We start from the raw sequence: 57,057 nt of genomic DNA, 5'->3' as shown, positions 1-57,057 counted from the left end.
GCAACAATACCAACTGACTCATCTTTAGTATTAAATACTTGTGCTGCAAATGGTAAGCTTTCACCTGCGGCTGTTTTGGTGTTGATGTAAATGGCATAGCCTTTCTTGGTTGAGAAATCAACTTTAGCAATCGCGCCAGCAAAAGGAGCAATACGTTGGCTGGTTTCTTCCAATTCAACATTGGTCGACATTTCTTGTGGGTCAAGTGTGATGTCATTTAAACGGTATGGTGTTACATAAGGGATCACAGCATAACCAGATTTATTTACACTGAGCCCAACGGTATTGTTAACTTTGGCACCGGCAGCATCTGGCGCATAGACCAGTACCATGGTTTGACCTTGTTCAGGACCAAACAAGATGCCTTTATCATGTGCAACAATACTACCGCTGACACTAAGCATCGCTTGCTGATATGAATCGGCAACGCTATAAGAGCCGCCCACAGTTGCAAAGTTAGTACGATAACGGCTGTTAACGTTGAAGCTTGGATTCTGTCTATCTTGATGAGATACCGATGCACCATAGTTGAAACGATCACCGACCATACCACTCATACCGACAGTACGACTGTCTTGAGAAGCAGTTGCATTAATATTGGCAGAACTCTTTCTGAAATTAATTGGGAAAGAAAGCGTCATCAAATATTCAGTATCGCGAGTCTGGTTGTTTGATCCATATTCGATCTGACGATTAGTCGCAGAAAGGCCATAGGTTAAACCTTGATAGTTATTACTATAACCGACTTGGTATTGACGACTGGTTTCGTTACGGTTCCAGTAATCATTCCAAGAACCAACCATGTAAATATTACCCCAACCCTCAGGTAAGCCTTGGTTTAGTGTAATTTGGAATTCACTACGCTGCTTACCGACGGCAAAGGTATTTACACCTTTATCTTCAAGGTCACGAATGAGCAGGGCATCACGCAACTTATAATAATTCTCTGTCGAATAGCGATACGCTGCCAAGGTTAAGTTGGTATTGGTCGGCGAAATAAGTTTGCTATAACTGAGACGGAAACTTTGTCCTGATTGCGACCCTTGCTTGTCAAAATCAGTATTGGATTGGGTAATATCAAAAGACACTGCGCCAATAGGCGTTGCAACTGCCGCACCTAATAATAGCGCACTGTAGTCTTCTGCTAATTGAAAGCCTGTATAACCAGTCAAATAGTTATTCAGACCACGTTGATATTTACCCTGTGTTACCCAAGGCGTTAGATCAATATCGCGGTCACGGAATTCACCGGCTGTAACTGAGTAACGGCTCAGTCCAGGACGTAGCATTTGTACTACCGAAGCATAAGGAACAGCAAGTTTTTGAATTTCGCCATTTGATTCAATAATCGAAACTTCAAGCTCACCACCAAAACCCGTAGGATAGAGGTCATTAATTTCAAAACTACCCGGCGCTACCGTGGTTTGATAAATTAACTGACCTTGTTGGCGAACCTCAACTTTAGCGTTGGTTTTGGCATTACCACGAATACGCGGTGCGTAACCCAGCATACTATTTGGTAGCATGCGGTCATCGCTAGAAAAATCCAAACCACGGTAGCCAAATGAGTCAAATAACTCACCATTGGTAAAACTATCACCTAAGGTCAAGACCCCACGATACTGCGGGAAAGCACGTTGTAAATAGGTGCTTGTCGATTCGTAGTTCGATTTTTTGTTGTTGTTTGAATCGAGTTCGCTTTGCGCGCCATCTTGCCATTGCCACTGACCATTATGGCGAAGTTGCCAACCTGCAATGTTTGCACCTGCAGTAATCGCCATAAAAGCGTTGGTGGTTTCTTTGTTTTCATTTAAGCGGTTAAAGGTTTTATAAGCACTACCGCTATAAGATAAGAATCCAGCATTAACACCGCGATCCCAGATACTTGGGTCAACATAGCCTTGTGCATTTTTTTGCAATGCAATTTGTGGAATCGAAATATCAACACGCAAACGTGAAGTATCGAAATCATAATAAGCGTTTTCGATCCACTCTTCGATTTTGTAACATGCATTTGGCGAATTTGACTCGGTACGGTTCACAAGAACGTCTTGTTTTACGCCGTATTCAAGTAATGAGCTTGAGGTGAAGCAGGTGAAGGCATTTTTATTTTGTTCCGCCGAACGGAACATCATTCTTCTTTTACCAAACCAGTTCCCATTGATATAAACGTCAACGTTATATTCACCTGGTAAAACAGGGTTGCCATATTTAAAACGAGAAATATCTACTTTTTGTGCATCACCGATTAAGAAAACAGAGTCAAATTCTGCTTCCATTGGTGGGGCTTGTTCTGCTGTCTGTTCTACTGCATAAACAGCCATAGGCATCGTCACTGTGATCACCCCAGAAGTAAGGTAATAACATATACGACGCTTCAAGAATTTAGCTGTTGCATTTTTCTTTGACATAATCCGTTCGCCTATTCAATGATAGGTACAAAATCATTTATTGATTTGAAATAAAGTTGTTTGTTATTGAAGCTTGATCTGGTGTTCGATACGACCACCGTAATCGTTGATGCTTACATAGCTCAACTTCTCAGTACTACCTGTTTTCAATTGGATTTTGTCCTCTGAAAAAGGTGACAGCATTAGACCTTTAGGCAGTAGGTCAACTGGCTTTCCTGCATTTTGTTGATAAACCGCAGTCATGGTGACGTGAAACGGCGTTGGATTTTTTACAATAAGCGTTTGTCCACTTTTAACCCATTGCAATTTTTCACCAGCGAGATTGGCATCAGTTTTAATGCTTGCTGGACGATAGAAAAATTTAATGCGTGAACGGATAGCAAGCTGTAAAAAATTATCAGGCGCAGCGTCTTTGCTATTTGCTGTTGGTCTTGGCGGAATATCCAAAACGTTCAGCCAAAAAACAGTTTCTTGTTTTTGATCTAACTGAGCTGCATTGGGTAATGCAGTAATACGAAGAGATTGGCTCTTCGTTGGATCTACACGCGAAATCGGCGGGGTAATCATGAATGGAACTTTAGACTGGTCGGGTGTGCTTTTAGCATCACCTTCATCAATCCATGCCTGAACCAAAGAGGGTTTAGAACCATTGTTACTCACTTGCAAAGTTACTTCACGAGCATCAGATGGATAAATAACGCGAGTACCATGCAAGATAATTTCTGCATGTGTTTGACTTGCGATTAATGCCGATGACATCGTTAAACCAAGCAAAAAATTGTAACCGTTCAGTGCCATTTAAATTTACTCTATGATTGCGTGAAGTTTACAACTGCGAATTTCTAGTGACCTAGAAATTCGCATAGTTTATCAATAGATTATTGATAAATAATAGTGTACTGAACTGAAGTGTTTACTTCACCAGCAGTAGAAGCACCAGTTGCATAGTATTCAGCATAGTAGTTAAGGTCAGCAGTACCGCCTTCTACAACGTCAACCCATTGAGAGTTCGCTTGAGCACCATTGCTACCAGCAGCAAGAACTGGGATTACTTGGTTGTTGTTACCTAATAATTGAACATCAACGTTTTTAGCACCACCAGCGTTTTGGTTAAGTAAACGGCCAGTATTGAAATCAACAGTAGCACCTGGTTCGAAGTAAGTTGCAACTTTACCTTCTGAACAGTTACCTAAGTTAATTTGGAATGGTGTACGACCAGCAACATCACCTGCATTAGCAAGAGTTTGTTTAGAAACAGTTGGAAGCGTTACAGTAAAGTCTTTACCAGCTGGAGTCACGATGTCACAAGTTTTGTCTGTTACTAGACCATTAATTGTAATCGTTCCGTCAGCAGCTTGAGCGTTAGCGATACCTACAACTGAAAGAGCAGCGATCAAAGCAAGTTTTTTCATAATAATTTCTCGAACACATCGGCTAAAAGTTTGAATTAAAATTACTTCTCAGTTGAATATTTGCGCTGAACAAGTAATGTGCGAAATATATATCAGTAGGTATTGAAATTGCAAACTGCATCACACTTTTGTTATGGTTTTTGATCTAAATTTCCGATCATAAATAAGTTATTGATATGAGGAACTTTTATTTTTGATAAAACTTATTTTACCAGTCGGTTTGTTTAATATTGCTTAAGACTGATTGTTTTTTCCTTTTATAAAAAATAGGCTTTTTGGTTGTTTTTTGATCAAAAATGCACAAATTCTATATTTTTATGTGATTTGCTTAACAAAATAGAAAAAATAATTTAGATGAATAATCAAGTTTTTAGAGCGTTTATTAGCCATCTTAACAAAAAGCTCAACGTTCTTTTAAGAATCTTTTAAGGTTCAATCCTTACTTTTTTAGTCATGATTAGATGAAAAAAACACCGTAAAGGAGCTTTCAATGAACATGCTTTATACCCACAAACCGAACTATTATTTCTTTGCACACAAGTTTGTTTTATTCCTAGAGAGTTATTTAAAAAGCCATCCTACGGAGCAGCAGACAAGCTTTAATTTGCAAACGATCTATGATTTATTCAGTCATGATCGTGCCTCAAGTACCACCAATCTAGAAGGTATTTTAAATATCGCAGATGAATATGTACTTGAAACGGATGAGGGCCAGCAGTCATTGATTCAGTCTTATCACGTACATTTAGACAATCATGTATTAACCTTGGAGTTTAATCTAAAGGCTGTAGCAAGCTTAAAAGCAGGTCAAGTGATCGTTAGTCCGCAAGCAGCTTAAGCATTTAAATATTTTCAGAGTTTATGCACTTAGTAAGTAATGTCCTTTATTAAGTGTTTTTTTAACAGGCTGCGTTAATGTCATTGATCCGTTATGATGGACTGATCAGTTGAAAATATACATAGCACTATGGATAAGGACTTTAAGTCAGAAACCTATACGGTAGATGAACGTATCACTGACACCATTCTATGGTTAATGCAGCATCAAGACATTTTTGATTCGTTTCATTTTGATGTACATAGCCAAGAATTGTCAGTCACACATGCAGCAGGGGTTGATATCATCCGTGTTGGAATGTTTTTAAATGCCAAGTATGGCATTTTGGTGACATCAATTTAATCATATCTAAAAAAGCCTTGTCAGATGACAAGGCTTTTTTTGTTTATGCACTCATGGCATCGACAGAGAGTTCTGCAACCGACGGTTTTGGTTTTTCTGCAGTCAATCCTAATTTGGCAAATAAGACCTGATCCTTACCTTCACCTGCATTTGGCGTCGTAAGTAATTTTTCACCAGAGAAGAGTGAATTTGCACCCGCCATAAAGGCAAGCGCTTGGTCTGAGTCACTTAAAGACTCGCGACCAGCTGAAAGACGAATATAACTATGAGGCATAATGATACGTGCGACTGCAATCGTGCGAATCCATTCAGTCACATCTAATTTTTCAACATTTGCCAAAGGTGTTCCTTCGATTGGAACCAGCATGTTAATCGGTACTGATTCTGGATGCACAGGCATAGTCGCAAGTTCATGTAATAAGCCGATGCGGTCATTACGACTTTCACCTAATCCCACAATACCGCCGCTGCATACTTTCATGCCCGCTTGGCGAACATGATCTAAAGTATCAAGACGGTCATCGAAAGTACGAGTGCTGATGATATGTGAATAGTATTCACGAGATGTATCAAGGTTATGGTTGTAATAGTCTAAACCTGCATCTTTTAAACGTTCAGCTTGAGATTGGTTTAACATCCCTAAAGTCATACAAGTTTCTAGACCGAGTGCTTTTACTTCACGCACCATTTCTAATACATAAGGCATATCACGTTCATGCGGGTTACGCCAAGCAGCGCCCATACAGAAACGTGATGAACCAGATTCTTTTGCTGCAAGTGCTTCACGAATAACTTTATCAACGGCTATACGCTTTTCTGCTTCTAACTTAGAGTCGTAACGAGCAGATTGTGAACAATACTTACAATCTTCAGGACATTTACCTGTTTTGATTGAAAGTAATGTGCTGACCTGAATCGAATTCGCTTGGAAGTGCTGACGGTGAACGCCTTGTGCTTCAAATACTAAGTCTAGAAAAGGTTGGTCATATAAAGCTTGGATTTCATCACGAGTCCAGTCATTACGTAAAGTCATTGTTATATCCATGATGATTGATTACAGACATTGAGATTCATCATACAGAAATCGTGCCAAAGCCAAAGGGCAAAAAACATCATTTTTCTATTCAGTGTACTTTTATTTGCTGCAATTGCTGTTGAATTGCCCAATCAATATGTACATTGACGATCTCGTCGTGCCGTGTTTTTGCATCTTGCAATTGCGTCACGATCTCAGGCGAGTATGGAGCATTTCCTAGACCGATTGCAATATTGCGCTTAAAGGATTGGTAGCCTGTACGGCGGATTGGACTGCCTTCGGTATTGGCGAGAAATGTTGCCTCATCCCATTGCCAAATCTCTAGTAAGCTGATGTCATCTAGGTTATGTCTTGGGTCAAAGTCTGGAATTGAAGCCTTTTTAGCAAAGCTATTCCAAGGGCAAATCAACTGACAATCATCACAGCCAAAGATGCGGTTGCCGATACCTGAACGTAACTCTTCAGGAATGATGCCTTTATATTCAATGGTTAAGTATGCAATACACTTTCTGGCATCTAACATATAAGGTTCAACAATTGCCTGTGTGGGGCAAATGTCGATACAGGCTGTACATGACCCACAATGCGCGCTAGCAGGCTGATCAAAGGGCAGATCAAGAGAGGTGAACAGTTCACCTAAAACGAAAAAAGAACCTGATTTTTTATGAATCAATAAGGTGTGTTTACCCGTCCACCCCATACCCGCACTTTCAGCCAAGGATTTTTCAAAGATTGGGGCTGAATCAGCAAAAGGGCGTGATTCAAAATCGCCCACTTTTTCTTTAATACGAGTCGCTAAAGTCTTTAAGCGTCCACGCATGACTTTATGATAGTCACGACCACGTGCATAGCGCGCAATAATGGCCGAGTTGGGTTCAAATGGTACATAACGGGGCTTCGGTGATGCCACAAGATAGTTCATACGCACACAAATAATGCTTTTTGTGCCAGGAACGAGCAAGGTTGGATCAGCGCGTTTTTCCAAGTTTTCTTCTAAATAGTGCATATCTGCATGATAACCACGTTCTAAATATTCCTTAAAACGCGGCATTTGATCTTGAGCATCTGGTTTGGCAATGACACAATCAGCAAAGCCCAAGTCTAAAGCCTGTGCTTTGATCCAGTCTTTTAATGCTTGCGGGTCAAGTTGTAGTAACTTGATTTTATCAGGCATTTTCTGTGACTGTGTTTGAGATGGTGTGCTTGAAGCCATAAAACGAGAATAAGGAGAAAAACATGCAAGCTGTAGTTTACCATAGCCAAAGTATCCAAGCATGGGAGCAGCGTTGGTTTGCTCAGCAAAATTCATCTTTAGGGCTCATGCAGCAAGCGGCTTGGACAATTACACAACAGTTAATGCAACAATTTCAGCAAAATAAGATTCAAAAGATCGCAGTTTGGTGCGGACAAGGCAATAATGCTGGCGATGGCTATTATATTGCTGCATTTCTAAAGCAACATGGATTTAGCATCGCGGTGTTTGCATCTGAACTCGGTCAATCAGTAGATTTAAAACAAGCAGCTGATTATGCACAGTCTTTTCAAGTCGATATTCAAAGCATTGATTATTTATTGTCAGAAAACGCAGTTCATCAAGAACTTCCCATTTTTGACTGTCATATTGATGCTTTATTTGGCATTGGCCTCAACCGAACACTAGACCTAAAATGGCAAGAAATTATTCAGCTGTATAATACGCAAACAGGCTTAAAAGTTTCAATCGATATTCCAAGTGGCTTACAGGCCAACACAGGACAAGCTTTGCCGTGTGCAGTACAAGCCGATCAAACCTTTACCATTCTGGGCTATAAAGCAGGTTTGTTTACGGGTCAAGCTAAGCAATATGTGGGAAAACTACATTTGCTGAGTTTGATTCCTGTTGACCCAGAGTTAAAACCACTTGCCTATCTGTCACCCGAAAAAATCGCATTACCCAAGCGTCAAGCTTTTGGGCATAAAGGCAGCTATGGTCATGTATTGGTTGTAGGTGGACATGCCGATATGGGAGGTGCAGTCATTATGGCTGCTGAAGCTGCGTTTCATGCAGGGGCAGGCAAAGTCAGTGTGATCTGTCATGCTAAACATCATCAGGCCATTTTGGCACGTTCACCAAATATTATGGTGCGAGACATTAATGCTTTAGATCAGGAAGCCATTCAACACCTATTGCTGCAAGTGGATGCAGTCTGTTTTGGGATGGGTTTAGGAAGAGATGAATGGGCAGAGCAGATATATTTGCAATGGCTTGATTTACTCAAGCAAAACTCTCATTTAGAGGTTGTACTTGATGCCGATGGCTTGTGGTTTCTGGCCAAGCATCCGCAACAATTAAACCAGCATCTCTATGCAACACCACATTCAGGTGAGGCCGCAACACTCTTGGGGTGTACTGCTGCGGATATAGAACACGACCGTATCGCTGCAATTTATCAGTTACAACAAAAATATGCTGGACGGTGGGTGTTAAAAGGCGCAGGTAGTTTAATTTTAGAAGAGCAATTATTTATCTGTACACAAGGTAATGCGGGCATGGGTACTGGTGGAATGGGAGATGTACTGGCAGGCATGATTGCCAGTTTAAAAGCTCAATTTCATCAACAGATTGCTTTGCATGAGATCGTCAGCCTACATGCGCAGGCAGGTGATCTGCTGGCTGAGAAGGGTATGCGAGGATTACAAGCCCATGACATGGGAAGAATGATTTATCATGTGGTGAATCAATAATTTTTATTGATGGTGGTGAGGGGGAGTTAGGTTTTTTAACTAGATTGCTTTTAGATTAATCCCATAAATGCTGATAATAGCTTGTAAATAATCTCAAACCTTCCTCGATTTGTTTTTCAGCCTCTGTACTATGATTTCCTGCCAAGACCAACTCAAAAGCAAGAATCATTTTATTTAGATAGTCCAACCAGATGGAATTTAGCTCATCATCACTGAAATCTTGAGGATACTTTGAGTCTACAACCCATGTAGGTAGAGATATATTGTCTTTTTTAATAATTAATTTTCTATATGATCGTAATATAGGAAGAATTTTGTGGGCAATTTCTTTTTTAGAGTCAGCATAATAAGAAATGGGGACAAAGCCGTACCCTTTAATCAAACTTTCCAACTTTTCTTTAAAGTCTATACATGGCTTGATGATTTTATCTAATAGATTACTTTTAATCATATTGGTTTCTTATTTATTTATAGGTTTGTTCATAATTTAACGACGTCTCGTACTGGCACGGCTACGCCCACGAGCCATACCCCCTAAAGCATTAAGTACTGCCATTTTGCTCATACTACCAGAAGCATGGGCGTGACAAATTGCAGCAGCAAGCGCATCGGCAGCATCGGCCTGTGGCTTAATGGTCAAATTGAGTAGACGCATCACCATCATTTGCACTTGTTCTTTATCTGCAGCGCCGTAACCGACAACAGACTGTTTAATTTGGCGAGCAGTGTATTCTGCAACCTGTAAATCCAGATTGACTAATGCGGCAATTGCCGCCCCGCGTGCTTGACCAAGCTTTAAAGCAGAGTCAGGGTTTTGCGCCATGAAGACTTGTTCGACCGCTGCTTCTGTTGGTCCATGAAATTTAACAATTCGCTCAACACCTGCAAAAATACGTTTTAAGCGTTCAGGCATACCTTGTGTTTCAGTACGAATGGTTCCTGCATCAACAAACCGCAGCTTATTGCCATCTTTTTCGATAATTCCATAACCTGTTAAGCGTGAACCAGGGTCAATACCAATAATTAATGACATGAAGCACTATAAAAATAAAAGATTGCCAATATTGTTACATAATGGACTTTTTGCTGCATAGCTTTTTTGTAGTATTTTGAATTATAAGAAAATAGTTGATTTATTGAACGATTCATTAAATCACACTTAAAAAAATTAAAATTGAAGCATGATCTGAGTGCAATCTATAGGAGTAAGGAAAAGTCGTAAAAATGATCGATTTGTACTTAATTTAGGCATTAAGAAGGAAATTATGTGATTTTTCTAAAAAAAATTTGCATTGTGGGGGAGATGGGCGTATAAAGCATCTCATTGATCAGATGTGATGATCAAATGTTGATGCGGGATGGAGCAGTCTGGTAGCTCGTCGGGCTCATAACCCGAAGGTCGTTGGTTCAAATCCAGCTCCCGCTACCAATTTAAAAGTTAATTGAATATTAGCTCTGTGATTATTGAATTGTTGTCTACTTAAGAAATTAGACAGCAAAAAGTTAGCTGAAATAACCCTAAAGAAAGCTAAAAATTATTAGATTCTAGAATTGTAGTTATCCTCTCTCAATTAATCTAGCGTTATAGTAAATCCAAATCGATCACTTGAGCTCAGGAATGAGTGATTTTGTGTTGAAAATTATTAATGAATGGCGTGTAGCCAAAGCCATAAATGGCAATGAGATTTGTGTGCAAATCATCCCTTTAAAGCGTCAGCAAAACACGTTGAACGGCTTTAAATGGGTGGAAGTAGGAAAGAAAGTACTGTTGGAATCGGGTCAGGAAATTGACTTTAATCTAGACGGGAAAAGTTTCTATACCGATGTTAATCAACTTTATCGATTGACATAAATGGTTTACATACTTGTAGTATCTATTTAATACAGATAGATTGTATTAAATCATAATGTAAAAGTTATGGTTTAATTCATAAATGAACAAAGTTTAAAAGGTTTAAAGGTATGTCTGATACAGTTACTGGTACTGTTAAGTGGTTCAACGAAACTAAAGGTTTTGGTTTTATTCAAGCTGACTCTGGCGAAGACGTTTTTGCTCATTTCAGCGAAATCCAAAGCAAGGGCTTCAAAGTATTGAATGAAGGCCAACGCGTTTCGTTTGTTCTTGGTCAAGGTAAAAAAGGACCACAAGCAACTCTAATTACTGTTATCTAATTACTTTAGACCAGTGAAAAAAAAGCTCACACTCTGTGGGCTTTTTTTGTACCTTAAAAAATGCTCATGAATGATGGATATTTGTGAGCATATGGAAATGAAATAATATGTTAAAAATTTATATAAAAAGCAGAATTTTGAATGTTAAATAAAATGAAGTTTTTTAACTATATGAATATTAAAATAAAAAAATATTAATCTTTACTCGGTTTTGCAGAAATGCCTGCTTAAAAACATCATTTAAGCCAGCTGTAAAAGATAGAGATTGCGTGAAAAATGTAAAGTCGTGTATAGTAAAACTGACTAGAAGAATAACACTGTTGATTCAGAAAATCTTTGATCTCGTAGTTTTAGACAAACCTTTCGTTTTATCAGATTTCCTTTCAAAGTTTATGATTCCAAGTTGCTCGCTGCTAAGCGCCCCAATTTTTTAAATATAGGTTTAAGTATATGTCTGATACAGTTACTGGTACTGTTAAGTGGTTTAACGAAACTAAAGGTTTTGGCTTTATTCATGCAGATTCTGGACAAGATGTTTTTGCTCATTTCAGTGAAATTCAAAGCTCTGGCTTCAAAGTTCTAAAAGAAGGTCAACGCGTTTCATTTATTTTAGGTGAAGGCAAGAAAGGACCTCAAGCAACCCAAATTACTGTGATCCAATAATCTTAGATCAGTAAATAAAAAAAGCTCACGATTGATGGGCTTTTTTTATGGCAATCTTTTGAGCATACGTTCCTTTACATAATTCGGTTTATTTTTAAATTTTTTAAATAAACTGTCACTTTTTGTCATAAATTCACCATCTGGTTGAAAAATTGCACTAGTCAGATATACGACTTTTTGCTAATTTATTCTTGTTAATTTATTAGGCAAATTAACAAGTGTGGTACATTTAATGAGCGTTAAAGTTATGGAAAACTTGGAGCCGTATGCTCAAGGGTTTGAGCAAGAAGTTCATGTACATTGTAAAAGATCTTTAGGGACGTTGTTATTCAGCTTTGTCGTCTTGATTGCAACCAGCCTATAAGAAAGAAAAGCACCTTCGGGTGCTTTTTTAATGCTCACTCCTCAGTTTTATTTCGACTTTGGTGTATTTCATTGTTGGCTAGATTTATAAAACAATAAATAGAAAGATTTAGGTAAATAACCTATCAAAAATATTGAAAGATTCTGGTTTTATTGCTCATTTTTTTTTGCGATAAACTATAGCAATTAATCAGTAAGAAATTGTTTTAGGTGAATTTCAAATGTATAGCGGTATAAAAAAGCCAGCGCATTTAGATGATGTTATTTTTAAAGAAAGTAAAGCATATAAAAATTCGAATGAGTGGAGCTGGGTAAATCCGAAACATGGTCAGTTTGATCATCCTGCAAACTATTATGAAAGTTCCTTAGCGGATTGGCATTGTTTTGATGCGCTCAATTCGGATCAAACCTGTGATGTCGTTGTGATCGGTGGCGGATTATTGGGTGCTTCAGCGGCATTGCATTTGGCTGAACAAGGTGTGGATACCATTTTGGTTGAAAAGAACCGAATTGGTTCGGCCGCTTCAGGCCGAAATGGTGGGCAGCTTACGCCAGGCTTAGCCCGTTGGGAAGCTGAGGAGATGATTAAGCGCTTTAGCTATGAAGAAGCTAAAAAACTTTGGCATTTTACGTCGACAGAAGCGATGTCTTTAATTGATCATATCGCAGAAAAATATGCTGTTAACTTAGCACGTAAACGTGGACATATTACCGCTGCTGTACATGAAGGACATTTGATTGCTTTGACTCAAGGTGCAGATGCTCGGAAGTATTTGGGCGAAGATCATACACAGGTTGTTGGTGAATACGAACTTAAGGCTTTAATCAAATCTGATCTTTATAAGGGTGGCTTGGTTGATGACTTAGGTGGCCATATTCATCCACTGGCACTTAACCGCGCCTTAGTACACGGCTTCTGCCAGAATGGCGGGCAGGTGTTTGAACAAACGGAAGTGTTATCAATCACTGAGCAAGCTGATGGTGTTTATGTACAGACAGCATCGGGTGTAATAAAAGCACGTAAAAGTGTAATCATTGCAGTACATCATAATGCATTTAAACTGCTTCCAGAGAAGAAGCAAACAGCCATCCCATTTCATACCTACATTGCCGTTACTGCACCTTTACAACTGCCATTAATAGATTTGTTGCCACAAGATCATCCTGTTTATGATACGCAATTACAGATTGATTACTATCGTGGAGTCTCCAAAAACCGTTTGCTGTTCGGTGGGCAAGGAACAGGAACAAGTTGGTCTGCTGCTAAGATGAATCAATACTTGCTTGGGCGTATTCACAAAGTTTTCCCTCAACTGGAGACTGTTGAGATGGATTTCTGTTGGAGTGGGGTCAGTGATTTGACCATGAATGGCGCGACAGATAACCGTAAGTTTGGAAATAAGTATCCAATTTATGCAGTACACGGCTGGAGTGGGCATGGTGTGGCGCAAACGGTACGAATTGGAAAAGCAATTGCAGACGATTTTTCTGGTGCAAATGCAGATTATGCAATGCTCACCAAAATTCAGCACAGCGATATCTTATTTGGTCGTTTATTGGCTCCGCTAGCGATCCCAATGTCTAAAGGGTGGTATGGTGTAACAGGAATGCTGAATCCTGGAAAAATGGTATCGTTCTAATCTGCGTTCTTATTTGGAAAAAATGTCTCTTCAATGTGAGACATTTTTTCTAGTCTCTAATGAAAAAGTTGTATAAAGCATGGCCTGATCGAAAGCTACGACAACTGACTGATTAGGCTTTATTTTATTCTATATATGAATAAATATAATATGTTAGGCTAAATAAAAAGGATGAAGTCCATGGATGTTATACAAGTTAAAGATTTTTCAGCGGCGACGGGGTACACGCAGGCCATTATGGAAATGGATGAGTGGATCCATACTCGACCTTATTTTTATATCATTAAAGAGCATTACTTGGTCGATGAGGCGATTCGATTGGAGTTTATTATTATTCAGTAATCAAGATGAGTATTTTAAAGGGAGATTCGGTTTTGGATTATTATGCAAAAGTAGATGCATTCTGGGGGAGTGTGAATATTGCTGATGAAAATAAATTCACTTATTTGATGGAAATGTTTGAGCGTGGCGTTCAGCAAAGTGATACCGATATGCTTGAGTTTGTGGCTGATTTGGCATTTAAGATAGAAAATCAAGAGATCAAGGTTTCGGTTTTAAATCATTTGTTATTGTTAGATGGGCATTACCAGCATCAAATGATAACAAAAGAACTGCAAGATATTGCCCATCCATCAAGTGTGGCTAGTATTGCAAAGGTTCTTGAGCAGGGTTTTAAGCGGTTTGAATATACGGCTTCTGATGATGGGGTCATCACAAAATGGTTTAGTCATGCCTTGGCAGATATTGGCACTGAAGAAGCGATCGCTTTAATAAGGCAGCATGCACAAAGCGAAAATGAAGAAATAGCTCAGGAGATGAAATACCGCTTAAGGCGGATAACAGATAAACAATATGGTAGTCTGATAAACAAACCGAAAATGAATGTATTTAAGAGATTTGTGAGTACTTTTAAAAAATTATAAATTAGAGTGTATCGGTTTGCTTCCTGTTTCAAATCATAGACATAATAATCTAAACTATTTTGTTATCTTTGCTTTTTTACTTTATCAGAATTCAAATCATGAAAAAGATCTTACTTTTAGGTGCAATTGTAGCCTCATTGGCAGCGTGTTCAGCAACACCAAATAAAGAGATGACGCCACCAAAAATTGGTATGGCAAACCCTGCGAGCAAATATTGTGTAGAGCAAGGTGGTCAGTTAGAAATTAAAAATGAAGCCAATGGTCAGGTTGGATACTGTAAGTTACCCAATGGTCAAGTGGTCGAAGAGTGGGAGTTATTCCGCGCAAACCAGCCAAAATGTCTAGCAGATGAAGCGACGAAGCTCATTGGTCAGTCTGGATTAAGCGAAGATCAAATCAAACAGAAAACCAAATCAGAGATTGTTCGCAGTGTTGGACCAAACCAGCCTGTCACCATGGATTATCGTGAAAATCGTGTGACGGTAACGATTGACCCTCAGTCTAAGAAGATTACTCAAGCAACGTGTGGTTAATCATTAAAGGCTGTTTAGGCTCTCAATTAGATCAAATTTAATTGGGAGCTTTTTTATACAAGCTATCACATTGGACTTGATAAATTGAGAAATGTACCCATCAATTAGTTTATTGAGTTTATTTTATTTGTTGTGTCAGGATTGATTGTTCAAGATTGCACAAGGTTTTAATTTTCGAGATTTGACATGAATCTACTTCTTATCGTGGTATTTGGCACAATTGCTGAAGTTTTAGTCTGGATTGGCGTGGGTGACCTCGTTGGAAGTATGTGGTATGTCTTTTTCTGGTTCATTATCGCATTCTTCATTGGCCTGAATATGGTTCGTTCAAGTACATCGGGTATTATGCCTCAATTGCAGCAAATGCAGATGACAGGCCAATTAGGTGGTGATCCAGCAGTCACCAAGAAATTAGCACTGGCGATGTCTGGTTTTCTATTGATGGTTCCCGGTTTAATTTCTGATGTATTGGCTGTATTGGTTTTAATTCCACCTGTTCAAACGGCGTTTCGCAATGCATTGATGAAAACCATGGCCAAGCGTCAGCAAGCCATGATGGATAAAATGATGGGTGGTATGGGCGGTGGTGCTGCAGGCCCGAATCCATTTGCTGATTTGATGCGTCAGATGCAGGATATGCAGAATCAACAAGGTGGTGGTCAGTATCGTGATTCAACCATTATTGATGGTGAAGCACGTGAAGTAAAACCTGATCAGAAGAAAATTGAATTTAAAGATGTGAATTGATTTTAATTTGCTTCAAAAAGCACACTTGATCAAGTGTGCTTTTTTTATGGCTTATCTTTTGGGTCTTGAAGATTCTGTGTGGGTTCGGACGTTGCAGCTAAGTTGGCTTCTTTGCTTTGTGGTTGGTAATGGCTCGGTTGCAGTGTCGTAACCTCATTTTCTGATTGTTTATACTTCCGACTGCGATTTGCCCGTTCGCGAAATCCACCTTTATTAATTAATTGAGTCATGCTGTATTCCATAACATGCAAAAGTTTATTTTATCAAATTACGTGAAAGATCAAAATAATATTAAGCACTTAAAGATTTGCTTAAAATCAAAATTCTAATCAAATTGTCATAAAAAATTGTTAATTTGAATGGGTAGGTCAGAAAACTAGATTGAATTCTTGGTTTTTTTTTCATAGGATAAAAGTGCGACATATGAAATTGTTGTAAAAAGAAAATAAAAAATAAGTGGTAGGAGGAATTAATGATGTTATATCAATATCATTGTGCATGTTGTGACAAGGTTGTTGCATCAACTGATAAAGAGTGCCCACACTGTGGCTCTCATCATATCCGCAGTCCGTATGGCATGTGGATGTTCTGTGTGGCGGCATGTTTGGCAGTTGTCGTAGTCATTAAGCTTGCACATTTGTATACGCAACATCATCAAGAAGATCAGCCAGTTCAAAGCAATTCACTCTTTGAAATGTTTAAGCAAGATAATACCAATTCGAATAAATGATGTTAGGGGTAATAAAAAAGCTCGCAAATGCGAGCTTTTTTATGAAAGAGCAGTGTGGATTACAATCCAGCAGCATCTTTAAGGGTTTCAACTTTATCAGTTTTTTCCCACGTGAATGCAGAATCAGAACCTTCACGACCAAAGTGACCATAAGCTGCAGTTTGCTTATACATCGGTTGGATCAGGTTCAGCATACGAGTAATACCATATGGGCGTAAGTCAAAGTGTTCGCGCACCAATTGAATAATTAACTCGTCTGATACTTTACCAGTATTGAACGTATTAATAGAAATTGACGTTGGTTCAGCAACACCGATTGCATAACTCACTTGGATTTCGCATTTATCTGCTAAACCAGCAGCAACAATATTTTTTGCCACATAACGACCGGCATATGCAGCAGAGCGGTCTACTTTCGATGGATCTTTACCAGAGAAAGCACCACCACCATGGCGTGCCATACCGCCATAAGTATCGACAATAATTTTACGACCTGTTAAACCACAGTCACCTACAGGGCCGCCAATTACAAACATACCTGTTGGGTTGATGTGGAATTTAGTACCAGCATGGAACATTTCAGCAGGGATGATTGGCTTAACAATCTCTTCAATAATCGCTTCTTTAAGCTGAATTTGAGAGATTTCAGGATCGTGTTGAGTTGATAATACAACTGCATCTAAACGAACTGGTTTGCCATTTTCATAAGCAAAAGTCACTTGGCTTTTCGCATCTGGGCGTAACCAAGGTAATGCACCTGAACGGCGTAATTCTGCTTGACGCTCCATTAAGCGGTGTGCATAAGAGATTGGAGCAGGCATGAGTACATCTGTCTCACGGCTTGCATAACCAAACATAAGACCTTGGTCACCTGCACCTTGATCTTCTGGCTTTTGGCGGTCAACACCTTGTGCAATCTCAGGAGATTGTTTACCGATCATGTTGATCACGGCACAAGTCGAACCATCAAAACCTAAATCAGAATGGTGGTAGCCGATTCCATTTACGGTTTGACGTACAATCGCTTCGAAGTCCACATTTGCTGTTGTTGTGATTTCACCAGCAAGAACAACCGCACCTGTTTTTACTAATGTTTCACAAGCGACACGCGCATACGGGTCTTCTTTTAGGATTGCATCTAAAATTGCATCGCTAATTTGGTCAGCCATTTTATCTGGATGACCTTCGCTTACAGATTCTGAAGTAAAAACAGCATACTCGCGCATGAACGTCCTATCATTGGTATTTTCAAAAAGACAGAGTATGTTACATCGACTTGGCGGATAGGACTAGCACAAGCTGACTAAAAAGCATGAATTTATTTCATTTTCATGATGTTTTTATTGATATGAGTATCAGTAAAAGTGATATTTAGTGATTTTGATATGAATAAATCTGTAATTTGATGTTCTAATTATTATCATTCTGTTGTGTGTTCTGTTTATCACTTGAACATTTACACAGATAATGCCAAATGAATGCGGGAAAAATAAGAAATATCGTGTATTGCACTTTACCCACTGTCGTTTTTTTAAGACAATAGTCTCAGTTTTTGAAAGATGATTTCTCATCTTCTCTCATCTTATTTGATTTAATCGGATTCTGACTTATGACAACCCCTTTAAATGAACGTCGTATTGCAAACGCAATTCGTGTCTTGGCAATGGATGCTGTGCAACAAGCAAACTCAGGGCATCCAGGTGCACCAATGGGGATGGCAGATATCGCTGATGTTGTTTGGCGTGAATTTTTAAATCATAACCCAAGCAACCCACAATGGGCGAACCGCGACCGTTTCGTATTGTCGAATGGCCATGGTTCAATGTTGCAATATGCATTATTGCATTTGACTGGTTATGATTTATCTATTGAAGATTTAAAACAATTCCGTCAATTACACTCTAAAACACCGGGCCATCCTGAATATGGTTATGCGCCTGGTATCGAAACTACAACAGGTCCATTGGGTCAGGGTATTGCCAATGCGGTTGGTTTCGCTTTAGCTGAAAAAACTTTAGCAGCTCAGTTCAACAAAGACGGTTTGAATGTTGTTGACCACTTCACTTACTGTTTCTTAGGTGATGGCTGTTTGATGGAAGGTATTTCTCACGAAGTATGTTCACTTGCAGGTACTTTGGGTCTTGGTAAACTTGTTGCGTACTATGACGACAATGGTATTTCGATTGATGGTGAAGTTGAAGGTTGGTTCAGTGATGATACTGAACAGCGTTTCAAAGCGTATGGTTGGCAAGTTCTTCGTGTAGATGGTCATGATGCCGCTGCAATTCGCCAAGCAACTGTTGAAGCGAAAGCTGAAACCAATAAACCAACGATCATCATCTGTAAAACGATTATTGGTCTAGGTTCACCAAATAAACAAGGTAAAGAAGATTGCCACGGTGCACCATTGGGTAAAGACGAAATCGTTTTAACCCGTGAAGCATTAGGCTGGAAAGAAGATTCATTTGTTATCCCAGAAGATGTATATGCAGCTTGGGATGCAAAAGCAAAAGGTCAAACCTCTGAAGCAGCTTGGAATGAATTGTTCGCGCAATACCAAGCAAAATATCCAACTGAAGCGGCTGAATTATTACGTCGCATCAATGGTGATTTACCTGCTGAATTTGCTGCACAGGCAGATGCATTTATTGCTGAGACCAATGCAAAAGCAGAAACTATTGCGACACGTAAAGCAAGCCAAAATACTTTACAGGCATTCGGTCCATTACTTCCTGAATTATTGGGTGGTTCTGCTGACTTAGCGGGTTCTAACTTAACACTTTGGAAAGGTTGCCAAGGTGTACAAGAAAACCCAGCGGGTAACTACGTGTACTATGGTGTGCGTGAATTCGGTATGACTGCAATTGCAAACGGCGTGGCTTTACACGGTGGCTTTGTTCCATATGTTGCAACATTCTTGATGTTTATGGAATATGCACGTAATGCGGTACGTATGTCTGCATTGATGAAGCAACGTGTGATTCATGTGTATACGCATGACTCGATCGGTTTGGGTGAAGATGGTCCTACGCATCAACCAATCGAACAAATTGCATCATTGCGTGGTACACCAAACTTAAATACATGGCGTCCATGTGACACAGTTGAAGCTGCTGTTTCTTGGAAATCTGCACTTCAACGTAAAGATGGCCCATCAGCGTTAATTTTCTCTCGTCAAAACTTGCCATTCCAAGCACGTAATGAAGCTCAAATTCAAAACGTTGCAAAAGGTGGTTATGTACTTGCTGAAGAAAAAGGCGAGTTAAAAGCAATCATCATTGCAACAGGTTCAGAAGTTTCATTGGCAATGGAAGCATATGCACAGCTTGAAGGTGTACGTGTCGTATCTATGCCATGTGCTGAAGAGTTTATGAAGCAAGATGCTGCTTACCGTGAAGCTGTATTACCAGCCCATATCCGTGCGCGTGTAGCGGTAGAAGCGGCTCATGTGGATTACTGGTGGAAGTTTGTTGGTTTAGACGGCAAAGTGATCGGTATGACTACTTACGGCGAATCTGCACCAGCAAAAGACTTGTTCCAATTCTTCGGTATTACCACTGAAGCGGTTGTTGCTGCGGTTAAAGAATTGACTGCTTAATCAAATTAAGTGGTATAAAAAAGCGTCCTGATTCAGGGCGCTTTTTTTATGATGATTAAATGGAATATAAATATGAACGAGGAATACATATTCATTATATTGACCCAAAAAATGGAACAGATAATGATATAGCCGATTACTGGTACTTTATTGAAAATTAAAAGATTAAGGTGTTGTGATGAAAAAAGAATTCGAACTTCATGCTTTTGATGAAATATTAGATGATATTAAATATTGGTATTTGGAAAATTTGAATAAAAAAGAAATGTTTTGGCAGTGCGCACAATATAATTTTTTATTTCGCGCATTACAGGAAAGTTTCAAAAATGAAAATGGCGACCCAGCCTTTGGTGGCGATTATAATTATCGTATGCAAGCCTATTTTGAAGAGGCTATTCAAGCTCGAGTTAAATGTCATGGCATGCCAAGTTGGGCGAAGTTAAAGGGAAAAATATTAGTATTTGATGTGCACTCATCAATGTTTGACGGTTTGGGTGAAAAAGAAACAGCTGGCTTTATAGATGGTTGTGACACTCCACCTCCTGAGTTTTGGATTCATTTCGATGGGGAAAACCTATATTCATTTATTCCAAATGAGCTCACAAATATTGTCGACCTAGCAATAGATATTTCGATGAGTGGCTCATTGGAATGGTATACGAATGTGATTGAAATTTAGTGTAAGGGCCACTTATCCGACACTTAATTCACTCTGAATCGAAATATTTGATGTTAATAACTTATGAATCGGGCAGCTTTCCGCGACTTTTAATAAACGCTTATGCTGATCCTCGGTAAATTCACCTTTTAAGATAATTTTACGTTCAATATTATTTTGACCTGATTCAGGCTCACCATTAGGATTTAAGGCTAAATCGACCTGCACATGCTCAAGTTTAATCCCTTTATGATTGGCATACATTTCTAGAGTAATGGTCGTACAGGCACCTAAAGCCGACAGTAAAAGCTGAACTGGGTTAGGTGCTGTATCTTGACCACCTTTATCTGTAGGTTCATCTGCATACCAAGTATGACCAGCAGGGTCTGTCAAGCTAACGCGATAAGGTGTGGATGTACTGAGTGCTTGTGCTGTATGTGTCATGTTTTACCTTGTTGTTTATCGTGAAGTATCTAAATCAAAATATACCCATTGATCATGTGAGCTTGTCGATCAATTGTCCAGTATCGAATAGTCTTATGATATTGATTTTTGATAAGCGCTGTAACGCTTTTATTGTTGCACTGGTGAAACATATCGTTTTATAAAGACTAGTGAATAAAAATACTTGATCTATACACTAATCACTATATCAAACAAGGATACGAAAAATGCAATTTAAAACATTAAGCCTCGGTTTAGCAGTCGCTTTAGCTAGTTCGGTAACTTTGGCTGCACCAGTCGACTATAAAATTGACCCAACCCACACAGCAACTGTATTCAGCTGGAATCATTTTGGTTTCTCTACACCAAGTGCAAATTTCACTGATATTCAAGGGACAATTAAAGTTGATACTGCAAAACCTGCAAATTCATCTGTGGAAGTAACAATTCCTTTAAGCAGTGTAAATACTAATGTTGCTGCTTTGGATAAAGAGTTCCAAGAAGAAGCTTGGTTTAATGCAGCGAAATACCCGAACATTACTTTCAAAAGTACTAAAGTAGAAACCAAAGATAAGAAACACTTCAAAATTACAGGTGATTTAACCGTGAAAGGGGTAACAAAACCTGTGGTATTAGATGCTGTACTGAATAAACAAGGTGAGCATCCAATGGCGAAAGTACCTGCAATTGGTTTTAATGCTACAACAAGCTTTAACCGTTCTGCATTTGGTATCGGCAACTACGTGCCGAACGTAGGGGATAAGATCACTGTAAATATTACAACTGAAGCAACTGCTGCGAAGTAATATCACATTGAATAAAGAGCCTAGATTATGATCTAGGCTTTTTTATGGTTATGATGGTCAGATTTATTAAAATACTAATATTGATATAAAATAAGAATACTAATAAGTCATTCGATAAAAAATTAGCTATGTTTTATTTTGGATCTACGTTTGGATTGGTAAATATAGCGAATGGAGTCGACCACTTCACCAACAAAAATACATTCTTCATCTAGAGGAATGATATTGGGCTTGAATTCTGGATTCAATGCTTGTAGATATCTTGAATTATCGGTTTCGATCACTAGACGCTTAAATGTCGCATCTTCATGCTTTCTCACCACAATCATGTCACCCGATTGCATATCGCTATATTGCACGGTAGGGTCAACTAAAATGTAATCACCCTCATGAAAGACAGGATAATTACTCAGACCTTGCACTTTTAAATAAAAGCAGTCATCACAATCATCAGGTAGAGGCAGCCATTCCTCAATTTGTGTGATATCAACCGATTCAACATTGGTAAATACACCCGCTTGTACCCAAGAGAGTACAGGCGCCATATTGGCCTTTACGGCGGTGATGTTGGAAATATCATCTTGGCTAGATTCTTTCGGCATGGCCGTACCAAGACCTGTTTGTAGCCAATAGGCATCTACACCCAAAAAATTAGCAATCGAGGGTAAATGAGATGAGGAACTGACCAGTCCGGTCTCAAGCTGGCTGAGGGCTGATTGGGTAATGCCTACAGCAGCAACCACATCTTTTTGAGACTTCTTGGCTTTTTTTCTTGCTTCTTTGAGCCGATCTTTAAGCATTTTAATGCACCTTAAATCAATAAATTAAGAATATTAGCAAGCTAATGTGAAGTCAAATTAGTATTCTTATTGAATTAATATTAGTTTACTAATATAATTGACCTATCCATGAAGTTATAAATGCTAGAGGTGCGGTATGAACAAACTCATCAATCCAAACATGCATATTAAGCAGAATTTAAATGCAGAAATTGAAGCATGGTTGGCTCAAGGTAATGCAATCACAACGATTCAAAATAACTATGAACAAAGATTGAAAGCAAGACCAAGCCATGTTGCAACGTTTGTATCTCAAGAAAAAACACAAAAAGAATTAAAGCGGCTCGAAAGAGTTGCGAAGCAGGCTACAGAAGATCAAATCCAGATGTTCAGTGCTTGGTTGGATGAGCAAAAGGGGCGAGCGAAAGCCTTGGTGAACGTTTTAGGTTGTGCACATAGTTATATTTCTCAAATTAAAAGTGCAACCAGACCTTGTACTAAAACACGATTTGAAGAAATTTATCAGGCAATGAAGCTTGTAGAAGTCAGGGAAAAATATCACTAAGCACATCAAACTTGAACTTAAAGTAAGTGCTCGATGAATACTGAGAAATAACATAAGACTTGGTTTATTCAATTTACATTTTATAAAACATGAATCAAGCCCAAAATGAAATGACATTGGATTAGGTGACGATATGAATGCAAGTATTGCAAAGTTTGAAAAATTTGAATGGTTGACGCAGGGTTTAACACTACGCTCAGCGGGTTTAGAGCCATTTATTCGTGGGACAGGCGATCGTCCTTTAAATTATGAAGATCGTTTAGGTGCAATCGCATCAATGAATACACAATTGGCAAAGTCGGTGACAGCGCTGATTGTATTTGAGCATAGAAGCAAGAGCGATTATGACTATGTTCGCCAGTATTTGGCAGACCTTTTTATGGAACAAGCCGAGCGAGATAAAAAACGTGAGCCAGAACGTATTGCGATGTATCACTTGGCTTGGTTAGTGGCGCGGATGGTATTGGATTTTGTGCTAGATCCTGAGTTGGAGGAAAACTATACAGCAAAAGGGCGTCTTGCTTATGCAGGTATTCATCGACTACAGATGAATGTCGAGAGTTATAGAAAGACATGGAAGGGTTATGAAAGCTTAATGATTCAGACGATTGAAATAGCTATCTATGAGGCTGAAACCACAATTGAACAATACCGGAAAAATACTTACAAAAATATGCAGGCTTAGGGATTCCATTATTTCGGAAACTAGGCTATAGTTTTTATATACTGGTCGTATTACATTTGACTTCGACCAAATTGAAAAGCTCACATCTAGTGGGCTTTTTTATTGCCTAAAAAACTCGGTATCCGTCAGGAGCCGAGTTTTTTTATATCTGAAGAAAAGCAATCGTCCATTTAATTTTATAGCAGGGTGCTTTAAAAGCCACTCAATAACTCAAGGTGATTAAAATGAATTGTATCAATAATATGATGTTGGGTTCTTTTTCAATTAAACACTTAGACATTCTTTCTTATGCAGATATTGTACCTGCGGTCATGCGTACCACAGCAGATCGATCTGGTATGACGTATATCCATGGAAATGATCAACTCGGTTCAATAAAAATAACAGAGGTAGTCGATGGATCTTTCGCTATTTCAGCCTATTTCCAAGCGCAAAAAGGTCGATTTTCATTTACTCATGCAAGCACGATTAACCGATCAATTGTGATTTTGGGTGTGGATCATGAGCCTAAAAGTAACGTAACCGTGAACAATATTGAGCAGGGCTTTGTTATTAATACTTATTTTGATGCAGGTAAATTCGTAGTGGTGTTGGGGGACTTTAATAGCTTAAATAATGTCACTTATATCCAAGAATCCCCATCTCAGAACCCAATTGTGACATTTGAAATCATAAGTGCTCAATCGATGAATATTTATATTGATTATGCGTTTGTGGGGACATGGCATTCGAATAATGCATTGAGATTGCCTCAATATTATCAAATCGTTGCGCAAGAGGGTTTAACCCAGCTTGATTTTGATTTACGCGAAGCTTATGCGAGCTTGAACTATAAAATGCCCGCTGAACTTGAAGATGGCATCTATTATCACTTAACCAGTCATGGTGAAATCTTGGGTTCAGAAGTCAAGGTTGGAGACTTTGTTCAATTTCATGATCAGCAAAGTTGGATGCTGCATTATCCACAATCCGTATAAATTCAATTTTTTATAGAACCAAGGGGTGATTATGGTGGAAAAATGAAAAACAAATCTACACAAGCGAGGTCTTAACTTTAAACAAGTTGAGGCCTTTTTTAATTATGGAGGACAAAATGACAGAGGTTGTTTCAGCGGGTGCAGGGATTGCAGCCGTGATTAAATCCTATGGCGTATTTTTTATTATCGTTATGGCACTGAGCTTTATGTTTTTAGCATGGATGGTGGTGATTATGACAAGGTTACCCAAGTCTCGACGTGAATGGGTGGTTTCACTTATTTCAACAGCCGTTGGCAGTATTGCAGGAGGTGCTTTTGTGATTCAGCATTTTGGCTTGCAAGCCTGGAGCGAAAATGCTTATGGCGCATTCGCATTAGGTGGCTTGTATTTTCTGTGTGGATTACCCGTTTGGGCAATTATTCGCTGGACTTTTAACTATATTAATGCCAGAGAAAACGCCACCATTTTAGATGTAGCAAAAGAGGTGAAAGACTTTAAAGACAAATTTTAAATAATAGATTCAATCCAATGCCGCCTTCGGGCGGTTTTTTATTATAAAGAGGAAAAAGACATGACAATAATACAAGATGGTTTCAATATTTTACGCAACAACTTTGGCAAGTTGAGTCAATCCCAAGTCGATGGCATCAACTTCCTCGTCTCGGTACTGGCTGGAGAGCAAACAATTACATCTGCTCAAGCTGCTTATATCTTGGCAACAGCTTGGCATGAAACAGCCAGAACCATGCAACCTGTGATCGAGTACGGTTCTGAAAAATATTTAAAATCTAAGCAGTATTATCCCTATATTGGCTATGGCTATGTGCAACTGACTTGGTTGGCAAACTATAAGAGAATGGGGGATTACTTAAAAATTGATTTAGTGAAAAATCCAAAATTGGCTTTACAAGCTGATATTGCAGCGCGTGTCATGATTGTCGGTATGAAAAAAGGGATGTTTACAGGCAAAAAGCTCGAAAATTACATCAATCAAGATAAAAAAGACTATATCAATGCGCGACGAATTATTAATGGAACAGATAAAGCCGAGCTGGTCGCAGGTTATGCAGAAATCTTTGAGCAAGCGCTGCAAGTTTCCGAAACAATGGTCATGCCTGATTAAAGTGCAGAAGTTCATTCCATATTGTTATGAACTTCTGTCTCGTCATTTAGCAGTTAGCTTATGCAGTCGCATTAAATGCATCTACATAAACGACTTCACCAGTGGGGATGTGTTCAGTAAATGGCAAGATTTGAAAATATTCAGCAAGTACACCTTGCAAAACAAGTCTTGCATCTGCTTTAAAGCCAAATTTACTGTAATAAGCTGGATCGCCCAGTAAAACACAACCCATAGCATCTAAATCTTTGAGTGCTTCAAGGCCAGCATGCATCAGTTTTGCGCCAACGCCTTGACCTTGATATTCAGGTAAAACTGAAATTGGCCCTAAGCCATACCAACCTTTGCTTCCATCTGAGATTTTCACAGGGGAAAATGCAATATGTCCAATCAGTTTATGGTTACTGATCGCAACCAAAGATAAACTCAATTGGCCTGAATTACGTAAAGCATTCACAATAAATTGCTCTGTATGACTGGAATGCTCTACAGTCTCGAAAGCCGCTTGAGTTAAATCGAAAATACTTTGAATGTCTGTTGGCCGTTCATCACGAATGTGTATATTCATCTTTATTTTCTCTTGTGTTTCCTGATTTAGGATGGCTCGAATCTGCTTAAGAGCAGGGGTGGCTTGAGTATATTTTTCACCATAACTAAGATTAAATGCATAATCGAAATTAACGGGGTTAATACCTTGATTGTGTTGCAAAATGGTCTCTAACTTATCCAATGCTTTAACTAGTCTGGCTTCAGCTGTTTTTGCATCTTCATATTCTTGCCATAATGCTCGAATCAAATTTTTCGTGTGTTCATCAAGACATTCGGTCAATTGATCAAGATCTTGTTTTTCCTGCTGATTCTTCGTTGGAAATTGATCTTTCATAATGGCTGGAATATCACCATGAAGAGCTTCACCCAAGTCATGAATCAGGCACATTTTTAGTGTCTTCTCGAGATTAATGTCCTCGAATTGATCTGCAAAGGTCATTGCCATTAAACATAAGCGCCAACTATGTTCGGCTGTACTTTCTTGGCGACCATTTGAAGTATGTGAAAATCGCAGCACATTTTTTAGTTTTTCCGCTTCTCGTAAAAAAGCTAAGCGGTTTTGAATTACGTCTAGTTCCATTTTCTTTCTCAAAATAAACCATATGTAATTTGGATAAACCCGATCTAAGATTAGATTGATAGACATCATCTAAGTACAACCAAGGATTTATCCAAACCTATGGTTGTGTGTTAACGATTGTCTAACTGTGGGCGTACTGATCTAAGCCCATGTAAATTAATTTGATAGGGCTGTCCATTAATGGATTTAATCAGTTTTTTCTTTCTTAGCTTATTAAAAACGGCAAGGTCGCAATCGGACAGCAAGAAACCTTCACGGCTATAGCACTCTACAGCAATGGTTTGACCTGAGTCATCACGAAGTTTTACGATTTTTCCGCCTTTAGCTAAGACGTGCAGTGTCCGTTGTTCGGACTTAGATAAGTTCATGTTGTTATCCAGATAGAAATAATCAGAGGCAAAGTTAGGCTTAAAGCCCAAAAAATCGCGCAGATAACCAATTTCAATGTGCTACTGAAATTTGGTTACCAGATTACTGCTATCTCCAACATAGAACCCTCGATAAGGATGGGATACGAAATGTATCGAAGAAAATATTAATGCAAGCTGAGTGAAAAATCAATCAATTGCTGGAAAAACGTTTTAAGGATCGTGTGACAATTATTTTTTTGAATGCTTTTGTTTGAGTTGTAAGTAAGCAGGTACGGATTTTTTGGCTTGCCGACGTAACATCATTTTGATGTATAGCACGATTGCAAAGCAGGCAGTAGCTACAGTGAGCATTAAACCGTTCATATAACTCATAACTGAACTGACATAGCCAATAGTGGCAAGACGACGCTGCATACGTTCAACTTGAGTGCTGGATTCAACACCTGTAATCGCCCAAGTACATAAATGTTCACAGTTGTTAATGATGAGATGGTAGTGGTTTTCGTGCATGCGTGAACGCATACGCCGTACCACTGTTTTGGCTTTGTAGCGTGGGGATGGATAATTCCTGATGTAAATTGGCTTATCACGTGCAAAACGTTGGATAGAAGTCATTTCAATGGGATGCTTTTTAAAGATATGGGCAAATCCAGAATAATGAATGACTCGACCACGACCTGCATAAATGCCGTGGTGACTATAACCAAAGTGTTTTACGATCAGATGTGCGCCAATTGGAAAGCGTGGATGTCTTTGCTGCATGTGGATACAAGGTTATTGTATTTACCCTATTATTTTAGTGAAAAAATGTGAATCAATCGAGCTTATTTGTTCCACTAAACCGATGATTGTGTGTGGTGTTTGTATCTGTCATTCAGCCTTGAGCTTTGCTATGAGAAAATAGACAAAATTGATCTTAAATATTTACCATGATGAAAAATTGGCTACTGTTCACTTTTACATTTTTAGCTGCCTCCACTCCTTATGCAATGCAGCATCAAACCATTCAATTTAAGCAACAACACTATGATGTCATCAAAGTCGAACAGCTGGATCAATTACAATTATTTTTAAAAAGTCCTAAAACTAATCGCTACTACCAAAAGTTTGCCGCGATTCAAAAAGCGATACCTGCTTGTGAGCAACTCAGTTTTGCCATGAATGCAGGGATGTATCATGCAGATTCTCAACCTGTAGGTTTATATGTCGAAAATGCTAAAGAGCTAGCGAAATTAAATGAGGCACAGGGCTTTGGTAATTTCTTTATGCAGCCGAATGGGGTGGTGGCGTGGAATGATCATCGTGCTGTGATTAAAACGACTGCTGATTATAAGCATGATCAATTTAAAGCGCAGTTTGCAACACAGTCAGGGCCCATGTTGATCTATAAGGGCAAAATCAATAGCCAGTTTCTCGCTGATTCGAGCTCATTAAAAATTAGAAATGGGGTGGGGATTAAAGACAATCAGTTGTATTTTGTGATTTCACAACAACGGGTGAGTTTTTATCAATTTGCACAATTTTTTAAGCAGCAATTGAAAATCGACAATGCTCTGTATTTGGATGGTTCGATTTCAAGTTTGTATTCAGCACAAACTAAACGACATGATAAAAATTTTAACTTAGGACCAATTGTGGCAGAAGTGAATAGAGAGAAGTGTAAGTCGTATTGACTCCCTAATCTCTTAATCAAAAGAGATTAGGGAAAGCTTATTTTTATTGGATTGGCGGGTTGATCATCGCAAGTAATTCTTTGCGGCTATAACCTCGGGAAATCAGTACTTTTTTGATGCCTTTAATCACATCTTCATCTGTTGCTTTGACTAAAGCATCCAACAGTTGTTCATTGGTTTTGCAAGAACAATCATTTTCAACGCAAGAAGTTTGGTTCTTGTGTTCGTTATATTGTTCATCTGCATTGAACAGTTTTTGCCAAAAACTCATAGAGCCTTCATATACAACCTAACATAGCTCGAAATATAGCCGCTTTAAAATAAAATACAAGTCAGCTTAAGTGATAAAAGCAGCAGTTGAACTTCAATTTTTTCGATGAGACTTTTAAAGTTTAACGAAATTATGACATTTGGATGACTTGACCTTTGAAAAACATCACTTTTTTATAAATATACTTTGAGAAAAAATAAAGGGTTACTGGAACCCTTTATATAATATTGTTACGTTGAAATAATTTGTTTAAATCTTTTCAAGTAAAACGCCTGATTCCACATGATGGGTAAAAGGGAATTGATCGAACATGGCAAACTTCACAATGCGATGGGTTTGACTGAGTGTTTTTAAGTTGTCATGCAGGGTATCTGGGTTGCATGAGATATATAGAATACGTTCAAAACCTTGTAATAGGTTAAGTGTTTCATCATCGATGCCTGCACGCGGCGGATCAACAAAAACCGTGTCAAAGTCGTAGCTTTGCATGTCGATTTCAGCTTCTTGCAACCGTCTAAATTCACGCTCACCTTGATAAGCTTGAGTGAATTCTTCCGCAGATAAACGAGCAACTTGAATGTTCTCAATCTGGTTTTGCTCAATGTTCCATTGTGCCGCGTAGACGGAAGACTTGGCCAGTTCAGTTGCGAGTACACGCTTAAATTTCAAGGACAGTGGTAAGGTAAAGTTACCATTACCACAGTACAATTCTAACAAGTCTTTTTGGGATTCTTGCGCAGCATCGCAAGCCCATTCCAACATATGCTGACACACTTGAGCATTAGGCTGAGTAAAGCTGCTTTCGATTTGTTTATATTTAAAGGTGCGACCGTGAACATTCAGTTGTTCAACCACATAGTCATCACCAATAATCACTTTTTGGCCACGGCTACGACCCATGATTTTAATATTCAGTTTTTCAGCGAGCGCTTTGGCCGCTGTTTCCCATTCAGCATCTAATTTACGGTGATAAATCAGAGTAACTAGCATTTCTCCACTTAGGGTTGAGAGAAAGTCTGCTTCAAAAACTCGTTGTGATAGAATCGGGACTGCTTTTAATTCTTCTAATAGGCGGGGCATTAAATCATTAATGCTTTGATCCGCGATGGGAAATGTATCCACGCGGACAACTTCTTTTTGCTTACCATCTTCAGCACGTTCAAACATGGCGTAGAACAGATCATCTTCTGTATGCCAGATGCGAAATTCTGCTCGCATACGGAAATGTTGTTCAGGCGATTGAAACACTTCTAAAGCAGGTGGATTGAACGGGGCAAATTGTGCGGTAATGCGTTCAACTTTCTCTTGAAGTTGCTGCTGGTAAGATACGGTCATAAAAAAGAAAACTACAGCTGAAATCTAAACGGGAATGGTATCAAAAAAGTGCAATCAGGTGCAGGAAATTATGATACTCACTTATTTATATGCTTAACCTAGGGCGGCGAGTACAGATTGGATAAAATCTGCTTTAATTTGCCGATATTGATCTTGAGATAAGCCAACACATCTTTGTTTGAGCTGATTATATTGTTGGATCAGGCTGGGTGAGTTTCTTAATAGATCCCGAAAGGTGATGAAATTGCAAAACTCTGAACCTGTCACCACGATTTGCAATGCCACATCATGTTGTTGTGATTCAAACATACATAGCTCATGGGTACGCAATGTATCAAGTTTTTCTTTAAAGTTAAGCCGTTGTAATTGCTGAATAGCGTCAATGAAGCGATGAGCGGGAACTTCGATATAAATATCAAGATCACCTTTTGAAATTGCATTGGGAATGGCAGATGAACCAATATGCTCAATAACGGCAAAAGGGATGGGCGGCTGGATCTTATTTTTATAATCGTCAAAAAGCTGAGTGCAGTTGGGTTGATATTCAGGAGCTGAGAAAAAATGCATCTAAATAGTCTCATTTTTATAATAGGAATAAGGTGATCTAAAAAATAATAAAAAACCCGAACCATGTAAACATGATTCGGGCTGGGATGAGGAACGTTTAAAGTTCCGCAAGAGATTTAAAATTAATCTTCAGATAAAGTCATTAAACTCGCGTTACCACCAGCTGCAGCGGTATTCACACTGATTGCACGTTCGATAACAAGACGCTCTAAAGGAATTTGCTCATTGGCTTGTAACTGAGTAATCCCGACAATCGCACCTGAACGAGCAGCAACTTGTGTTTGCAAGTTTTGCAATTGCTCAACAGAACCGTGATGAAGCACTGCATCAAACGCATCTTTTTCAACACTTGAAATCACAGTGATTGCATCTAACACATCTTTTGGTAAAGACGCTTTGTGTTTTGCCAAGAACGCATTGTCTTTCAACACAGCCGCAGTACTGCTGACGGAGAAAATCGCAAGTAATTGCTGTAACTGGCTTGCTTCATCATTGGCAATCGACAGCACACGGTGACGTGGTAAGATAATGTATTGGTTGCTTTCACCCGTTGGGCCTTGCAGCTCGTAGAACTTACCTACACCAAATGCTGGGATTGTAGTAATTGCTTGCGGCATGTTTTGGTTTGCCCAAGACAATAAGCTTTGATAAGCAACATTTGATACAGCATCAAACTGAGAGATTTCAGCTTTCACCGCAAATGGGGTTGCCAATACTTTCTCTGAACAATGCTCCATTAAACGGTACATATAAAGCGGACCACCTGCTTTCGGACCTGTACCCGATAAGCCTTCACCACCAAATGGTTGAACGCCTACAACAGCACCCACGATGTTGCGGTTGATATATAAGTTACCCACCTCAGCACGTTGGATCACGGTATTAATGGTTTCATCAATACGTGTGTGTAGGCCCATGGTTAAGCCATAGCCTTTAGCATTGATACGGTCGATCAATTGCTCAAGCTCACCATATTTATAAGTGATGATGTGCAAGACAGGACCAAAGACTTCACGTTCTAGATCATCTAGGTTTGGTAATTCAATCGCTGTTGGCGGAACAAATGTACCTTGTGTAAGTGCTTGTTGGCTTACTGCATCGTTAAACATCAATTGATGAACAGGATAGCCCTTAGATTTCATCTTTTGAATGTGCGTATCAATGGTCTGTTTTGCTTCAGTGTCGATTACAGGCCCAATGTCAGTTTTTAGGATTGCAGGATTACCTACGATCAACTGTTGCATCGCACCTTTCAACATTTTAATCACGGTTGCAGCGCTGTCTTCTTGCACACATAAGATACGAAGTGCAGAACAACGTTGACCCGCACTGTCAAATGCAGAGCTTACAACATCAAGAACCACTTGTTCAGTCAACGCAGATGAATCAACGATCATCGCATTTTGACCACCTGTTTCCGCGATTAATGGAATTGGTTGACCATTTGGAGATAAACGTTTTGCCACAGTTTTTTGCAGAATTTTTGCAACTTCAGTCGAACCTGTGAACATAATGCCTTGAATACGATCATCTTGGCTTAATTGCGCACCAACTGTTTCACCACGACCAGGAAGAAGTTGAACAACGCCGTGCGGTACACCAGCTTCCCAAAGCATTTCAACGGCTTGTGCTGCAATCAATGGTGTTTGTTCAGCAGGTTTGGCAATCACACAGTTACCGCTCACCAATGCCGCTGCAATCTGACCAGAGAAAATCGCAAGAGGGAAGTTCCATGGGCTAATACACAATACGGTACCTAATGGCTTCACTTGTGCATTCGCAGGTAAAGCTTCGATTTGAGTTGCGTAGTAACGTAAGAAATCTACCGCTTCACGGACTTCGGCAATGGCATTGGCATAGGTTTTACCACTTTCGCGGCAAAGTAATACCATCAATTCTTGAATGCGTGCTTCCATCAAGTCAGCAGCGCGTTTTAAACAAGCAGCGCGTTCAACTTTATCGGTTGCAGCCCAGCTTTGCTCAGCTTGTACTGCAGCTTCTAGTGCCAGTTGTACATCAGCGCTGGTCGCTTCATTGACATAACCGACAACTTCGCTATTTTGTGCAGGGTTTGTAATTGCAAGTGCATTACTTTGGTCATGTACTGTTGAGTCGAAACCAAGTAATGGTGCACTTTTCCAAATCTGACTACGCAATTTCTGTGCAGTCGCATCCAAGTCTGCTAATGGTTGATCGTTATTCAGATCAAAGCCATTTGAGTTTGGACGTAATGGGTAAAGATCATGCGGAAGTGGAATCGCAGGGTGTTTTAAGCCAAGCTGACCTTCGTCTTTTGCAGAAGTTTGAATATCTTTGATTGGAGACTGAATTAGGTCTTCAACTTTTAAAGTCTTATCTGCAATACGGTTTACGAACGAAGTATTGGCACCATTCTCAAGTAAACGACGGACTAAATAAGCCAATAAAGTTTCATGGTTACCAACAGGCGCGTAAACACGACATGGAACACCTAACTTGCCATCTTCTTTTGAACCAACAACTTGCTCGTACAATGGCTCACCCATACCGTGCAAGCATTGGAACTCGTATTGACCTGGATAGTACTTACTTGGATCAGCAAGGTTGTAAATAGTTGCAAGTGATTGCGCATTGTGTGTCGCAAATTGTGGGTACACTTGGTCTGGTGCAGCAAGAAGTTTTTTCGCGCAAGCGATGTATGACAAATCCGTATGAACTTTACGAGTAAACACAGGGTAGTCCGTCATACCATCAATTTGTGCTTTCTTGATTTCGCTGTCCCAATATGCACCTTTCACCAAACGGATCATCAGGCGTTTGTTACTGCGTTTTGCAAGGTCAACGATGTAATCCACCACGTAGAAACAACGTTTTTGATAGGCCTGAATAACGAAACCGATGCCTTTCCAGTTCGCAAGTTTCGGTTCGAAACATAAGCGCTCAAGTAATTCGAGTGAAATTTCTAAACGTTCAGATTCTTCAGCATCGATGTTTAAGCCGATATCATATTGTTTTGCCAAGCACGCAAGTTCGAAGACTTTGTTGTAAAGTTCGTGGTGAACACGTGCAATTTGCGCACGTTGATAACGTGGATGCAAAGCAGATAGCTTGATTGAAATACCTGGGCCATCATAAACACCACGACCGTTCGATGCCTTACCAATGGCATGAATCGCTTGTGTGTAGTCATTGTAGTAGCGATCTGCGTCATGTTCAGTCAGTGCAGCTTCACCCAACATGTCGTATGAATAACGGAAACCTTTGTGTTCAAATGGTTTTGCATGCTCAAGCGCTTCTTCGATGGTTTCACCCGTAACGAATTGCTCACCCATCATACGCATGGCAACGTCAACCGCTTTACGGATGATACCACGACCACTACGTGCTAAAAGACCAGTCAAAACACTCGATAAGCTGGTTTGCTTCGGTGTTTCCATTAACTTGCCTGTTAACATCAAGCCCCATGCAGCAGCGTTGACGAACATCAGGTTACTTTGACCAACGTGTTCCTTCCAGTTACCTTGGTTGATTTTGTCGCGGATCAACAAATCACGTGTTGCTGTATCTGGAATACGAAGCAATGCTTCTGCCAAACACATCAATGCGACACCTTCTTGTGAGGAAAGTGAGAATTCTTGTAGAAGGCCTTGAACGATTCCTGCTTTACCCGCCGAGCTTTTACGTTCTCGTAAATTATGCGCTAGGCTAAAAGCAAGTTCATAAATTTTTTGATCAAGTTCAGGGGAAATGTTTGCAGCTTCAGCAAGTACAGCGACTGCTTCAGGCTCTGCGCGTCGCCAAGCCGTATTAATGCGTTGCTCAAACTCACTTTTTTCTTTAAATTCGGTAATATAACCGTCGATGTGAGCTGTTTCCATTTGTGCGGGAGTATCCAATGTATTCATACTAAATTCCAATAACAATCTCTAGAACATATTGAGTAGAGAGGTTTAGATAATTTATGATTACAGAATAAATCCCGAGTAACTCACTATAATTTACCCATTTTTTAGAGGAAAATTCAGTTGAATGGCCCTATTTATACACTAGATCGAACCGATCTAAAAATTCTGGATATTCTTCAAGCAGATGGGAGAATTTCTAATAGTAAATTGGCAGAATTAGTGAACCTTTCACCGACTGCGGTGATGGCACGTGTTCAGAAGCTGACCAAGGATGAATTTATCTTGGGATATGAGGCAAAGCTTAATCCGAATAAGCTGAATGCGAACTTTTTAGTGTTCGTGGAAGTGTTACTTGATAAGACTACACCGCATGTTCTGGATGATTTTATTGATGCGGTGACGCAATATCCTGAGATCGTGGAATGCCATATGGTCAGTGGTGGGTTTGATTTCTTGATTAAGCTGCGGAGTGCCGGAATGGAGGAGTTTCGCCGTATTGCTGGGCAAATATTGTGGCAACTCCCGGGTGTGAAGGAAACACGCAGTTATCCTGTGATGCAGGTGGTAAAAGACAGCTCTAAAATAAAAATTAAATCAAAAACAAAATTTTAACTAAAAGAAAAGGGGCTCGAAAGCCCCTTAAATTTTTATCAGAATTATTTCATTTCACGTGCATAGATTTCATCAGCTTGTTCAAAGCGACTGGTTACAGCAGCATTTGGTGCTTTACCAAGTAAGCTCACTACAACGATGCTGATCAAGGCAAAAACGAAACCTGGAATAATTTCATAGATGCCCGTGTAACCGAAGAAGTTTTTCCATAGGATTACAGTCAAAGCACCCACAATCATACCCACCAATGCACCGTTTAACGTCATACGTTTCCAGAACAATGAAAGAATAATCAATGGACCAAATGCCGCACCAAAACCAGCCCAAGCATAAGCAACTAAGCCAAGAACTTTACTCTCAGGGTTTTGTGCAAGAACGAGGGCAAGCATCGCAACTGCAATCACCATTGCACGACCAATCCAAACCAACTCTTTCTGAGATGCATTTTTACGGATAAAGCCTTTGTACAAATCTTCGGTTAAAGCACTTGAACATACCAGAAGCTGACAGCTTAACGTACTCATGATTGCAGATAGAATCGCAGCAAGGATCACACCCACAACCCAAGGGTTGAATAGGATCTTGGTGAGTTCCATAAATACCGTTTCAGGGTTAGCTGTTACTGCTGCTGCAAATTCAGGATGCATTTGGAAATAAGCAATGCCGATAAAGCCCGAACCCACTGCACCTGCTAAGCATAAAATCATCCAGGTCATGCCAATACGGCGTGCAGCTGGAATTGATTTTACTGAATCAGCTGCCATAAAGCGGACAAGGATATGCGGTTGACCAAAATAGCCGAGACCCCAAGCTGCAGCAGAAAGAATCGCAACAACGCTTAAGTTTGTCGCAAAATCAAATGCATGTGGACGTACACTTTCAACAACCGCAGTAAACTCTTCCATACCAATGCCTAAAGACATGTAGGTCACGATTGGAAGCAGCAATAATGCAAAAATCATTAAGCCTGCTTGGAAAGTATCAGTCCAGCTGATTGCAAGGAAACCACCGATACAAACATAACCAATGGTTGCAAAAGCACCTAACCATAAGGCTGTGCTATACGGCAAATGGAATAATGTTTCGAATAAACGTGCACCAGCGACCATGCCAGAAGCACAATAAATCGCAAAGAAAACAAGAATAATCAATGCAGATGTGACGCGTAAGATTTTCTTCTGATCATCAAAACGACCAGTAAAATAATCTGGTAAGGTGAGGGCATTGTTTTGTACTTCAGTGTGTACACGTAAACGTCCTGCAACCAAATACCAGTTTAGCCATGCACCAATAATTAAACCGATGGCAATCCACGATTCAGATAAGCCAGTTAAGTAAATAGCGCCAGGTAAACCCATGAGTAACCAACCACTCATGTCTGATGCGCCCGCAGATAAAGCGGTTACAAAACTGCCTAGACTTCGGCCTCCAAGAATATAATCGTCAAGGTTTTTGGTAGAAAAATAGGCGTATAAACCGATGCCAAGCATGGCCAGGATATAGACCACGAATACAACAACTGTGGGATTAGAAAAATTCATAATGGATGCCTGTCCTTACATATCCATAATTTGCAATCACACCTGAATAGCTAAAAAATCATTGACTATTCTTGGGATTGATAAGGTCACAGATTCAAGCACAAATGATTTTTAAAATACTGTTATGTTTATGTATTTAATTTGTATGTTTTGTGTAATTTAAAATAAGTGTATGAATCTTAATTTTTTAATTCAAAAAATAGGGTTTTTTTTCATCAAAATATGAATAGGTAATGTTCAAAAAAAACTCAAAATGTATACAGAAGTTACAATTCATAAAATGTACATCTGTAGATTAAGTTGATTCAGTTAAAAACTAGGCAAAAATTCAGACATATAAAGTTACAAAAGCTACAATCTAGAGAAATACCATTATAAAAAAATATAATCTTAAGCGCTTTTGCTAATGAAAAGTCAGTTGCAATCTTTCATATTAATCCATTGCACCATTAGGGTGCATTGTCTGAGAGAAATGGAAAGTGGAAACGGTTCAAACGGCAACGATAAGAATAGAGCATGATTTGCTCGGTGCGAAAGAAGTTCCAGCAGAATGTTATTATGGAATTCATACTCTACGCGCCATTGAAAATTTTAAGATCTCCTCACAAAAAGTTGGGCAAAATGCTTATTTTATCCGCGCTTTAGCACAGGTAAAAAAAGCCTCGGCTCAAGCGAATTTAAGCTTTGGCAAACTCACTGAAACTCAAAGTCTGGCAATTCAACATGCCTGTGATGTGCTCATCACTGATACAGAAAAATGGCAAGATTCCTTCCCAATTGATATTTATCAAGGTGGAGCGGGCACTTCAATTAATATGAACACCAATGAAGTGATTGCCAACATTGCGTTGGAGTCATTAGGTCATCAAAAAGGTAAATATGAGGTGATCCATCCCAATGATCATGTCAATAAATCCCAATCGACCAATGACGTATACCCAACAGCGCTTCGTCTATCAACCTACTGTTCTTTAGATGCTTTGTTCACACAAATGGACAAGCTAATTACCTCATTTGAAAACAAGGCGATCGAGTTTCGTTATGTGTTAAAGATGGGGCGCACTCAATTACAAGATGCGGTGCCCATGACGTTGGGGCAAGAGTTCCGTGCTTTTTCAACTTTATTAAAAGAAGATGTACGTTTAATCAAACGGACTCGTGAATTATTGCTTGAAGTGAATTTGGGCGCGACCGCAATTGGCACTGGTGTAAATACACCAAAAGGTTATGCCATCAAAGCCGTTTCATGTTTAAAAGAAATTACAGGCTTGAATCTAGTGGGTGCGGAAGATTATGTTGAAGCAACCAGCGACTGTGGTGTATTCATCATTTTATCGAGCGCCTTAAAGCGTCTTGCGTGCAAGCTTTCAAAAATCAGTAATGACTTACGTTTACTGAGTTCAGGTCCACGTACAGGATTAGGTGAAATTCAGTTACCTGAATTGCAGGCCGGTTCTTCGATCATGCCAGCAAAAGTAAATCCTGTGATTCCTGAAGTGGTCAATCAGATTGCATTTAAAGTGATTGGTAATGATTTAACCATTACTTTTGCGGCAGAAGCGGGGCAATTACAACTCAATGTGATGGAACCTGTGATTGCAATTTCATTGAATGAATCGATTGAATTATTGACACATGCCATTCTAAGCTTGGATGAAAAGTGTGTGCGTGGCATCAAAGCAAACGAACAAGCATGCCATGATGCAGTCATGCGTAGTGTGGGGATTATCACTTTACTTGATCCGCTCTTGGGTCATGCTTTATGTGATGAAATTGGTAAACAATGTATTGCTCAAAATAAAACCATTCAAGAGGTGGTTTTAGAGCGTGGGTTACTGACTCAAGTCCAACTGGATGAGATTTTCTCTTTTGAAAACTTGGTTTCAGAAGTCGATGGCATTCAAGTGGACTATGTCGCTTAAATCCTGAAAATCCAGTTGTGAAAAAGCCCAGTTCAAATCGAATTGGGCTTTTTTTGATTGCACTGAGAATTAATGGATTCGTGAAAATATTTGATCGGGTCGTCATAAGCTTTTATTCCTGTGATCAAGTCAACTGGCATATTACAGATTATTACAGCGTAGGGAGTTGTCTTGTCTAGACGGCTCACCTATGGTCTAAGAGGTGTCTTTAGAACACCAATGCTTAACAACAATAAATAACTGAAATGACAAAGGTAGAAGAATGATGATGCATCACTTTATTAGACGCAGTTTAATCTCGATTGGAATATTGGTACTGCCTATCGTACCTTCATTGGCTTTTGCACATGGCTATGTACTGAAACCAGAATCTCGAGCCTATGCCTGTAAGTTAAATAAGAATATTCAATGTGGCAGCATTGTGTGGGAGCCGCAAAGTTTAGAAGCTCCGAAAGGTTTTCCGCAGTCTGGGCCACCTGATGGTCAAATTGCCAATGCGAATTTGAGTCAATTTTCAGAATTAAATGCACAATCACCGACACGATGGGTCAAAACAAATTTGCCCACAGGTGCAAATGACTTTACTTGGCAATTTACTGCACAACATGTGACTCAAGGCTGGCGTTATTTCATCACTAAGCAAGGCTGGAATTCTTCAGCAGCTTTGGCTCGTAGTTCTTTTGATCTCAATCCCTTTTGTACAGTAGATGGCAAATACCAAAAGCCTGCCAGTGTGGTCACACACCGTTGTCACGTGCCTGCTGACCGCAGTGGCTATCATGTCATTCTCGCGGTATGGGATATCGGAGATACCAGTAATGCCTTTTATAATGTCATTGATGTAAATGTCGGTTCAGGCAACCCAACTACACCAGTCGATCCGCAACCCCCAAAACCAGTTCAAAGCTGGAACGATATCGGTGATATCAATCCGCTTGATGATTTAGTAGAGAATGATCGTGTATCAACACGTGTCTTTGATATGAATGGCGAAAATCCAAATTTAAAAACAGAATTACGGATTACCAGTACTGCCAATGGCAATCGAAATGTTTGGCCTCGCTTATTGGCAGAAGCCATTAATCGAGAGCATAGTGCTTTACGCGCAGGGGTTAAAAATGCACAGGGTGAGATTGTAGCTGTAAGTGGAAAAAATGATGTTTATAGTAGTTTAAATAGCGGTATTCAGCGTGTTGAAATCAAAATTGAGCGTGCCCCGATCAGTGGAGGGACTTATGATTTTGTTTATCCGAAGAATATTGCTACATATAAAGCAGGTAGCAAAGTATTGAGCAGCGATGGACGTATTTATCAGTGTAAGCCATTTCCTTATAGTGGTTGGTGTAGCATTCAAGCACATCAATATGTACCTGGCACAGGCTCGAACTGGCAGGATGCTTGGATTCTCGTGAAATAGTGTAAGTCCAAGTAATAAAAAACCGAGTTAGCAATAACTCGGTTTTTAAATATCCCAATCCAAATAGGTCGGTCTGATTTATAAAAATTATAAACCTGATTCGTATTCGCTATTTGAAAGCAATTTTTCAACATCAGCCATATTGTCTGGCTTAATCTTATAGATCCAACCCTTACCATACGGCTCGTCATTGACAAAATCAGGATCATCTTCAAGATCAGTATTCACTTCAACCACGGTTCCAGACACAGGTGCGTGAATATCAGAAGCTGTTTTAACTGACTCAACAATACCTGCTTGTTCGGTTGCGGTGACATGGCTACCCACTTCTGGGGTTTCCACATAGACTAAATCACCCAACTCATCTTGTGCATGGTCAGTAATCCCCGTGACAACGAGGTCACCCTCAATTCTTACCCACTCATGCGTACGTGCATATTTCAATTCTGCTGGATGATTCATGACAACTCCTTAACAATCTGTCGTATGATTTTTATTTGGTTTATACATGCTTTTCAACAAAAACAAAAGCTTTCGTGAACTTATAAGTATGGGTCTTTACGCCAGTTACTTGGGCTACGACCACTCCAGCGTTTAAAGGCACGGCTGAAATTCGCGACATCCGAATAACCGAGTTCGTCTGCAATTTGTTCCAAACTATAATCGGTACGAGATAGCAAAGAGGTTGCATGACGATAACGGACTTCATCCACGAGCGTAGAGAAGGACGTGCCTTCCGCAGCCAATTGGCGTTTCAAGGTCCGATCTGACATGTGTAAGCGTTCAGCCACACTTTCAATACTCAGATAATGCTGTTCTGAATTGGTTAAAATATCACGAACCCGCATAGCTAAACGACGACGTTCACCCAGTGCAGAGAGTTCAGTTTCACATTGATTAATCGCAATCTGGCTGGCAATTGGATCTGCATTGACCATTTTTAAGCCGAGATATTTTTTATCGAAGCTTGAAATCAGATGCGGCTGATTAAAACGTACTGTACTGGTTAATCGATCTTTATATTTTTCAAAACCAGCTGGTTCAGCAAAGTCCAGATCAACTTCACCCCTCAAATCTTCAATGCCTGTGAGAGCTTTGGCCATGGTCATAATACCAATGGTCAGACCTAGAATAATTTCAGTGCGTAATGGCTCAACTTCAATATCACATTGTAGTTGTAAAGTTGCTTTAGGGCCGAAAGTAGAGAAATATAACTGTAAAAAGGGAAGACGTAACTGAATAAACCGGCTTGCTAATGCAATGGCATCGGTAATGTCATGTGCCGTCATAATGGCATAGCCAATAAAGCCATGAATGGAAATACGCATCTGCGTTCCTAGATGAAAGCCCAATGTGCTTTCACCGGTAAGACGCAAAGAATGCTTGACCAATTCATTCGCAATCGGTGTTGGAATTCGATAATTTGGATCAGCCAGTTGTTCGCTAGTTAAGTGAAACGGTGCAAACAATGTTTCGTCGCTATATCCCCAGCGCGAAACGACGTCCAAGAGCAATAAGCCATAAACGCCTGGTATTCCTTGATCTTGACGAGTTGAGGTTGTTTTCATGTGCTTTCCGTGGCGCTCATCAATTTTGCCAATATCTTTTAAACATTTAAGTCTTAAACATCTTTACATGAAATAAAATAATCAATCATAAAAATTGTTGGACAAAAGAGTCACCGAATGTTCAAGAATCAAGTTGGTTTTCTAAAGACCATAATTTTGGTTGTCGATATTAATAGCACATCCCCATGTTGGTTCAAAGCTTGTGTTACGTAGCTGACGATACCACGATCATTTTTTGTTTTAGATGGCACAATTGCAGTAATTTCAATCTCAACATGAATTTTATCACCAACACGGGTTGGACGCGGCCAGCGTAGGCTTGATTCGGTACCTAACAACCCACCAGCAACTGGAAAACACTCTGTCCATAAGCGCATGGTTACAGCGGAGGTATGCCAGCCACTTGCCGCTAAACCTTGAAAGATAGGATGTTCTGTTGCAGCAACTTCATCAAGATGGAAGGGTTGTGGGTCATATTGCCCAGCAAATTGCTTTACTTCTGCAAGCGTCATTTCATATTCACGGCTGGTGAAGCGATCACCAATACTTAAATCTTCTAAATACAACATTATTCTGTGTCCTGAGTCACTCGTTGTTCAACTAAAAAGCCACCCGTTTGGCGTTTCCATAACTGTGCATACAAGCCATCGTTCGCAATCAGTTCCTCATGTGTGCCTTGCTCAGCAATTCGGCCTTGGTCAAGCACAATCAGGCGATCCATTTGAGCAATAGTAGATAAACGATGCGCAATTGCAATCACCGTTTTGCCAACCATCAAGTCATTTAAACTGCTTTGGATTGCAGCTTCGACTTCCGAATCCAGTGCACTGGTGGCTTCATCTAAAATCAGAATAGGGGCATCTTTGAGAAAAACACGTGAAATCGCAATCCGCTGGCGTTGTCCACCAGAGAGCTTCACACCACGCTCACCGACATAGGCGTCAAATCCAACACGTCCTTTTTGATCTGTCAGTTGTGGAATGAATTCTTCTGCTCTGGCTTTTTTCACTGCGAGTTGCACTTCAGCCTCAGTCGCATTTGGACGCCCATATTTAATATTTTCAGCAACAGTACGGTGTAATAAAGAAGTATCTTGCGTGACTAGCGCAATATTGGCGCGTAAGCTGTCTTGAGTAACATCATGAATATTTTGACCATCAATCAGAATACGACCTTGGTTGATATTGTAAAAATGAAGCAGTAATTGAATTAATGTTGATTTACCAGCACCAGAACGACCAACAACGCCAATTTTTTCACCAGGTTTGATGGTCAAATTAAAATGCTCAATCACATTTTTTTGGTTATAGGCAAAGCTCACATCCTCAAATCGAATTTCACCATGCTGAACTTTCAATTCAGTCGCATCTTTCTTGTCTTGGATCTGGATCTGTTTCCCTAAAGTTGACATACCATCCTGAATGGTGCCGACATTTTCAAATAGCATGGTGACATGCCACATTAAAAATTCAGCCATACTGTCTAACTTCAGTACCATCGCCGTAGTTGCGGCAATGACACCAATCGCCGCTTGTCCTTGTGTCCATAACCAAACTGAAGTGCCAATGACACCAATGTATAGAAATGCGCTGAGTAAACGAATGCTGATTTCGTATTTGACCCCTAAGCGCATTTGCTTATAAACCGTAACCATAAACTCTTGCATGGATTCTTTGGCATATTGGCTTTCACGGCCTGCATGCGCAAAAAGCTTTACGGTTTGGATATTGGTATAAGCATCGGTTATACGACCTGTCATGACCGCACGTGAATCTGCTTGTTTTTTGGAAATCTTACCTAAACGGGGGATAAAATAACTGGCAATTACTATAAAAAAAACCAGCCATAACATTAAAGGAATAATCAGTACAGGAGAAATGGAGCCTAAGACCACACTAATCGTAATGAAGTAGATCAGTACATAAACCAGCATATCGCCTAAAATCATCCAGAATTCGCGTACAGCCAAAGCCGTTTGCATGACCTTTGCAGATAGACGCCCTGCGAAGTCGGTATGGAAGAAATCTAAGCTTTGTTGTAGTAACAAGTTATGGAAGCGCCAACGCATACGCATCGGAAAGTTGCTGAATAGCACCTGATGCTTCACCACAGATTGCAGGCTGACAAAGAAAATATTGGCAAAGAGGATACTGATGAGGATGGTTAAATTTTGTTGGTTATTCGCTAAGAAAGTACTGGGTTGACTTTGTGTCAGCCAATCGACCAATTTTCCGATATAGGAGAAAAATAATGCTTCAAAACTGGCTGCAGCTGCCGTACATGCAATTAAGATAAAAAGGTAAGGGCGAATTCCTTTGGTTGCTTGCCAAACGAAAGCAAAGAAAGTGGTGGGTAATGGTTTGTTTAAGTCTTTCGTTGGATAGGGATCAACTAATTTTTCAAACCATTGTAGCATGCCGCTTTTCCTCTAGTTCTACAGTACGATTCAGCTCACCTTGTTAGGATAACAGAAAAGCGAGTTGGAGTCGGTAAAAGAACATAAATGATAAGCATGTCTTTTATGCCATAAACAAAATCATTTCTAGAATTCACAAAGTTTTATCTTAAGCATATGATATTTATTTGTAAGGTCAATCATCCATCATTGTAGAGGTAGAAAAAAGTGAATAACACCAATAATCCAGTAGATGAACTAGAGCAATTAGAAACAGAACAGCAACAACAGAATTCGACGGTAAATTCAATTGATCTTAATCCAGTCGATTTAGTTGAAATTGTTGTTGAGATGGGGAAAGGTGCATTAGATGTGGCTTCATCCATTATAGAGAAGATTGAGATTGATTTTTGATTAGAAAGTTTGTCTTATAATTAAATGTAGTTATTTCAAATAGGCGAAGGTTAAATAAGATTTTTATTTAGTTATTCTTCATGCTTTGTTTTGTATTTTTAAAGGTATTGGTGTTTTATTTTGAGGCGGTTTTTTGTTCAATATGATGTTATAATAAGTGAAAATTAATATATATAGAAACGGTGATGAAAATAATATCTATAGTTATACTTATGTTTTTATTCGGTATATGTCGTACAGCAGATGCTAAAAACTTTAAAGATGATTACGTTAATTTATCTGATGTTTATTTCAAATCTATAGATGATCAAATTCAATTTGAATATGGTTTGAGAGGCAAGGAAAAATCGGGCATCGAACAACTAAAAGCAAAGCAAAAACAATGTTTAGTTGAAAAAAGTAAAGTAAATCTACATAAGTTGATTATTGAGCGTTATTCAGATTATCAGCACTATATGCAAGGTGCTACTGAAAGCATTATGGAGAAAAATGAGTTTGTATTTACTCAAAATGAAGCGCAAAAAAATTATTTAGCATTGAAAAATGAGTTAAAAAAAACCCCATATCCATGTTGAATAATGAGGTTTTTTATTGAATTAAAAAACTAGCTTAATGTGGTTTTGTTTGAACTTTGCGTCGTCTGTTCAAAATATTGTACTGCAGGTGAACGAGCCATATAAGCCAATGCTTGCTCGGTATCACCTTCATGGATCGGATTAAATTTTGGCGACACCCAGCGTAAAGTTGCTTTCCATAAGTACTTTATGGTGGGGAGGTTATCAGTTTGCGTTGCCGTTTTTTCGAACTCACGAATAAAGCTAAAGAATCCGCGGCGCATTAATTTTTGGATCTCTTGATGTTCTAGATCTTGCTGTCCAAGGCTACGTGCAAAATCTGCAAGGAAGTAAATAAACAGAGGGAACACACCCATCATGATCACTTGACGAGAGACATAAAAACCAAATTTGTTTGTGAGTAGATGTTCAAAAAGGTCATAGGCTACACAACGGTGCTCAACTTCTTCTGCAAGGTGCCAACGAAACAAATCGGTCATGGCTGGATCTGCTGTATCCCAAGACTTACTATCGAGTGTCCATTGTCCAATCGTTCCAGTAAAGTGCTCGATTGCAGCAATAACACCAACGCGAAACAGTAACCAGTATTCCTCCAACTTCTCACCCTTGAGAAAGGGTACTCCTAAGGGTTTGTCCCCGAGAAGAATATTAAAAATAAAGTGAGCACGATTTAATGGATCTTGGATGTCATAGCCATTTTCTCTTAAGAAATCTTGGGCTTTCTCATGGGCACGGGCATGAGCTGCTTCTTGACGGACAAAGCCAATCACTTCTTGTTTGAGTTTTTCATCTGAAATATAGGGAATTGTCTTGTTAAACACACGGCAGAACCAAAATTCACCCGCAGGCAACAGCATGTTAATCCCATTGGCAATATGTGAGCATAAAGGATCATTCTGCATCCAGCAGACGGAAGATTCAGAAAAATCGAAATGTACTTTTCTTGCTTTAAGTTGATGATTTTCTGTGATCATACATGTCACCCGATATAAAATTACAAATCAAATTGAATACGTAATTTTTAGCATTGAGTAAAAATGTGCGCCATGTGCATATAGGACAAAAACAGGGTTTCAATTGGTTTTAAGGACAAACATTATGCTTTTTGCTGAATCGAGGTTTAAAAACTATATATAAAAAAGCCACATCTTTTGAAGATATGGCTTTAAGACACTTAATTAAGTCGTCATTGCTTTGTTTTAGCGATTAACCAAAGATTTGTAAGATCGTTTGAATAACAACAACGTTCACTAGGTCAATAAAGAATGCACCGACAAGAGGAACGATCAAAAATGCTTTATGCGATGGACCATACATATTGGTAATTGCTTGCATATTTGCAATCGCATTTGGCGTTGCCCCCATACCAAAACCACACAGGCCAGAAGCCAACACCGCTGAATCGTAGTTTTTACCCATAACGCGGAAGGAAACATAAACCGCAAATACCCACATTGCAATAGACTGAGCAATCAACAAAATAATCATTGGAATTGCAAGATCAGCCAGTTGCCAAAGTTTCAATGAAACCAATGCCATTGCTAAAAATAACGCCAGCGCTGTATTGCCAAAGACATCTATCGAGCGATCAAAGATTTCTTGTTTAAGGCCAGTTTCCAAGATATTACGTAGAAGAATACCACCACCCAATGCCCATACAAAAGTTGGTAATTCAATTGCAGTACCAATGGTTAGGTTTTTCATGGTTTCAGCAAAAGCCAAAGCAAAGGCAAACATACCTAAAGTGACAATGGCATTATCCGCAGTGATTAAGCGAACTTTTTGTGGTGCTTCGAATGTGTACTCACTATCAGTAAGCGGTGCGTCTTTATTTTCCTCACGAACTTCCGCTTTTAATGGTGACGCTAGGTTGTGTTTACGAATGAGATAACGGGCTAATGGTCCTCCCATTAAACCACCAACGACCATTCCGAAGGTCGCACTTGCAATGCCCATTGGTAAAGCACCTTCAACGGCATATTTGGTCTCAAAAATTGGTCCCCATGCTCCAGCAGTGCCTAAACCACCCACCAAAGCAATTGAACCTGCAACAACCCCCATTAATGGATCAAGACCAACGGCAGAAGCAATTGCCATGCCGACACCATTTTGAATGATGACAAAGAAGGAAATGGCAATTAAGAAGATAATTAAAGGCTTGCCACCTTCCTTAAGTTTGGCAAAATTAGCACTCAAACCAATCGATGCAAAAAACATAAGCATGAATGTATCTTGCATTGGCTTATTGACCGAAATGGTATAACCCGCAAATTGATGAATCAAATAAAAAATAATTGCACCGACCAAACCACCTGCCACTGGTTCAGGGATATTGTATTTGGTTAAAAAGGGGATGTGCTTATTTAAAATGCGTCCGACATAGAGAACCAACACCGCTAGCATGAGCGTATATGTTGGATTAAGTATGAAATCCATAGATATCCTTAAAATATGAACCGTCGAGAGAGCAAAAGGCGCTCTGAGAGAGCTAGATTAAATTAAAAAAATCAGCTTTAAAATATGTGATCTGGTTAACAATTATACATTTCCATGTCTAAGCTGTAGCTACAACGTATTTGATTAAACAAAGCGTAAAATTCCAGTAAATTTAAGCATTTAATTTAATGGTTGTTTATTTCAGGTTACATTTGGTTGTATTGAATATATGGTATAGTTTGCAAGACTTTTTGTTTTTAAGTGCTAATCGTTCAAGCGAATATTTTTTATTCATTTATCGCGCATGTTAATGCAATAAAGATGAATCAAGCACTTTTAAGTGTACTGCTCTAGCTCGCAGCGTAAGTTAAACAATGGCCTATACTCGCAGGTCAAATTTTAAAAAAATGATCAATCAGTTGCTTCTAAATTTAAGTTCACTGAAAAGTAGCATCTCAAATGCATCAGAACGTTTAAATTGTAATTAGCTTTTCATTGGGGGAATGAGGCGAAATATCGCTATTAAACAGCCCACTTTGTCGAGCATTTTTAATGCAAGATGTATATCTGCGTTTTATAGTGCAATAGAAAAAGAAAATGCTATAACTACATAGAGTAGGCGTATACTGTTTATAACTATTAGAATCATAAGGAATCCAAAATGCTGGTTAAATTTGCAATGCGCTTCATAGGTGTTTTGTTTGCGGTATTGGTTTTGGCTGCTCTCGTTATACATTTCTTTTTTTCGAGTAAGTTAACAACGGATTTATGGATTATTGTAGTCCCAATTATCTTGGGTATTCCAATGCTAACCTCTGTGATTGTTGCACGAGACGATGAGTTAAACGTTCACTAAAAATTACAGTTTAATTGAATAAAAGCTCGTCAAAAGATGGGCTTTTTTGATTTCTGTGATATAAAAATATTTCCCATGACTCAGGAGATTGAAGTGGTTATTTCTCAGATAAGACAAAATCTAGGCCGAGAATATGAATTATTCATACATTCCACCAGCTACCAATCTTATAAAAACAGTGAGGTACAAACCAAAGCACAGTTTTTAACGAATGCTTTAAAAGCGATGAAATATCCTCATACGAATTTAATCCCTTTAGGTGGTGGTATTTATAAATTACTGAATTTTGATCACTTTGAATTAGATCTTAATCTGTTTAATACACCCTCATTTCATCATAAAACTGCTTTTATCGACTGGGTATCTAAAAACTTGTATCAAGATCTCTATGCAAAATAGTTGAATCAATGAGCTCAAACAGCAGAACATGCTAAATAAAATATAAATAATCATATTCACCCGATAAATGGCTTGACCAGATATCGGGTTTTAATTTTTATCGGAGTTATTTAAATAAAAATGATTTTTTAAAAATAAAAAATAAATTATCCTCTAAGCTCTTAAATTCAAATAAAAATAGGTATTCGGATGAAAACAATATTCGTTGGGGTCATAGGTTTCGTTACATGTTTAATGACTATAAATGCATGTGCGGATACACCACTACAAGTCAATTACGGAGCACCTCAGGCACTAGGCGAGCTGACGGTAGCTCCGCAAACAGAGCAGCACTATCGTAGTGAAAGCAGGAGTGGTATTCAAACCTCGATATTCGCTGAATATTATGGCTCAAGATTAAAATCAGATGAAGTCGATGGACATGAAAAGCTCAATGGTTTTGGTACAGGTGTGACATTTACAGCTTTAGATACACTTAGTTCAACATTTGGCCTGAATTATCAAAAAAATGCGGATTGGAAAAGTACTGAGATTAATGTGAAAGGAGGCTACACCTTTTACGATCATAACAATAGCTATGCAAATGCAAGTATTGGTGTGGGATATGCGTGGCTGAAAGCTGATGACTATGATGTCAAATTACGTTATGTCACATTACCAATAGAGTTTGAGCTCGGACATTATATTCAATCAAATATTGCGGCTTATGTTGGGCTAGGCTACAAATGGCTTTATATTGAAAATTATAAAGATGTCTGTACAGGTTATTTTTGTGATAGCACCGCGGCTGATGTGCTGGATATGGATGGGATGACTTATAAAGTGGGGATGCGCTATCTGTTCTGATGAAGATCTGAATGATTAACTCCTGAGGCTTATCTATGGATAGGCCTTTTTGTTGATTGAAAATATGCATTTACATAAAGTCGATATAACTGATGGTGTTTTGATCAGCACTTACGCTTGCAAACAGTTAAAAAATGGTGATCAATTAAGATAAAAGCTCAATGATTAATTAGAGCATTTTCAAATGACACATAATTCTGAATATAAACAAAAAAATTTAAAAACATCTCCTGTATTGAATGTTGGTACTTCTGCTATTCATCGTTTCAGTCCGAAATACTGGCGTATTGATGGACCGCAGACTATGTCGTTTGCAATTACCAATTATGCCAATGGTTTTGAAGCATCATTTCGATCTCGAACCACGACAGATTTAGCAGGAGTGATTTGGGATTCTTACGATGCAAAAGACCATAAATTTCTCGCCTATGAAACTAAATATGATTACACCGGTGTGATTTGGGATTTTGATATTGAGTTGTCTCCATCCATGCCGATCTTGAATAATCCTACTTTGACACCAACACTAACCGTTCAATATCAGGCCAATGGTGAAGATAAGGTGGCCTATATTGTTCTGTTCAATTATGCCAACCAACCAGCTTCACGCTCTGCACATATTCATATTAACTGGAATACGGTCAAAGCTGGCTTTGCGGCAACAGATGCTTTTCCTGTGACCAATATTCAGCGAATTTCGTTTTCAGGTTTTACGAGCAGTTATAATGGGCATTCTACCCAGCCTTTAGCCCAAGCCGAAGAGGGTTATATCCGAGTTACTAATTCGGTGACTACTGGCCCAAATGCCGAACTTACTCTAAAGCGAGTGTCTGTGCCTCAACATAATTACGGCCTATGTACCAGTTATGACGACCATTACGATCTTAATCCACAGCGTTTGGTCGATAATTTGCAGGCTTTGGGCTATCACGGTTTGATTAATCATTATTGTGGTATGTCAAAGTATCCTGAAATGTCTTGGGACAGTAGTATTCATAAATGGCAAATTCCAGATACGTTGGTGACCAATGAAGCTGTTGTAAATCCATGTACACGTAAATGGCATGAGCATTTTGCTCAAGCATTGCAAAATGCTGGGATGCAGCCTGTATTTGGTGTCAGTTTTGAAATGTACTCATTGGGCGCAAATGAATTCTGGGCACAGCGGGATTGGAACAGTAATTTAGGCCGTACCGGATATGAACCGCCAAGTTATTTCTTTAGCCCGTGTGATCAAAATGCGCTTGCTTATCTACATAAAGCGTTTATTGAGTTTGCTGATACGATGGCTGTAGGCGGCTGTCCTGTAAATATGCAAATTGGTGAACCTTGGTGGTGGTATAACCAGGGTACGGATTTACCATGTGTCTATGATTATCCAACTAAACTGGCTTTTAATGCAGATACTGGATTGTATGCACCAGACTTGGGAACGATCTATGACGCAGTAAATAAAACTGGAACGCCGTATGATGAATTTAAAGCTTGGTTAAAAAATAAATTAGGGCAAACCTGTCAAGACATTCGAACCGTGATTAAAGCCAAATACCCAAATGCTAAAGTTTGTCCATTGATTTTTTTCCCGACCATTCGAACACCGATCGAAACCTTGGCAACCGATATTAACTTTCCGCGAGAGCACTATGCTTACCCGAATTTTGACTATCTGATGACAGAGGCCTATGACTGGATATTAGAGGCACGATTAAATTTGGCGCACCAAGCTGTTGCTGAAATTCCAAGCCAAGATCTGGACTATCCAGCGGATAAAGTCGCTTATTTAGCCGGATTTGTTCCTGATTCTTCGATTGCCCATCTTTACGGCTTTGATAAGAAAAAGCCATATCGAACTCCAATTTGGCAACGTGTGTTTGGAGATATGCAGAATAATAACCCTTTGGGGCTGATGAAGCAGTTGATCTGGGCTTATCCGCAAATCATGCAAGATTCTGTAACGATTGATATTGCTCAAGCACCAAATGGTTTCTTTGTCGAAAATACACTCTATACCCCTGTGACTGATGATACGCCGTATCCACCTGAGATCTATTTGTAAGTTTTACATAAATGATAAAAGTGGCTTGTACTGCCAAGCCACTTTTACTCTAAAGTTTCTATTTATCTGAATTTTATAATCAAAATTAATAAAATAGATATACTGTTTTTCTATTATAAAAAAGGCTTAATACATGAAAAAAATAATTTTTGCTACGCTTATTACTTCAGTTGTGAGTGGCAGTGCATTTGCAAGCTGTACTTATAATTTTGATGCCACCCACGCACAAATACAGTCCATGGGAACAGATGGCGCAACGTTTCCAAGTGTGATAGGAACAAAGTTATCTTATCAAACGGCACAGCAAAATAAGGTGTATGCTGCATATAGCCAAAATTATTTAGCAAGAATGCTCGCTGCTAATAATCCAACAGCGATGGAATTTACCAAGGGAGATAAAGCAATTCAGACCAGTGGAATCATGGCATTTGAACTTAAAATTAAAGTACCGGATACAAATGGGTCCCTCAATATATTTCCAATCCATGCCAGTGGAATTATGCAAAATGGTAAAGCATTGAATATATTAATTGGTTACCAGAAAAATAGCTCATCAAATGGCTTTTTAGTGACAGTCACATCAAACGATAATTCAGTGACAAGTAGCTTATTACAACTCCCACCAGAAGCAACGTCTGACTCGTATCAAAAAATTGGCATCTATATGAATCAAAACTCTAATCAAGTTGGGTTGATTTTCAATGGTGTAAATAAGGGCTATTTTGCAGCGTACCCATCTAAACTCGATAATCTATACTATGGGGTAATTTCTAACTTTTATGGACTTACAGCAGCTGACAGCGCCAAGGATGTATCAATAGAACTTCTACTCGATCATACACAGTTAAATTTTTCTTACCCAACTGGTACAAAAGATATCTGCGGTGTCGCACTTTAATGATAAATTAGAAGAAATAACCCGCCTCGGCGGATTTCAATGAATTTATCGTATGCAGCATTGTTATGAAAAGCAAAATTCTATTTTTAGGCTTAATCTCCATCTTATTGGTAGGTTGTAATAAACAACCTGAAGTCAAAAATGAGCAAGCGCAAGAGAGCTTTGAAGTCGTAGATAACAAGATTTCAGAATATATGGATATTTTGGATAATCCAGATAGTCCCAAAGAAGAGCAAACACGTGTTCTTTGTAAGGATTATCCAAAATTATATGAATCGAAATATATTCCTGCATTGTTAAAACTGGCACCTAAAGACTATACACAAGAAAAGTTGATGGCTGATCTCAAAACCTCGACTGATTACTATGCTGAAAAGTTGGATATCACCTGTAAATAACGGCTAAGAGAGAGGGCGCTGCGCTCTCTTTTTTATTTTAAAATAAGAATTATTCTCATTTATTGTGAGCTAGCGAGATAACTATGCTAAGATTCGCTGCTTATAAATTTATCGCTTAACAATAAAATCATGAAGAAAATTTTTTTGATGACATCAGTTTTAATCACTTGCTCGTCTATTTTCGCTATTGAATCGGATTTTCAGCAATCGATTTATCTAGATGCTGAAAATACCCGTTATAGTCCGAACCAAAATACTTTTTCGGCTGCTAATATTCAAATCAGACAAGGCACGATTGATATCCACGCTGCAAAAGCGATTGGGACATTGAGAAACGGCCAACCTCATCAAGTTACGCTTACGGGAAGCCCCGTCAAGTTTCAACAGAAAGTGAGTGAAGCAAAAGGGATGGTCTATGGTAAAGCCGATCGCATAGATTACAGCACGTCTGCAACGGAGATCATCTTAAAGGGCAATGCATCAGTGATCATGGATGGCTCCAGTATTTCAGCCGAAACACTCAGATATAATTTAACAGTTGGTGATATAGAGGCTCAAGGTGTACCAAACAAGCGTGTCCAAATGATTATCCCGCCACAGAAGAATGTACAGATGAAGCCGCTCATCAGGAGTCAGTAGGCGAGTCTAAGTGCTTCTATTTGCTTATTTACGGCGTAAAATCTTTATTCTTGTATTTACGCGCCAAAATCTGTCGTTTAGTTGAGTTCTTGGGCTTGAAAAACTGGAAATAGAACATATTATAATTTTTTCTTATTCTGATATCACAGGCGGAATACGGTGAACGAAGAAGTTTTGTTACCTGCATCACGAGCGACTGCAATTTCTAATGCAAATGTTAAAAAGTTAACAGTAGATAAAATTCTCTCAAAAATTTCCAGTACGATTAAATTAAGAGCTAGTGATGGCGATCGAGATGCTTTGCAACAATTTTCAAAACATGAAGTCAGTAGCGAAGACGCAGATATTGTTGTGAATGAATTAAAAACAGCGGGTTATCGGGTATTTCTCAATCCTAATTTTACCAATACCAATATTCAGTTTCAGCTAGAGTGGGACTGAGTTTTTAAAGATCATAAAAAAGCTCCAACTTTGTTTGGGGCTTTTTTATATTGTACCTAAGCTGTTTGTTACTGCATTGAACCAAGCTTAGAGCTCTCTATAGGTACATTTTCAGCAGATAAATCAGAATCCTTTCCTTAAATGTTTAATAAAAATGCCTATAATGTAAAAAAAGCATGATAGAGCAAAAATGAGTTTAAGAGGATGGCTACTGATTCTGTCGGGACTAACATTGACCTTAGTTGCTTATTTATATTGGAACTATACGCAAACGGGTGGTTATAACAAAAATAGTGATGGTTACTATGGCTATTCCTTCCCCATGGACAATGGTTTAAAAAATGCGGCTGATTGTGAATTGGCAAATACAGAGAATCCAGAAGAGCCTCCTGTATCAAAGCAATGGATGGAAGGGTGCAGGAAGTACTTTGAGATCAATCAATAAAAAAGCACCTGACGGTGCTTTTTTATTGAGCTAGATTAGGCTTTATCGGTTTGTTCAGTAGAGAGTACCTGAAAATCGTGGCCTGATGGTGCTTGATAAATTCTTAGGCCAAATTCAGGGATAATCGCAATCAGGTGATCAAAAATATCAGACTGAATTGCCTCATAAGAAGCCCATGCAATGGTATTGGTAAAGGCATAGATTTCTAAAGGTAGGCCTTCACTGGTGGGCTGCATTTGACGAACTAAAATGGTTTGATTTTGGGCAATCCCTTGATGTTGGCGCAAATAAAACTCTACATAGGCACGGAATGTCCCAAGATTGGTTAAACGACGTTGATTATATTGAGATTGATTGCTCAAGTGATTGTTAAACTCTTCAATCTCAGATTTTTTCGCATCAAGATATTGATCCAATAGCAAGAAATCTTTTAATTTTTGCTGTTCTTGATCACTCATAAAGTGAACACTACTTTGATCTAGGAACAGTGAGCGTTTGATACGACGGCAACCTGATTCACTCATACCACGCCAGTTTCTAAAAGTATCCGTCACCAGTTTGTTGGTTGGAATGGTGGTAAAGGTCTTATCAAAATTTTGGACCGTCACGGTATGTAATGACATATCAATGACATCGCCGTCTGCGTTCAATGATGGCATTTCGATCCAGTCACCAATGCGAACCATGTCATAAGAGGCAATTTGGACACTGGCCACCAATGAAAGAATGGTATTTTGGAATACCAACATTAACACGGCAGCCATTGCACCGAAGCCTGCAAGTAGGGTGAAGACATCTTTTTTTAAGAAAGTCCCCAAAATCATCAAGCCGCAGACCACAAACAATATAAGCTTAACCAGCTGTAAATATCCTTTGATCGGCTTGTTTCTTGATTTAGGGTTACGTTGATAAATTAAGTTAAAGATATTCAATGCTTCACTGACGGTGAGTGCTAGGGTCAGGAAGATAAAAGCCTGCGCACCCATTTGTACAAAGCTGATGAATTTCTCTGGTAGATGCGGAATCGTGGTAATGCCATTCATGATGACAATCGCAGGAACGATATTGGCAAATCGTTGAGTTACACTATGTTGTGCAAAAATCGATTGATTTGGAGATTTAAATTTTGTAATTAAATGGCGAATACCACGGACGATAATTCTTTTCGCAATAAAGTTTGCAAGTGCAGCAAACAAAATCAAAATTATTAATGCAATCGCTGTTTCTAGCCATGGGTAATGGCTTAACTCACTACGCAAATACTTTAAATAATCCAAACCCAAAACACCTTATAAATTCTTTGAGCGGGAATTGTAAGGTGTAATGGTGTTTTATATTAACTTGATCACAGTTTATATACGATTTGTAAAGGCGTTTTTACATAACTGTTGGGTGGTTTACCACATCAGATCATCAGGAATCACATAGGCTGCATATGGATCTTCTTCATCTGTGGTTTGATCATTATGTTCAGTATTGTTATTGACCAAGATAAAACCCTGCATTTTTTGATCAATTTTTTCTGCCAGCGCTTTAGGTAGGTAGGCGTAACTGTCTTGATCTTTGGCAATAACAAGCGAACCTGAAACAAGAGCATTATACACTTGTTGTGAAAGATAGACTTTTTTGATTTTAGCTTCATCAATAAATTGATAAATTACATCACCTTCAATGTCTTTGACTTTGTGGTGTTTGATCATTTGGATGATCGAGGCTTTTAAGGCCTTTTCTTCGAGTATGGCTTGTTTTTCTTGATTTAGTGCTTGGTCTTTAGCTAGTTTTTCCTGCTTAGCGCGGTCAAT

General features: G+C 39.1%; 63 protein-coding genes and 1 tRNA gene (2 of these 64 running past the window's edge). 37 read left to right on the top strand and 27 right to left on the bottom strand.

Annotation, left to right across the window (positions count from 1 at the left end; all coding sequences use genetic code 11):
- The 3 genes from NG55_RS06565 to NG55_RS06555 all read right to left on the bottom strand — a co-directional run.
- Positions 1-2,411: the 5' portion of a fimbria/pilus outer membrane usher protein gene (locus tag NG55_RS06565; protein ID WP_065342774.1), read on the bottom strand. The gene continues 163 nt to the left of window position 1, outside the view; the window shows 2,411 of its 2,574 coding nt (coding positions 1-2,411); it begins with the start codon at positions 2,409-2,411; its stop codon lies beyond the left edge, outside the window.
- A gap of 63 nt (positions 2,412-2,474) precedes the next feature.
- Positions 2,475-3,209 (bottom strand): fimbrial biogenesis chaperone, encoded by a 735-nt coding sequence (locus NG55_RS06560; protein ID WP_016540437.1) that lies wholly within the window; start codon positions 3,207-3,209, stop codon positions 2,475-2,477.
- An 80-nt stretch (positions 3,210-3,289) separates the two neighbouring features.
- Positions 3,290-3,823: a fimbrial protein gene (locus tag NG55_RS06555; protein WP_004653088.1), complete on the bottom strand. Its 534-nt coding sequence runs from the start codon at positions 3,821-3,823 to the stop codon at positions 3,290-3,292.
- A 490-nt stretch (positions 3,824-4,313) separates the two neighbouring features.
- On the opposite strand from NG55_RS06555, the gene NG55_RS06550 reads away from it, so the two are divergent.
- On the top strand, positions 4,314-4,661 hold the full coding sequence (locus NG55_RS06550) for a hypothetical protein (protein ID WP_016540436.1): 348 nt from the start codon (positions 4,314-4,316) through the stop codon (positions 4,659-4,661).
- Positions 4,662-4,790: 129 nt separating this feature from the next.
- Positions 4,791-5,003 (top strand): hypothetical protein, encoded by a 213-nt coding sequence (locus NG55_RS06545; protein ID WP_016540435.1) that lies wholly within the window; start codon positions 4,791-4,793, stop codon positions 5,001-5,003.
- A gap of 43 nt (positions 5,004-5,046) precedes the next feature.
- Here the strand turns inward: NG55_RS06545 and bioB are convergent, their stop codons facing one another.
- Together bioB and queG are read right to left on the bottom strand one after the other, a co-directional pair.
- On the bottom strand, positions 5,047-6,036 hold the full coding sequence (gene bioB, locus NG55_RS06540; protein WP_065342773.1) for a biotin synthase BioB: 990 nt from the start codon (positions 6,034-6,036) through the stop codon (positions 5,047-5,049).
- A 91-nt stretch (positions 6,037-6,127) separates the two neighbouring features.
- Positions 6,128-7,252: a tRNA epoxyqueuosine(34) reductase QueG gene (gene queG, locus NG55_RS06535; protein WP_065343055.1), complete on the bottom strand. Its 1,125-nt coding sequence runs from the start codon at positions 7,250-7,252 to the stop codon at positions 6,128-6,130.
- A 23-nt stretch (positions 7,253-7,275) separates the two neighbouring features.
- Between queG and NG55_RS06530 the strand changes: the two genes are divergently transcribed.
- Complete coding sequence (locus NG55_RS06530) at positions 7,276-8,763, top strand: bifunctional ADP-dependent NAD(P)H-hydrate dehydratase/NAD(P)H-hydrate epimerase (RefSeq protein WP_065342772.1); 1,488 nt, start codon at positions 7,276-7,278, stop codon at positions 8,761-8,763.
- Positions 8,764-8,818: 55 nt separating this feature from the next.
- Here NG55_RS06530 and NG55_RS06525 read toward each other — a convergent pair whose 3' ends face one another.
- Positions 8,819-9,214: a hypothetical protein gene (locus NG55_RS06525; protein ID WP_065342771.1), complete on the bottom strand. Its 396-nt coding sequence runs from the start codon at positions 9,212-9,214 to the stop codon at positions 8,819-8,821.
- Between the two features lie 36 nt (positions 9,215-9,250).
- Complete coding sequence (gene ruvC, locus NG55_RS06520) at positions 9,251-9,796, bottom strand: crossover junction endodeoxyribonuclease RuvC (protein ID WP_005241027.1); 546 nt, start codon at positions 9,794-9,796, stop codon at positions 9,251-9,253.
- A gap of 319 nt (positions 9,797-10,115) precedes the next feature.
- Here ruvC and NG55_RS06515 point away from each other — a divergent pair.
- The 10 genes from NG55_RS06515 (at position 10,116) to NG55_RS06480 (ending at position 15,804) form a co-directional block, all read left to right on the top strand.
- A tRNA-Met gene (locus tag NG55_RS06515) sits at positions 10,116-10,192 on the top strand.
- Between the two features lie 189 nt (positions 10,193-10,381).
- A complete protein-coding gene (locus tag NG55_RS06510) occupies positions 10,382-10,615 on the top strand; it encodes a hypothetical protein (RefSeq protein ID WP_016540430.1) in 234 nt (77 codons plus the stop codon).
- Between the two features lie 110 nt (positions 10,616-10,725).
- Positions 10,726-10,935, top strand: coding sequence for a cold-shock protein (locus NG55_RS06505; RefSeq protein ID WP_004653101.1), 210 nt, complete (start codon positions 10,726-10,728; stop codon positions 10,933-10,935).
- A 450-nt stretch (positions 10,936-11,385) separates the two neighbouring features.
- Complete coding sequence (locus NG55_RS06500; RefSeq protein ID WP_004653102.1) at positions 11,386-11,598, top strand: cold-shock protein; 213 nt, start codon at positions 11,386-11,388, stop codon at positions 11,596-11,598.
- Between the two features lie 232 nt (positions 11,599-11,830).
- The gene (locus NG55_RS21365; RefSeq protein WP_262758204.1) at positions 11,831-11,962 is read left to right on the top strand and encodes a hypothetical protein; all 132 of its coding nucleotides are present in this window, start codon (positions 11,831-11,833) and stop codon (positions 11,960-11,962) included.
- Between the two features lie 220 nt (positions 11,963-12,182).
- Complete coding sequence (locus NG55_RS06495) at positions 12,183-13,601, top strand: NAD(P)/FAD-dependent oxidoreductase (protein WP_065342770.1); 1,419 nt, start codon at positions 12,183-12,185, stop codon at positions 13,599-13,601.
- A 180-nt stretch (positions 13,602-13,781) separates the two neighbouring features.
- Entirely contained in the window at positions 13,782-13,943 is a 162-nt protein-coding gene (locus tag NG55_RS20990) for a hypothetical protein (RefSeq protein WP_171257943.1), read from the top strand.
- A 5-nt stretch (positions 13,944-13,948) separates the two neighbouring features.
- Positions 13,949-14,524 (top strand): hypothetical protein, encoded by a 576-nt coding sequence (locus NG55_RS06490; RefSeq protein WP_065342769.1) that lies wholly within the window; start codon positions 13,949-13,951, stop codon positions 14,522-14,524.
- A gap of 98 nt (positions 14,525-14,622) precedes the next feature.
- Positions 14,623-15,057, top strand: a complete 435-nt coding sequence (locus NG55_RS06485) for a putative hemolysin (protein WP_016540426.1) — start codon at positions 14,623-14,625, stop codon at positions 15,055-15,057.
- A 186-nt stretch (positions 15,058-15,243) separates the two neighbouring features.
- Complete coding sequence (locus NG55_RS06480; RefSeq protein ID WP_016660343.1) at positions 15,244-15,804, top strand: FxsA family protein; 561 nt, start codon at positions 15,244-15,246, stop codon at positions 15,802-15,804.
- A gap of 44 nt (positions 15,805-15,848) precedes the next feature.
- Here the strand turns inward: NG55_RS06480 and NG55_RS06475 are convergent, their stop codons facing one another.
- Positions 15,849-16,034, bottom strand: coding sequence for a hypothetical protein (locus NG55_RS06475; RefSeq protein ID WP_016660342.1), 186 nt, complete (start codon positions 16,032-16,034; stop codon positions 15,849-15,851).
- Positions 16,035-16,276: 242 nt separating this feature from the next.
- Between NG55_RS06475 and NG55_RS06470 the strand changes: the two genes are divergently transcribed.
- Positions 16,277-16,534, top strand: a complete 258-nt coding sequence (locus NG55_RS06470) for a hypothetical protein (RefSeq protein WP_004653110.1) — start codon at positions 16,277-16,279, stop codon at positions 16,532-16,534.
- Positions 16,535-16,593: 59 nt separating this feature from the next.
- On the opposite strand, the gene metK is transcribed toward NG55_RS06470, so the two are convergent.
- Positions 16,594-17,760, bottom strand: a complete 1,167-nt coding sequence (metK, locus tag NG55_RS06465) for a methionine adenosyltransferase (RefSeq protein ID WP_005293361.1) — start codon at positions 17,758-17,760, stop codon at positions 16,594-16,596.
- Between the two features lie 383 nt (positions 17,761-18,143).
- On the opposite strand from metK, the gene tkt reads away from it, so the two are divergent.
- Both tkt and NG55_RS06455 read left to right on the top strand, forming a co-directional pair.
- Complete coding sequence (gene tkt, locus NG55_RS06460; protein ID WP_065342768.1) at positions 18,144-20,132, top strand: transketolase; 1,989 nt, start codon at positions 18,144-18,146, stop codon at positions 20,130-20,132.
- 178 nt (positions 20,133-20,310) lie between these two features.
- A complete protein-coding gene (locus NG55_RS06455; RefSeq protein WP_065342767.1) occupies positions 20,311-20,811 on the top strand; it encodes a hypothetical protein in 501 nt (166 codons plus the stop codon).
- Positions 20,812-20,823: 12 nt separating this feature from the next.
- Here the strand turns inward: NG55_RS06455 and NG55_RS06450 are convergent, their stop codons facing one another.
- On the bottom strand, positions 20,824-21,234 hold the full coding sequence (locus NG55_RS06450) for an OsmC family protein (protein WP_065342766.1): 411 nt from the start codon (positions 21,232-21,234) through the stop codon (positions 20,824-20,826).
- Between the two features lie 227 nt (positions 21,235-21,461).
- On the opposite strand from NG55_RS06450, the gene NG55_RS06445 reads away from it, so the two are divergent.
- On the top strand, positions 21,462-22,040 hold the full coding sequence (locus NG55_RS06445; protein WP_005189293.1) for a YceI family protein: 579 nt from the start codon (positions 21,462-21,464) through the stop codon (positions 22,038-22,040).
- Between the two features lie 122 nt (positions 22,041-22,162).
- On the opposite strand, the gene NG55_RS06440 is transcribed toward NG55_RS06445, so the two are convergent.
- Positions 22,163-22,840 carry a LexA family protein gene (locus NG55_RS06440; RefSeq protein WP_016540420.1) on the bottom strand — a complete coding sequence of 226 codons (678 nt, stop codon included), beginning with the start codon at positions 22,838-22,840 and terminating at the stop codon, positions 22,163-22,165.
- 136 nt (positions 22,841-22,976) lie between these two features.
- Here NG55_RS06440 and NG55_RS06435 point away from each other — a divergent pair, with 136 nt between their 5' ends.
- The 5 genes from NG55_RS06435 (at position 22,977) to NG55_RS06415 (ending at position 26,170) form a co-directional block, all read left to right on the top strand.
- Positions 22,977-23,384, top strand: a complete 408-nt coding sequence (locus NG55_RS06435) for a hypothetical protein (protein ID WP_016540419.1) — start codon at positions 22,977-22,979, stop codon at positions 23,382-23,384.
- 133 nt (positions 23,385-23,517) lie between these two features.
- Entirely contained in the window at positions 23,518-24,069 is a 552-nt protein-coding gene (locus NG55_RS06430) for a hypothetical protein (protein ID WP_065342765.1), read from the top strand.
- 224 nt (positions 24,070-24,293) lie between these two features.
- Positions 24,294-25,046: a hypothetical protein gene (locus NG55_RS06425; protein ID WP_065342764.1), complete on the top strand. Its 753-nt coding sequence runs from the start codon at positions 24,294-24,296 to the stop codon at positions 25,044-25,046.
- A 116-nt stretch (positions 25,047-25,162) separates the two neighbouring features.
- Positions 25,163-25,558, top strand: coding sequence for a hypothetical protein (locus NG55_RS06420; protein ID WP_065342763.1), 396 nt, complete (start codon positions 25,163-25,165; stop codon positions 25,556-25,558).
- Between the two features lie 60 nt (positions 25,559-25,618).
- Complete coding sequence (locus tag NG55_RS06415) at positions 25,619-26,170, top strand: hypothetical protein (RefSeq protein WP_065342762.1); 552 nt, start codon at positions 25,619-25,621, stop codon at positions 26,168-26,170.
- Positions 26,171-26,228: 58 nt separating this feature from the next.
- Here NG55_RS06415 and NG55_RS20530 read toward each other — a convergent pair whose 3' ends face one another.
- The 3 genes from NG55_RS20530 to NG55_RS06400 form a co-directional block, all read right to left on the bottom strand.
- On the bottom strand, positions 26,229-27,296 hold the full coding sequence (locus tag NG55_RS20530) for a bifunctional HD family hydrolase/N-acetyltransferase (protein ID WP_081408971.1): 1,068 nt from the start codon (positions 27,294-27,296) through the stop codon (positions 26,229-26,231).
- Between the two features lie 110 nt (positions 27,297-27,406).
- Positions 27,407-27,664: a YjhX family toxin gene (locus tag NG55_RS06405; protein WP_005241091.1), complete on the bottom strand. Its 258-nt coding sequence runs from the start codon at positions 27,662-27,664 to the stop codon at positions 27,407-27,409.
- 231 nt (positions 27,665-27,895) lie between these two features.
- Positions 27,896-28,429: a lecithin retinol acyltransferase family protein gene (locus NG55_RS06400; protein ID WP_016540412.1), complete on the bottom strand. Its 534-nt coding sequence runs from the start codon at positions 28,427-28,429 to the stop codon at positions 27,896-27,898.
- Between the two features lie 167 nt (positions 28,430-28,596).
- On the opposite strand from NG55_RS06400, the gene NG55_RS06395 reads away from it, so the two are divergent.
- On the top strand, positions 28,597-29,340 hold the full coding sequence (locus NG55_RS06395; protein ID WP_065342761.1) for a phosphodiester glycosidase family protein: 744 nt from the start codon (positions 28,597-28,599) through the stop codon (positions 29,338-29,340).
- A gap of 43 nt (positions 29,341-29,383) precedes the next feature.
- Here NG55_RS06395 and NG55_RS06390 read toward each other — a convergent pair whose 3' ends face one another.
- From NG55_RS06390 to putA, 4 genes are all read right to left on the bottom strand, one after another.
- The gene (locus NG55_RS06390; protein WP_005152392.1) at positions 29,384-29,611 is read right to left on the bottom strand and encodes a hypothetical protein; all 228 of its coding nucleotides are present in this window, start codon (positions 29,609-29,611) and stop codon (positions 29,384-29,386) included.
- A gap of 249 nt (positions 29,612-29,860) precedes the next feature.
- Complete coding sequence (trmA, locus tag NG55_RS06385) at positions 29,861-30,946, bottom strand: tRNA (uridine(54)-C5)-methyltransferase TrmA (protein WP_065342760.1); 1,086 nt, start codon at positions 30,944-30,946, stop codon at positions 29,861-29,863.
- 93 nt (positions 30,947-31,039) lie between these two features.
- A complete protein-coding gene (locus tag NG55_RS06380) occupies positions 31,040-31,513 on the bottom strand; it encodes a GrpB family protein (RefSeq protein ID WP_065342759.1) in 474 nt (157 codons plus the stop codon).
- A 122-nt stretch (positions 31,514-31,635) separates the two neighbouring features.
- On the bottom strand, positions 31,636-35,397 hold the full coding sequence (gene putA / locus NG55_RS06375; RefSeq protein ID WP_065342758.1) for a trifunctional transcriptional regulator/proline dehydrogenase/L-glutamate gamma-semialdehyde dehydrogenase: 3,762 nt from the start codon (positions 35,395-35,397) through the stop codon (positions 31,636-31,638).
- A gap of 120 nt (positions 35,398-35,517) precedes the next feature.
- On the opposite strand from putA, the gene NG55_RS06370 reads away from it, so the two are divergent.
- Positions 35,518-36,009 (top strand): Lrp/AsnC ligand binding domain-containing protein, encoded by a 492-nt coding sequence (locus NG55_RS06370; RefSeq protein WP_004653132.1) that lies wholly within the window; start codon positions 35,518-35,520, stop codon positions 36,007-36,009.
- Positions 36,010-36,053: 44 nt separating this feature from the next.
- Here the strand turns inward: NG55_RS06370 and putP are convergent, their stop codons facing one another.
- Entirely contained in the window at positions 36,054-37,550 is a 1,497-nt protein-coding gene (putP, locus tag NG55_RS06365) for a sodium/proline symporter PutP (RefSeq protein ID WP_065342757.1), read from the bottom strand.
- 479 nt (positions 37,551-38,029) lie between these two features.
- Between putP and aspA the strand changes: the two genes are divergently transcribed.
- Together aspA and NG55_RS06355 are read left to right on the top strand one after the other, a co-directional pair.
- Positions 38,030-39,472 (top strand): aspartate ammonia-lyase, encoded by a 1,443-nt coding sequence (aspA, locus tag NG55_RS06360; protein WP_065342756.1) that lies wholly within the window; start codon positions 38,030-38,032, stop codon positions 39,470-39,472.
- A gap of 262 nt (positions 39,473-39,734) precedes the next feature.
- Positions 39,735-40,889, top strand: coding sequence for a lytic polysaccharide monooxygenase (locus NG55_RS06355; protein WP_065342755.1), 1,155 nt, complete (start codon positions 39,735-39,737; stop codon positions 40,887-40,889).
- Between the two features lie 87 nt (positions 40,890-40,976).
- Here NG55_RS06355 and gcvH read toward each other — a convergent pair whose 3' ends face one another.
- The 4 genes from gcvH to NG55_RS06335 form a co-directional block, all read right to left on the bottom strand.
- Positions 40,977-41,351 carry a glycine cleavage system protein GcvH gene (gene gcvH, locus NG55_RS06350; protein WP_005211933.1) on the bottom strand — a complete coding sequence of 125 codons (375 nt, stop codon included), beginning with the start codon at positions 41,349-41,351 and terminating at the stop codon, positions 40,977-40,979.
- 80 nt (positions 41,352-41,431) lie between these two features.
- Positions 41,432-42,457, bottom strand: coding sequence for an AraC family transcriptional regulator (locus NG55_RS06345; protein WP_016540403.1), 1,026 nt, complete (start codon positions 42,455-42,457; stop codon positions 41,432-41,434).
- Between the two features lie 128 nt (positions 42,458-42,585).
- The gene (locus NG55_RS06340) at positions 42,586-43,026 is read right to left on the bottom strand and encodes a MaoC family dehydratase (protein WP_065342754.1); all 441 of its coding nucleotides are present in this window, start codon (positions 43,024-43,026) and stop codon (positions 42,586-42,588) included.
- On the bottom strand, positions 43,026-44,873 hold the full coding sequence (locus NG55_RS06335; RefSeq protein ID WP_023269955.1) for an ABC transporter ATP-binding protein: 1,848 nt from the start codon (positions 44,871-44,873) through the stop codon (positions 43,026-43,028). The genes NG55_RS06340 and NG55_RS06335 overlap by 1 nt, the downstream gene beginning before the upstream one ends.
- A gap of 207 nt (positions 44,874-45,080) precedes the next feature.
- Between NG55_RS06335 and NG55_RS06330 the strand changes: the two genes are divergently transcribed.
- The gene (locus NG55_RS06330) at positions 45,081-45,266 is read left to right on the top strand and encodes a hypothetical protein (RefSeq protein ID WP_065342753.1); all 186 of its coding nucleotides are present in this window, start codon (positions 45,081-45,083) and stop codon (positions 45,264-45,266) included.
- A 212-nt stretch (positions 45,267-45,478) separates the two neighbouring features.
- On the top strand, positions 45,479-45,841 hold the full coding sequence (locus NG55_RS06325; RefSeq protein ID WP_016540399.1) for a hypothetical protein: 363 nt from the start codon (positions 45,479-45,481) through the stop codon (positions 45,839-45,841).
- Positions 45,842-45,870: 29 nt separating this feature from the next.
- On the opposite strand, the gene NG55_RS06320 is transcribed toward NG55_RS06325, so the two are convergent.
- On the bottom strand, positions 45,871-46,815 hold the full coding sequence (locus NG55_RS06320) for a metal-dependent hydrolase (RefSeq protein ID WP_016540398.1): 945 nt from the start codon (positions 46,813-46,815) through the stop codon (positions 45,871-45,873).
- Positions 46,816-47,047: 232 nt separating this feature from the next.
- A complete protein-coding gene (gltS, locus tag NG55_RS06315) occupies positions 47,048-48,277 on the bottom strand; it encodes a sodium/glutamate symporter (protein ID WP_023269953.1) in 1,230 nt (409 codons plus the stop codon).
- Between the two features lie 661 nt (positions 48,278-48,938).
- Here gltS and NG55_RS06310 point away from each other — a divergent pair.
- From NG55_RS06310 to NG55_RS06270, 9 genes are all read left to right on the top strand, one after another.
- Positions 48,939-49,133, top strand: coding sequence for a hypothetical protein (locus NG55_RS06310; protein WP_023269952.1), 195 nt, complete (start codon positions 48,939-48,941; stop codon positions 49,131-49,133).
- Positions 49,134-49,226: 93 nt separating this feature from the next.
- The gene (locus tag NG55_RS06305) at positions 49,227-49,532 is read left to right on the top strand and encodes a hypothetical protein (RefSeq protein WP_016540395.1); all 306 of its coding nucleotides are present in this window, start codon (positions 49,227-49,229) and stop codon (positions 49,530-49,532) included.
- 189 nt (positions 49,533-49,721) lie between these two features.
- Complete coding sequence (locus NG55_RS06300) at positions 49,722-50,378, top strand: hypothetical protein (RefSeq protein WP_065342752.1); 657 nt, start codon at positions 49,722-49,724, stop codon at positions 50,376-50,378.
- Between the two features lie 184 nt (positions 50,379-50,562).
- Complete coding sequence (locus NG55_RS06295) at positions 50,563-52,434, top strand: non-contractile tail sheath protein (RefSeq protein WP_065342751.1); 1,872 nt, start codon at positions 50,563-50,565, stop codon at positions 52,432-52,434.
- Positions 52,435-52,567: 133 nt separating this feature from the next.
- Positions 52,568-53,332: a DUF4882 family protein gene (locus NG55_RS06290; protein WP_065342750.1), complete on the top strand. Its 765-nt coding sequence runs from the start codon at positions 52,568-52,570 to the stop codon at positions 53,330-53,332.
- Positions 53,333-53,397: 65 nt separating this feature from the next.
- Positions 53,398-53,730 carry a hypothetical protein gene (locus tag NG55_RS06285; protein ID WP_065342749.1) on the top strand — a complete coding sequence of 111 codons (333 nt, stop codon included), beginning with the start codon at positions 53,398-53,400 and terminating at the stop codon, positions 53,728-53,730.
- A gap of 126 nt (positions 53,731-53,856) precedes the next feature.
- Positions 53,857-54,369: a lipopolysaccharide transport periplasmic protein LptA gene (lptA, locus tag NG55_RS06280; RefSeq protein ID WP_065342748.1), complete on the top strand. Its 513-nt coding sequence runs from the start codon at positions 53,857-53,859 to the stop codon at positions 54,367-54,369.
- Positions 54,370-54,528: 159 nt separating this feature from the next.
- A complete protein-coding gene (locus NG55_RS06275) occupies positions 54,529-54,810 on the top strand; it encodes a hypothetical protein (protein WP_016540389.1) in 282 nt (93 codons plus the stop codon).
- Between the two features lie 190 nt (positions 54,811-55,000).
- Complete coding sequence (locus tag NG55_RS06270; protein WP_065342747.1) at positions 55,001-55,255, top strand: hypothetical protein; 255 nt, start codon at positions 55,001-55,003, stop codon at positions 55,253-55,255.
- Between the two features lie 35 nt (positions 55,256-55,290).
- On the opposite strand, the gene NG55_RS06265 is transcribed toward NG55_RS06270, so the two are convergent.
- Both NG55_RS06265 and NG55_RS06260 read right to left on the bottom strand, forming a co-directional pair.
- Positions 55,291-56,532, bottom strand: a complete 1,242-nt coding sequence (locus NG55_RS06265) for a mechanosensitive ion channel family protein (RefSeq protein ID WP_016540387.1) — start codon at positions 56,530-56,532, stop codon at positions 55,291-55,293.
- A gap of 120 nt (positions 56,533-56,652) precedes the next feature.
- Positions 56,653-57,057, bottom strand: the 3' portion of a protein-coding gene (locus tag NG55_RS06260; protein ID WP_065342746.1) for a DUF2058 domain-containing protein. It continues 135 nt past the right edge of the window; only the last 405 of its 540 coding nucleotides appear in the window; the start codon falls outside the window, past its right edge; its stop codon occupies positions 56,653-56,655.

Origin of the sequence: Acinetobacter gyllenbergii, from assembly GCF_001682515.1 — a bacterium.
Taxonomy (GTDB): Bacteria; Pseudomonadota; Gammaproteobacteria; order Pseudomonadales; family Moraxellaceae; genus Acinetobacter; species Acinetobacter gyllenbergii.
Note: the sequence above shows the minus strand (reverse complement) of the source record. Positions and strands in the feature narration are given on the sequence as shown.

Excerpts from the sequence above, each read along its gene's own strand:
- NG55_RS06560 (WP_016540437.1), bottom strand. The coding sequence starts at position 3,209 with ATGGCACTGAACGGTTACAATTTTTTGCTTGGTTTAACGATGTCATCG.
- NG55_RS06555 (WP_004653088.1), bottom strand. The coding sequence starts at position 3,823 with ATGAAAAAACTTGCTTTGATCGCTGCTCTTTCAGTTGTAGGTATCGCT.
- NG55_RS06550 (WP_016540436.1), top strand. The coding sequence starts at position 4,314 with ATGAACATGCTTTATACCCACAAACCGAACTATTATTTCTTTGCACAC.
- NG55_RS06545 (WP_016540435.1), top strand. The coding sequence starts at position 4,791 with ATGGATAAGGACTTTAAGTCAGAAACCTATACGGTAGATGAACGTATC.
- bioB (WP_065342773.1), bottom strand. The coding sequence starts at position 6,036 with ATGACTTTACGTAATGACTGGACTCGTGATGAAATCCAAGCTTTATAT.
- queG (WP_065343055.1), bottom strand. The coding sequence starts at position 7,252 with ATGGCTTCAAGCACACCATCTCAAACACAGTCACAGAAAATGCCTGAT.
- NG55_RS06530 (WP_065342772.1), top strand. The coding sequence starts at position 7,276 with ATGCAAGCTGTAGTTTACCATAGCCAAAGTATCCAAGCATGGGAGCAG.
- NG55_RS06525 (WP_065342771.1), bottom strand. The coding sequence starts at position 9,214 with ATGATTAAAAGTAATCTATTAGATAAAATCATCAAGCCATGTATAGAC.
- ruvC (WP_005241027.1), bottom strand. The coding sequence starts at position 9,796 with ATGTCATTAATTATTGGTATTGACCCTGGTTCACGCTTAACAGGTTAT.
- NG55_RS06510 (WP_016540430.1), top strand. The coding sequence starts at position 10,382 with ATGAGTGATTTTGTGTTGAAAATTATTAATGAATGGCGTGTAGCCAAA.
- NG55_RS06505 (WP_004653101.1), top strand. The coding sequence starts at position 10,726 with ATGTCTGATACAGTTACTGGTACTGTTAAGTGGTTCAACGAAACTAAA.
- NG55_RS06500 (WP_004653102.1), top strand. The coding sequence starts at position 11,386 with ATGTCTGATACAGTTACTGGTACTGTTAAGTGGTTTAACGAAACTAAA.
- NG55_RS21365 (WP_262758204.1), top strand. The coding sequence starts at position 11,831 with ATGAGCGTTAAAGTTATGGAAAACTTGGAGCCGTATGCTCAAGGGTTT.
- NG55_RS06495 (WP_065342770.1), top strand. The coding sequence starts at position 12,183 with ATGTATAGCGGTATAAAAAAGCCAGCGCATTTAGATGATGTTATTTTT.
- NG55_RS20990 (WP_171257943.1), top strand. The coding sequence starts at position 13,782 with ATGGATGTTATACAAGTTAAAGATTTTTCAGCGGCGACGGGGTACACG.
- NG55_RS06490 (WP_065342769.1), top strand. The coding sequence starts at position 13,949 with ATGAGTATTTTAAAGGGAGATTCGGTTTTGGATTATTATGCAAAAGTA.
- NG55_RS06485 (WP_016540426.1), top strand. The coding sequence starts at position 14,623 with ATGAAAAAGATCTTACTTTTAGGTGCAATTGTAGCCTCATTGGCAGCG.
- NG55_RS06480 (WP_016660343.1), top strand. The coding sequence starts at position 15,244 with ATGAATCTACTTCTTATCGTGGTATTTGGCACAATTGCTGAAGTTTTA.
- NG55_RS06475 (WP_016660342.1), bottom strand. The coding sequence starts at position 16,034 with ATGACTCAATTAATTAATAAAGGTGGATTTCGCGAACGGGCAAATCGC.
- NG55_RS06470 (WP_004653110.1), top strand. The coding sequence starts at position 16,277 with ATGATGTTATATCAATATCATTGTGCATGTTGTGACAAGGTTGTTGCA.
- metK (WP_005293361.1), bottom strand. The coding sequence starts at position 17,760 with ATGCGCGAGTATGCTGTTTTTACTTCAGAATCTGTAAGCGAAGGTCAT.
- tkt (WP_065342768.1), top strand. The coding sequence starts at position 18,144 with ATGACAACCCCTTTAAATGAACGTCGTATTGCAAACGCAATTCGTGTC.
- NG55_RS06455 (WP_065342767.1), top strand. The coding sequence starts at position 20,311 with ATGAAAAAAGAATTCGAACTTCATGCTTTTGATGAAATATTAGATGAT.
- NG55_RS06450 (WP_065342766.1), bottom strand. The coding sequence starts at position 21,234 with ATGACACATACAGCACAAGCACTCAGTACATCCACACCTTATCGCGTT.
- NG55_RS06445 (WP_005189293.1), top strand. The coding sequence starts at position 21,462 with ATGCAATTTAAAACATTAAGCCTCGGTTTAGCAGTCGCTTTAGCTAGT.
- NG55_RS06440 (WP_016540420.1), bottom strand. The coding sequence starts at position 22,840 with ATGCTTAAAGATCGGCTCAAAGAAGCAAGAAAAAAAGCCAAGAAGTCT.
- NG55_RS06435 (WP_016540419.1), top strand. The coding sequence starts at position 22,977 with ATGAACAAACTCATCAATCCAAACATGCATATTAAGCAGAATTTAAAT.
- NG55_RS06430 (WP_065342765.1), top strand. The coding sequence starts at position 23,518 with ATGAATGCAAGTATTGCAAAGTTTGAAAAATTTGAATGGTTGACGCAG.
- NG55_RS06425 (WP_065342764.1), top strand. The coding sequence starts at position 24,294 with ATGAATTGTATCAATAATATGATGTTGGGTTCTTTTTCAATTAAACAC.
- NG55_RS06420 (WP_065342763.1), top strand. The coding sequence starts at position 25,163 with ATGACAGAGGTTGTTTCAGCGGGTGCAGGGATTGCAGCCGTGATTAAA.
- NG55_RS06415 (WP_065342762.1), top strand. The coding sequence starts at position 25,619 with ATGACAATAATACAAGATGGTTTCAATATTTTACGCAACAACTTTGGC.
- NG55_RS20530 (WP_081408971.1), bottom strand. The coding sequence starts at position 27,296 with ATGGAACTAGACGTAATTCAAAACCGCTTAGCTTTTTTACGAGAAGCG.
- NG55_RS06405 (WP_005241091.1), bottom strand. The coding sequence starts at position 27,664 with ATGAACTTATCTAAGTCCGAACAACGGACACTGCACGTCTTAGCTAAA.
- NG55_RS06400 (WP_016540412.1), bottom strand. The coding sequence starts at position 28,429 with ATGCAGCAAAGACATCCACGCTTTCCAATTGGCGCACATCTGATCGTA.
- NG55_RS06395 (WP_065342761.1), top strand. The coding sequence starts at position 28,597 with ATGATGAAAAATTGGCTACTGTTCACTTTTACATTTTTAGCTGCCTCC.
- NG55_RS06390 (WP_005152392.1), bottom strand. The coding sequence starts at position 29,611 with ATGAGTTTTTGGCAAAAACTGTTCAATGCAGATGAACAATATAACGAA.
- trmA (WP_065342760.1), bottom strand. The coding sequence starts at position 30,946 with ATGACCGTATCTTACCAGCAGCAACTTCAAGAGAAAGTTGAACGCATT.
- NG55_RS06380 (WP_065342759.1), bottom strand. The coding sequence starts at position 31,513 with ATGCATTTTTTCTCAGCTCCTGAATATCAACCCAACTGCACTCAGCTT.
- putA (WP_065342758.1), bottom strand. The coding sequence starts at position 35,397 with ATGAATACATTGGATACTCCCGCACAAATGGAAACAGCTCACATCGAC.
- putP (WP_065342757.1), bottom strand. The coding sequence starts at position 37,550 with ATGAATTTTTCTAATCCCACAGTTGTTGTATTCGTGGTCTATATCCTG.
- NG55_RS06355 (WP_065342755.1), top strand. The coding sequence starts at position 39,735 with ATGATGATGCATCACTTTATTAGACGCAGTTTAATCTCGATTGGAATA.
- gcvH (WP_005211933.1), bottom strand. The coding sequence starts at position 41,351 with ATGAATCATCCAGCAGAATTGAAATATGCACGTACGCATGAGTGGGTA.
- NG55_RS06345 (WP_016540403.1), bottom strand. The coding sequence starts at position 42,457 with ATGAAAACAACCTCAACTCGTCAAGATCAAGGAATACCAGGCGTTTAT.
- NG55_RS06340 (WP_065342754.1), bottom strand. The coding sequence starts at position 43,026 with ATGTTGTATTTAGAAGATTTAAGTATTGGTGATCGCTTCACCAGCCGT.
- NG55_RS06335 (WP_023269955.1), bottom strand. The coding sequence starts at position 44,873 with ATGCTACAATGGTTTGAAAAATTAGTTGATCCCTATCCAACGAAAGAC.
- NG55_RS06325 (WP_016540399.1), top strand. The coding sequence starts at position 45,479 with ATGTTTTTATTCGGTATATGTCGTACAGCAGATGCTAAAAACTTTAAA.
- NG55_RS06320 (WP_016540398.1), bottom strand. The coding sequence starts at position 46,815 with ATGATCACAGAAAATCATCAACTTAAAGCAAGAAAAGTACATTTCGAT.
- gltS (WP_023269953.1), bottom strand. The coding sequence starts at position 48,277 with ATGGATTTCATACTTAATCCAACATATACGCTCATGCTAGCGGTGTTG.
- NG55_RS06310 (WP_023269952.1), top strand. The coding sequence starts at position 48,939 with ATGCTGGTTAAATTTGCAATGCGCTTCATAGGTGTTTTGTTTGCGGTA.
- NG55_RS06300 (WP_065342752.1), top strand. The coding sequence starts at position 49,722 with ATGAAAACAATATTCGTTGGGGTCATAGGTTTCGTTACATGTTTAATG.
- NG55_RS06295 (WP_065342751.1), top strand. The coding sequence starts at position 50,563 with ATGACACATAATTCTGAATATAAACAAAAAAATTTAAAAACATCTCCT.
- NG55_RS06290 (WP_065342750.1), top strand. The coding sequence starts at position 52,568 with ATGAAAAAAATAATTTTTGCTACGCTTATTACTTCAGTTGTGAGTGGC.
- NG55_RS06285 (WP_065342749.1), top strand. The coding sequence starts at position 53,398 with ATGAAAAGCAAAATTCTATTTTTAGGCTTAATCTCCATCTTATTGGTA.
- NG55_RS06270 (WP_065342747.1), top strand. The coding sequence starts at position 55,001 with ATGAGTTTAAGAGGATGGCTACTGATTCTGTCGGGACTAACATTGACC.